The following is a 56,359-nucleotide window of genomic DNA, read 5'->3' as shown; positions in this document are numbered from 1 at the left end:
TTCAGTAGCGCACGGCGATGCGTCGTTCGACCGCGTCGACCCGGATCTCCCCGCCGTACGGAATGATCAACTGCGGGTCGGTGTGGCCCAGGTCGACGTCGAAGACCACCACCGCGTCCGGGCGGTACGCGGTCAGCGCCCGGACGATGGCACCCCGCTGGGCGGCACCCCACGCCAGCCGTTGCGCCACCGGCAGCGGTCGTGCGAAGTCCCACGCCTTGGGGCGGCCGACGACGACCGCCGGGAAGGCGGCGAGCAGTCCCCGCTCACCCATGTTCCGGACGATCCGGAACACCTCCTGCGCGTCGGGCAGTTCGTTGGAGGTCTCGACGACGAGCACCGAGCCGGCCAGGTCGGCGGCCGACGGGACCCGGTCGGCGGCCATCAACCAGTGCAGGATCTCCAGGCAGCCGCCCCAGGTGCGGCCCTCGACCACCGTCGACGGGCCCCGCCAGCGCCAGCCCTCGCCGGGCAGCATCGGCGGTTCGACCGCGAGCGTGGCGGGGTCCCGCCAGTCGCCCGGTTCGTCACCCCACTGCGGCGCGGGGGTCAGCTCGTACCAGCCGGAGGTGAACAGGGCGGCGTGCAGCGAGTCGAGGGTCAGCGGGTGCGGCGCACCGGGTCGGCCGAGGTGCACCAGCACCGAGCCACCGTGGTAGGCCACCATGCCCAGCCGGTAGAGGTGGTTGAGGACGTTGGTGTTGTCCGAGTAGCCGAAGTAGGGCTTCGGGTTGGCCCGCAGCACCGCGTCGTCCAGGTGCGGGGTGACCGTGATCAGGTCGTCGCCGCCGACGGTGGCGAGCACGGCGGTGACCGTCGGGTCGGCGAAGGCGGCGGTCAGGTCGCGCGCCCGGTCCCGGGGGTCGGCCCGGGTCTGCCGGGTGGTCGGGTACTCCACCGGCTCCAGGCCGAACTCCTCGCGCAGCCGGCGCAGGCCCAACTCGTACACGTGGGGGAAGAGACCCGCCAGGCCGGCGGAGGGGGAGACCACCGCGACCCGGTCGCCCGGCTTCGGCTTGGCGGGGTATTCGGGAAGGGTCACGAGCGGAACCTACCGCCCACCACCACCGGTTTTGGCCCGACAAAACCCCGCAGGTCGGGCATGGCGGCCATAGGCTGGGCCGGTGGACGAGGAGCCGCAGACCCGGGACTGGCTGCCCCGCACGGCGGCGCTGCTGGTCGGCACGCTGGTGCTGGCCACCGCGTTCATCGCGGCCTACGTCGGCGCGCTGCACCAGCCGCACCCCCGGGACGTGCCGGTCGGGGTGGTGACCGGCGACCAGCGCGCCGGGGCGCTTCTGACCACCGTGCGGGAACGCACCGACACGATCAAGCCCGTCGGGTACGCCGACCCCGGCGCGGCCGACGACGCCCTCACCGCCCGCCAGGTGTACGCCGTGCTCACCTCCGCCCCCGACGGCACACTCACCCTGGCCACCGCCAGCGCCTCCGCGCCGGCCGCCACCGAACTGGTCACCGGGGTCCTCACCCCGGCCGCCCGGCAGGCCGGGCTGCCGCTCACCGTCACCGACCAGGTGCCCGTCTCCCCCGACGACCCGCGTGGCCTGGTGCCCTTCTACCTGGCCGTCGGGCTGGTGCTCGGCGGCTACCTGGCCTCGACCGCGCTCGGCGTCTCGCTCGGCACCGCCCCGCGCGGGCTGCGCCGGGCCGGGCTGCGGATCGGCTCGCTGGCCGTGCACGCGGTGCTGCTCGGGACCATCGGCGCGGTGCTGGTCGGCCCGGTCCTCGACGTCTGGGACCACGACCTGCTCGCGGTGGCGGCGGTCGGCATGCTCACCGTCTTCACCGCCGCGATGGTCGCCGCCGCCGTGCAGGGCTGGCTGGGGCTGCTCGGCACCGGGCTGGTGATCCTGCTGCTGGTGGTGCTCGGCAACCCCGGCTCGGGCGGCATCTACGCCCCCGAGTTCCTGCCCGCCGCGCTGCGCGGCATGCACCGCTGGAACGTCCCCGGCCTCGCCACCGACCTACTCAAATCGGCCGTCTACTTCGACTGGCGGTCGGCCCGCTGGCCGCTGGCCGGGCTGCTGGCCTGGACCGTCCTCGGGCTGTCCGGCCTGCTCACCGCCGCCCGGTTCCGGGCACGCCGGGCCGGTCGGGCAGGCGTCGGGGGCGACGCGCGGTGACCGTGGGGAAGGTGACACACCGAACCCCTTCCTCCCGGACCGGGCCGCGCAGATACCATCCAGGGAGTCGGACAGCGCTGTCCTTCGTACTCACGTAAGGAGCGCACGGTGACCGACCAGCATGATCACGACGGGCCCGACGCCGCACTGCGGGCCGACATCCGTCGACTCGGCACCCTGCTCGGCCAGACCCTGGCCCGGCAGGAGGGTCGGCCGCTGCTCGACCTGGTCGAGGAGATCCGCGCCCAGGTCCGCTCCGACGCCCCGGCCGCCGCGCAGCGCCTCGGCGGGCTGGACGTGACCACCGGCACCAAGCTGGCCCGCGCCTTCTCCACCTACTTCCACCTGGCCAACATCACCGAGCAGGTGCACCGGGCCCGCGACCTGCGCCGTCGCCGGGCGATCCAGGGCGGCTGGCTGGACCAGGCGGCCAAGATGATCGCCGAGCGCGGGGTGCCGGCCGAGGAGATCGCCGCCGCCGCCCGCCGCCTCGCGGTACGCCCCGTCTTCACCGCCCACCCCACCGAGGCGGCCCGCCGGTCGATCCTGTCCAAGCTGCGCGCCATCGCCGACGAGCTGGACGCCGAGACCGCCAACGCCATCCTCTACGGCGCCAGCGACGAGGCCCCGGCCAACCGCCGCCTCGCCGAACTGCTCGACCTGATGTGGCAGACCGACGAGCTGCGCCTCGACCGGCCCGACCCGACCGACGAGGCCCGCAACGCCATCTACTACCTGCGCGACCTGTACGCCGAGGCCGCCCCGCAGGTGCTCGACGACCTGGCCGACACGTTGCGCACCCTCGGCGTGGAGACCTCGCCGACGTCGCGCCCGCTGACCTTCGGCACCTGGATCGGCGGCGACCGGGACGGCAACCCGTTCGTCACCCCCGTGGTCACCCGCGAGGTGCTGCGCATCCAGCACGAGCACGGCATCACCGCCACCGAGGCGGCGATGGAGCACCTGGTCAACGAGGTCTCCGTCTCCCGCCGGCTGCGCGCCGTGTCGCTGGACCTGTCGGCCAGCCTCGCCGCCGACCTGGACGCGCTGCCCGAGGTGGCCCCCCGGTTCCGCCGGGTCAACGCCGAGGAGCCCTACCGGCTCAAGGCCCGCTGCGTGAAGGCGAAGCTGGCCAACACCCGGGAGCGGCTGCGCGCCGGCACCCCGCACGTGCCGGGCCGGGACTACCAGGGCTCCGGCGAACTGATCGCCGACCTGGAACTGCTGCGCGCCTCGCTGGCCCGCAACTCCGGGCAGCTCACCGCCGTCGGTCGGCTCGCCTCGACCATCCGTACCGTCTCCGCGTTCGGCCTGCACCTGGCCACCATGGACGTCCGGGAGCACGCCGAGAAGCACCACGAGGTGCTCGCCCAGCTCTACACGGCGGTCGGCGAGGTGTCGGACTACCCGTCGCTGACCCGGCTGGAGCGCACCAAGCTGCTCGCCGACGAGCTGACCGGCCGCCGGCCGCTGTCCGCCCTGGACACCCCGTTGACCGAGGCGGCGCGCAAGACGTTCGACGTGTTCGGGACGATCCGCGAGGCGCAGGACCGGTTCGGCGGCGAGGTCATCGAGTCGTACATCATCTCGATGACCCTCGGCGTGGACGACGTGCTCGCGGCGGTGGTGCTGGCCCGGGAGGCCGGCCTGGTCGACGTGCACACCGGGCGGGCCCGGATCGGTTTCGTCCCGCTGCTGGAGACCCCGGCGGAGCTGAACGCCGGCGGCGAGATGCTCAACGAACTCCTCTCTCTGCCGGCCTACCGGGCGCTGGTCGCGGCCCGGGGCGACGTGCAGGAGGTGATGCTCGGCTACTCCGACTCCAACAAGGAGGCCGGCATCACCACCAGCCAGTGGTCGATCCACCGGGCCCAGCGGGCGCTGCGGGACGTGGCCGCCCAGCACGGCGTGCACCTGCGGTTGTTCCACGGCCGGGGCGGCACCGTCGGACGCGGCGGCGGCCCCACCCACGAGGCGATCCTGGCCCAGCCGTACGGCACCCTGGACGGCGCGATCAAGGTGACCGAGCAGGGTGAGGTCATCTCCGACAAGTACACCCTGCCGGCGCTGGCCCGGGAGAACCTGGAGCTGACCGTGGCCGCGGTGCTCCAGGCGACGCTGCTGCACACCGCCCCCCGGCAGCCCGCCGAGCAGTTGGAACGCTGGGACGCGGCGATGGACGTGGTCTCCGAGTCGGCCTTCCGGTCGTACCGGGGCCTGGTGGAGGACCCGGACCTGCCGGCGTACTTCTGGGCGTCGACGCCGACGGAGCTGCTCGGCGCGTTGAACATCGGCTCCCGGCCGGCGAAGCGGCCGAACACCGGGGCCGGCCTCGGCGGCCTGCGGGCCATCCCGTGGGTGTTCGGCTGGACGCAGACCCGGCAGATCGTGCCCGGCTGGTTCGGGGTCGGCTCCGGCCTCGCCGCCGCCCGCGCCGCCGGCCTGGAGGACGTGCTGGCCGAGATGCACCGCAACTGGCACTTCTTCCGCACGTTCCTGTCGAACGTGGAGATGATGCTGACCAAGACCGACCTCAGCATCGCCCGCCGGTACGTCGAGACGCTGGTCCCCGAGGAGCTGCACCCGATCTTCGACAAGATCCAGCAGGAGTACGAGCTGACCAAGCAGGAGGTGCTGGCGGTCACCTCGTCGCCGGCCCTGCTGGAGAACTCGCCGGTCCTCCAACGCACCCTGGCGGTGCGCGACACCTACCTGGAGCCGCTGCACCACCTCCAGGTGGCGCTGCTGCGGCAGTACCGGGACTCCGGCGCCGCCGGCCGGGCGGTCATCACCGCACCTGGCGGCCGACGCGCCCCCAGCGACGGTACGGCCCTGGAGCGGGCCCTGCTGACCACGGTCAACGGCATCGCCGCCGGGATGCGCAACACCGGCTGACGACGTCGTCCCTGCCACCGCCCCGGAGGCGGTGGCAGGGACCGGCCGGGCCCGCACCGGCGCGTGCCGCCGGCCGGCGGCACCGGCTCAGAAGTCGCCGCCCCCGAAGTCCCCACCGCCGAAGTCGCCGCCCCCGAACCCACCGCCGCCGAAGTCGCCCCCGCCGAAGTCACCGGCGGTGCCGAAGTCGCCGCCCGGGTCCCCGGCCGTGCCGAAGTCGCCGCCGAAGTCCGCGCCGTCGCCGAAGCCCTCCTGGTAGCCGGCGTCGTACCCCGGGTCGGCGAAGGCCGGCGAGAAGAGCGCGTCGGCGATCAGCATCCCGCCGACCACCCCGACGCCCGCCCCCAGCGCGGTCTTCCACCACGGCGTCGAGTACCAGCCGGCCGGCACCGGCCGGCCCTGGTAACGCCCGCCCGGGTAGTAGTACGGGGTGTCCCGGCCGGGCTGCGGACCGGCCCTGAACGTCTGCCCCTGCACGTCCACCTGACGCTCCCGGGTGATCTCCCCGGCCCCCTGCGCGGCGGCCAGCGGGGGCAGCTCCGGGCCCGGGTCCAGGCCGAGCGCCACCCGGGCCGCCCGCGCGTAGGCGAGCCCCTCCAACGCGGTCTCCCGGGCCAGCCGGAACTGGTGCACCGTACGGGCCTGTTCCAGCTGGCTGCCCGCCGCGTTGTACCGCTCACCCGCGTCGACCAGCGCCTGGCGTACCGCCGGGTCGTCGCCGTGCAGGTTCATCACCTGGCCGCCGAGGCGTTCGTACCACCGCTGGGCGTCGGCGCGGACGTCGGCGAGGCTGCGCGCCTCCCGGGCCGCTTTCTCCCGCCGCCACCAGACGAAACCACCGGCCAGCATGGCGACCAGGACGAGCACGAGCAGAAATTCCATTCTCCGAACGTACCCGGGGGCGTCGAGTCGTACCCGTTTGGCAAGCTCTGGTGATGGACTTCTCGACGCTGGCCGTGGTGGTGGTCTGCCTCGCCGCCGGCGGGGCGGTCGGCTGGTACGCCGCCCGCGCCCGGTCGGCCACCGAGATCGCCCGGCTGGAGGCCACCCTCGCCGCCAACCGGGAGGGCGAGGGCCGGCTGGAGCAGTCGATGCGGGCGCTGAGCTACGAGGCGACCGCCCAGTCCCAGGAGGCGGTGGCCCGCGCGGTGGCCCCGCTGCACGACACCCTGCGCCGCTACGAGCAACGGGTCGGCGAGCTGGAACGCGACCGCGTCGACGCCTACGCCGAGCTACGCGAACAGGTCCGCTCGATGGGGGCCGTCTCCGGTGAGCTGCGCACCGAGACCAAGCAGCTCGTCGCCGCGCTGCGCGCCCCGCAGGTACGCGGACGCTGGGGCGAGCACCAGCTCCGCCGGATCGTCGAGGCGGCCGGCATGCTGGAGCACTGCGACTTCAGCGAGCAGGTCACCGCCGCCACCGACCACCAGGGGGTCCGCCCCGACCTGGTGGTCCGGCTGCACGGCGGGCGGACGGTGGTGGTGGACGCCAAGGCGCCCTTCGACGCCTACCTGACGGCGATGGAGGCCCGCGACGAGCGCAACCGGGACACCCACCTCGACCGGCACGCGAAGCACCTGCGCGGGCACGTCGACGCGCTGGCCGCGAAGACCTACTGGGCCGCGTTCGACGACAGCCCGGAGTTCGTGGTGCTGTTCGTGCCGGCCGACCCGTTCCTGGACGTGGCGTTGCAGCGCGACCCGACGCTGCTGGAGCACGCGTTCGCCCGCAACGTGGTGCTCGCCACGCCGGCCACCCTGGTCGCGCTGCTGCGTACCGTGGCGTACTCGTGGCGGCAGGAGGCGTTGGCCCGCAACGCGGTGGCGGTGCACACGCTCGCCCGGGAGCTGTACGGCCGGCTGTCCACCCTGGGCGATCACGTCGGCAAGCTCGGCAGCTCGCTCGGTGGCGCGGTGACGGCGTACAACCGGGCGGTGGGCTCGCTGGAGGCCCGGGTCCTGGTCAGCGCGCGCAAACTGGCCGAGCTGGGCGTCTCCGACCAGGAGCTGACCGTCCCGGCCCAGGTCGAGCTGGCCCCCCGCCAACCCCAGGCCCCCGAACTCCTCCCCACCGACGACCGCCCCTGACCCACCCCGGCCCGGCCCCGCCGCCGCGCCGCAGGCGCCGGCGGCTGAGTGCGCGATGTCGGCTCAATAGCCGTATCGGAACGGCCGGACACCGCCAAATCGGCGAAAGTGCGTCGACCCGCGGGCCCGGGAAGGGCGCGGACCGACGGGCGGGCAGGCGGGCACGGACCGACGGGCGGGCACGGGCCGACGGGCGGGCACGGGCCGACGGGCGGGCACGGGCCGACGGGCGGGCACGGGCCGACGGGCGGGCACGGGCCGACGGGCGGGCACGGGCCGACGGGCGGGCACGGGCCGACGGGCGGGCACGGGCCGACGGGCGATCAGCCGGGCGTGCGGGTGGGTGGTCAGGAGCGGCGGGCGGATTCCACCAGGAACGGGACACCCTGCTGGCAGGTGCTCATCAGGTCGGGTTGGGCCCGGCCGGTGACGGTCACCCGGGCTCCGGCCACGAGGACGTCCTTCGGGCCGCCGACCAGTTGGTGACCGTCGAGCAGCACACACCCCGGCTCGACACCCGCCTCGACGGTGCCGGTCAGCTCCGTCGCGCCCGGACCGGGCGGCAGCCGTGGGCCGCCGGGCGGCGGCTTCAACCCGCCGGGCGGCACCGAACCGGCCGGCGGTGCGGACGGGGCCACCGATGCCGGCGACGTGGACGGCGGCACGGTGCCCGTCGGGGTGACCGTGTCCGTCGGGGTGACCGTGGGGGCCGGGGAACTGGTCGGCGTGGCCGGCGGACCGGTGACGTCGGCACCGTCGCCACAGCCGGCGAGCGCCACACCGGCGGCCAGCAGCACGACGACCGCCATCCGAGGAGTTCTCATACCACTGGGACGCGCCGCACCCGTGATCCGTTCCGTCCGCCGGGAACCCACCGACGAGGGACACCGGTGCCGGCAGGCCACCGACGACCACGCCGACACCGACCCGCGGCGGGCGCGTCACCCCGGTGCCGGGTCGGCGCGGGGCTTCCGTGCCGGGTCAACCCCGCCGGAGCCGGTCCCCAGCCGGCGGGCGGAGCCGGTCCCCAGCCGGCGGGCGGAGCCGGTCCCCAGCCGGCGGGCGGAGCCGGTCCCCAGCCGGCGGGCGGAGCCGGTCCCCAGCCGGCGGGCGGAGCCGGTCCCCAGCCGGCGGGCCCGCCCGGGGTCAGCCGCGGGAGGCGGCCTTCATGTCGCGCTTGAGTTCCTGCGGCAGTGAGAAGGTCAGCCGCTCGTTGGCGGTGACCACCTCGTCGACGTCGGTGAAGCCCCGCGCGGCCAGATGGGCAAGCACCTCGTGGACCAGTTCGTCGGGCACGCTCGCGCCGGAGGTGAGCCCCACCGTCCGGGCGTCGACCAGCCAGGCGTCGTCGATCTCGTGGGCGAAGTCGACCAGGTGCCCGGCGCGGGCCCCGGCGTCCAGGGCCACCTCGACCAGGCGCACCGAGTTGGACGAGTTGCGCGAGCCGACCACGATCACCACGTCGCAGTCGGGGGCGATCTCCTTGACCACGTGCTGCCGGTTGGAGGTGGCGTAGCAGATGTCGTCGCTGGGCGGCGACTGGAGCAGCGGCAGCCGGGTCTTGAGCCGGGCCACCGTCTCCAGCGTCTCGTCCACCGACAGCGTGGTCTGGGAGAGCCAGACGACCTTGTTCGGGTCGCGCACGGTGATCCGGTCCACGTCGTCGGGGCCGTCGACGAGCTGGATGTGGGCGGGGGCCTCCCCGGCGGTGCCGATGACCTCCTCGTGCCCCTCGTGACCGATCAGCAGGATGTCGTAGTCCTCGGCGGCGAACCGCTTGGCCTCCTGGTGCACCTTGGTCACCAGCGGGCAGGTCGCGTCGATCGCCCGCAGCGACCGGGCTTTGGCCTGCTCGTAGACCTCGGGGGCGACGCCGTGCGCGGAGAAGATGACGGTGGCGCCCTCGGGCACCTCCTCGTTCTCCTCCACGAAGATCGCGCCCCGCGCCTCCAGGGTCTGCACCACGTGCTTGTTGTGCACGATCTGCTTGCGGACGTAGATCGGCGCGCCGTAGAGCTTCAGCGCCTCCTCGACGGTCTGTACCGCCCGGTCCACCCCGGCGCAGTAGCCGCGGGGCTTGGCCAGGAGCACGCGCTTGCCGGTCTTTGGGGTCGCCTCAGGCTCGGTCACCCGCCCATCGTACGTGTCGACATCTCCCCCGGCAGGAGCTGCGACCCGTACCACAGCGGGGGTACGGGTCGCGGCGGGCGGCCCGGCAGCGCCGGGTCGTCGGGGGCGGACCGTAGGGTGGGCGGGTGACCGACGCCCCCCGCAGCACCCCCGAGGAACCCTGGCCGGTCCGGGTGGTCAGCCAGAAGGTCGGCGCGTGGATCGCCAAGCTCGGCTGGGTCTGGGTCGACGGGCAGGTGGCACAGATCAGCCGTCGCCCGGGGGCGGGCACGGTCTTCCTGACCCTGCGCGACCCGTCGGCCGACCTCAGCCTCACCGTCACCACCAACCGGGACGTCCTCGACTCGGGCGCACCGGAGCTGCGCGAGGGCGCCCGGGTGGTGCTGCACGCCAAGCCGGAGTTCTACGCGGCGCGGGGCACGCTGAGCCTGCGCGCCGACGAGATCCGCCAGGTGGGGCTCGGTGAGCTGCTGGCCCGGCTGGAGAAACTCAAGAAGCTGCTCGCCGCCGAAGGGTTGTTCGACCGGGCCCGCAAGCGCCGGCCGCCGTTCCTGCCGCAGCGGATCGGCCTGGTCACCGGCCGGGCGTCCGCCGCCGAGCGGGACGTGTTGACCAATGCCCGGCGGCGCTGGCCGGCGGTGGAGTTCCGCACGGTCAACGTAGCGGTGCAGGGGCCGGGGGCGGTGTCGCAGATCGTCGACGCGCTGCGGGTCCTCGACGCCGACGAGAGCGTCGACGTGATCATCCTGGCCCGGGGCGGCGGCGGCATCGAGGATCTGCTGCCCTTCTCCGACGAGGCGCTGTGCCGGGCGGTCTTCGCCTGTCGTACCCCGGTGGTGAGCGCGATCGGCCACGAGACGGACGCGCCGCTTGTCGACTACGTCGCCGACGTCCGCGCCTCCACCCCGACGGACGCCGCCAAGCGGGTCGTGCCCGACCTGGCCGACGAGGTACGGCTGATCGGCCAGGCCCGTTCCCGGCTGGAGCGGGCGGTCCGCAACCTGGTCGACCGGGAGTCGCACCGGCTGACCCTGCTGCGGTCCCGGCCGGTGCTGGCCCGCCCGCAGGTGATGGTCGAGCAGCGGGCGGCCGAGGTGTCCGCGTTGCGGGACCGGGCGGGGCGCAACCTGCACCACCGGCTCGACGCGGCCACCGGCGACCTGCGGCACACCCTGGCCCGGCTGCGGGCGCTCTCCCCCGCCGCCACCCTCGACCGGGGCTACGCCATCGTGCAGCGGGCCGACGGGCACGTGGTCCGGGCGGCCGGCGAGGTGGCCGGGGGCGACCCGCTGCGGGTCCGCCTCGCCGAGGGCGAGCTGACCGTGACCGTGGACGCATGAGGAGGACGAGATGAGCGACCGGAAGCCCGAGGATCAGCTCAGCTACGAGCAGGCCCGCTCCGAGCTGGCCCAGGTGGTGGAGCGGTTGGAGGCCGGCGGCACGTCGCTGGAGGAGTCGCTGGCGCTGTGGGAGCGCGGCGAGCGGCTCGCCGCCGCCTGCCAACGCTCCCTCGACGGCGCCCGCGCCCGGATCGACGCCGCCCGGTCGACCACCGACGCCTGACCCGGGGGTCAGCTGACCAGGCGGATGCGGACCCGGCGGTTCTGCTTGCCCTTGCTCTCCACCTTGACCACCTGGATCCGCCCGACCTGCCCGATGGACGCGACGTGGGTGCCACCGTCGGCCTGCACGTCGAGACCCTCGATGTCGACGATCCGGACCTCCTGCTCGTCCGGCGGGATGAGGTTGGTCTGGGTACGGACGATGTCGGGGATGGCCAGCGCCTCGTCGCGGGGCAGCACCCGGACGGAGACCCGCCGGTCGGTGGCCAGTTCCTTGTTGACCGCCTCTTCGAGCAGGCCCTTGAAGCCCTCGGGGGGCTGCGGCAGGTTGAAGTCCATCCGGGCCTCGCCCGGCTCCATGTTGCCGCCGGTCACCAGCGCACCGAAGTCACGGAACACCACGCCGCAGAGCACGTGCAGGCCGGAGTGGGTGCGCATCAGGGTGAACCGGCGCTCGTCCTCGATCGCGCCCCGGACCTCGGTGCCGACCGGCGGCACCGGGTCGCCCTCGGCGGGGATCAGGTAGAGGTCGTCACCCTTGTGGGTGCCGACGATCCGGGTCTGCACCCCCTGCCACAGCAGCACGCCGTGGTCCGGCGGCTGGCCGCCGCCACCGGGGTAGAAGGCGGAGCGGTCCAGCACGATGCCGCGTTCGGGATCGACGTGCACGACTCGGCAGGTCCACTCGCGCAGGGACGGGTCGGCGAGGTCGAGACGCTCGGTGCGTCCGTGGTGGGAGATGCCCATGGGGGCGCAGCGTACTACCGATCGTCGCGCACCGTGAGACTAGCCACGCCCGGCCTCGACCCAGTAGCCGGCCAGTCGCCTGACCACCTCGACCAGCTCCGCCTCGTCGAGGGTGAAGGGGAGACGGACGTGGTCCAGGTAGGAGCGTGCCCCCACGGCGAAGTGCGAGCCGAGCATCAACTGCATGCCGTGGTGCTGGGCGACGTGGTTGAGCTGTTGCAGCGGCCGGGGGGTGGCGCACCAGACGCTGAGCCCGCCGTGGGGTGACTCGTGCCGCCACTGCGGCAGGTGTTCGGCGAGGGCGGCGAGCAGGGCGTCGCGGCGGCCGAGCAGTTCCCGCTGCCGTTCGAGGCGGATCTGCGGCAGGTCGTCGAGGAGTTCGACGGCGAGCAGTTGGGTGGGCAGCGGGCAGCCCAGGTCGTACATGGCCCGCAGGTGCACGATCCGTTGCAGCTCGCGGCGGGGGCCGATCAGCCAGCCGATCCGCAGGCCCGGCCAGCAGACCTTGCTGAGGCTGCCGACCGTGTAGATCTGCGCGCCGGGGGCGTACGCGCCGATCGGGGGTGGCGGGAGCGGGCCGTCGATCCGGGTGTCGGCGAGGGTGAGGTCCTCCACCAGCGGCACCCCGTACCGGCGGGCGATGGAGGCCAGCGCCGCCCGCCGGCGCTCGGTAATCGTCCACCCGGTCGGGTTGTGGTATGTCGGGATGACGTAGATGAAGGAGGGTTCGTACCGACGGACGGCCGCCTCTACCGCCTGCGGATCGACACCCTCCCGCTCGATCGGCACGACGACCAGCCGCAACCCGGCGGTACGCAGCGACGCCAGCACCGTGGGGCAGGTCAGCTCCTCGACCAGGACGGTGTCGCCCCGCCGGGTCAGCACCCCCGCCAGCAGGGACAGCGCCTGGGTCGCGCCGTTGGTGACGATCACCTCCTCGGCGGCGGTGACCCGGCCGTCGGCGGTCAGCTTGCCGGCGATCCGCTCCCGCAGCGCGGGGTAACCGGCCGGTTCGTACACCCGGCCGGGCAACGCGGCGGCGGCCAGGGCGGGCAGCCGGGACATCGCCGCCATCAGCCACGGGCCGGGCGGCGGCGACGGGACCGTCAGGTCGACGGTCCGTGACCGGTCGCGGACCACGTCGGCGATGAAGCCGCTCGCCGCCGCGCCGTAGTCGGCGGGGGGCGCGACGGCGGGTTGGGCGTGCGCCACCCGGGTCCCGCTGCCCTGGAGGCTGACCAGCCAGCCCTCGTCCTTGAGCAGGCTGTACGCCTGGGCGATGGTCGTCCGGCTGACGGCCAGCGCCACGGCGAGCCGCCGTTCCGGGGGCAGTTCACTGCCCGGGGGCAGCGATCCGAGCCGGATCAGCAGTCGCAGCTGCTCGGCCAGGCCGCGGTAGAGCCGGGTCTGGTCGTCCTTCCACGCACCGATCTGAGCGGCCAACTCTTCCGCGTTCATGCTCTCCCCCCAATGGACTGAGGATTGGCTATTTCCCTCAGCCACTGACTTGAGCAATATTCCATCGTCACGTTAGCGGGGGGCTGTGACTACGATCTGGCACCGACCTGCCCGCTCTGCGGCCAGGTCCGCTTCCGACGCGTGACGTCGCACCGAGTGTCATCTCACTCGAGCCGCCGAGGGAGACGGTTCCAAGCAGAACGGGGAGCGGGAGCCGCATGGAGTCGTCGTTGCACGCAGCCGCGGGCTCGAACGGCACGGGGCAGCGCGTACCGGCCCCCCGCGCCGCGTCCGGACCGGCCACTCCCCCGGGCAGTCCGCCGGTCGATCCGGCGTCGACCGAGGCCCTGACGCCGCTGCTGCGTACGGAGATCGTCCGCCTCGTCGAGGCCGAGGCGTCCCCGGCGGTGACCCAGTCGCTGCTGACCCCGCAGCGGCTGCGCGCCATCTGTGAGGTCGCCTCGGAGGACCTGCTCGCGCTCGCCCGCCGGGACCCGGCCGCCGGTGGATCGTGGCAGTACGTCTGGGACAGCTACGTCGCCTACCGGGCGACCCTCGCCTACCGGGTGGCGCACGCCGTCCACCGGGCCGGGGACACCCCGCTGACCCCGGACGTCCGGCTCGCCGTGGCCCGCCGGGTCTCCGAGGCCGCCAAGGTCCGCACCGGCGTGGAGATCCACCCGGCCGCCACCATCGGGCGGCGACTGATCATCGACCACGGGCTCGGCACGGTGATCGGCGAGACCACCGAGATCGGCGACGACGCGTACATCCTCCAGGGGGTCGTGCTCGGTGCCCGGGGCATCGCCGACAACCCCAGCGGCCGGCGGCACCCCCGGCTCGGCGACCGGGTCGAGGTGGGCGCGTTCGCCCGCATCCTCGGCGCGGTGACGGTCGGCGACGACGTGCTGATCGGGCCCGGGATCATCGTCACCACCGACGTGCCGAGCCACCGCCGGGTCCGGCTGCTCAACCAGTACCAGGGCACCTCCGGCGAGTGCAACGTCCGGGTCTTCGGCGTCGTCCCGGTCTGCGAGGGCGTGGTCGAGGTGCACGGCACCGGTCTCGCCGCGATCGAGGTCGACCTGGTGACCAGCACCGGCCAGCACCGGCCGGTGGTGGTCCTCGAGCGCGACGACCGGCGGGTCCGGTGCGCGGTGAACCGTCCCGGCACCGACGAGCGGCTCCGGATCATCGACACCTGCGGGAACGAGACGGTCCTCTACAACCTCCAGCAACTCTGGCGGGCGCTCGACGAGTTCGGCTTCGCGTGACCAGGAGATGAGATGACGAACCACACCGGCGCCCGCGCCGGCCGCTGGCAGCTCGGGCTGCTCTACCTGCTGGTGTGCCTGATCTGGGGTACCACCTGGTACGGCATGAAGATGAGCGTGGAGACCCTGCCGCCGATCACCGCGGCCGGGTTGCGCTTCCTGGTGGCCTTCCCGTTCCTGCTCGCCGTCTGCCTCGCCGCGCCGGGGGTGTCGCTGCTGCCGCCGCCGGGCCGCCGCTGGGTGGTGCCGTTCATCGCGGTGGTCTACATCGCCGTCCCGTACGCGCTGATCAACTATGGCGAGCAGCACATCAGCTCCGGCCTGGCGGCGTTGATCTTCTCGTCGGTCGTGGTCTTCCTGCTGCTCTTCTCGGTGCTGATCTCGCGGATCTCGGTGAGCTGGACGCAGTGGGCCGGCGTGGTGGTCGGGCTCGGCTGCCTGGTCGGCATCGTCCAGCTCACCGCCGGGATCAGCGCCCGGGGCGTGCTGGCACCGGCGGCCGTGCTGCTCGCCGCGGTCATGCACGCCCTGACGTACGCGGTGATGGCCCGCTACGGCGGCACCGTGCACGTGCTCACCCAGGAGACCCTGCCGATCGGGCTCGGGGCGGTGGGGCTGGTGGTGCTCGGGGCGTTCGTCGAGCGGCCCGACCTGGGCGCGATCTCCGGCCGCTCGCTGACCGGGGTGCTCTACCTCGGCCTGGTCGGCTCGGTGATCGGTTTCGCCGCCTACTTCTACCTGCTCCAGCACGTCGACGCGGTCCTGGTGTCGTACGTCTTCGTGCTCTTCCCGGTGGTGGCGCTGTTCGGGTCGGCGCTGCTGGAGAACTCGGCGCTGCCGGCCCTGGCGGTGGGCCTCGCGGTGGTCATGCTCGCCGCGTTCGGGCTGACCAAGAAGGCCACCGGGGGCGGTTCGGCGGCCACGCCCGCGCCGGTGGTCCCCGACGACGGGGCGACGCTCGACCGGTCCACCCTCGACACGGTCTTCGAGCACGCCCGGGTCGCCTACCCGGGCGAGGCGTGCGGTTTCGTGCACGCCAGCGGGCGGGTGCACGAGGCCCGCAACATGGCCGACGAGATGCACCGCAAGGACCCGGTCCGGTTCCCGCGTACCGCCGCGACCGGCTACGTGCTGGCCCCGACCGACCTGATGTACCTCGAGGACAACCTCGACGTGGACGACCCGGTGGTGGTGCTCTACCACTCGCACCCCAACGGGCGGGCCTACTTCAGCGACGAGGACCGGCGCAACGCCCTGGTCGACGGGGTGCCGCTCTATCCGACGCTGGAGCAGCTGGTGGTCGGCATCGACGACACCGGCGTCCGGGAGGCCCGGTTGTTCCGGTGCGTCGACGGCGAGTACACCGAGCTGCGCTTCCTGCCCGGCCCGGACCGGCGTACGGCGGAGGTGGGTTGAGATGGGCATCCGTGACTCGATCCTGGACACCGTGGGGGGCACCCCGCTGGTGCGGCTCAGCCGGCTCACCGCCGACCTGCCCGGGGAGATCCTGCTCAAGCTGGAGCTGAACAACCCGGGCGGCAGCCACAAGATGCGCATCGCGCTGAACATGATCCGGGCGGCGGAACGGGAGGGTCTGCTCAAGCCGGGCTCCGGGCAGACCATCCTGGAGCCGACCGGCGGCAACACCGGGATGGGGATCGCGATCGCCGCCGCGGTGCTCGGCTACCGGGTGGTGCTGGTCATCCCGGACAACTACAGCGAGTCGAAGCGTCGCCTGCTGGCCAGCTTCGGGGTGGAGGTCCGGCTCTCGGACAGCACCCGGGGCAACAACTCGCACGGCGAGCTGGCCACCGAGATCCAGTTCGAGCATCCCGAGTACGTGATGCTCAACCAGGCGGCCAACCCGGCCAACCCGGAGATCCACCGGCTGACCACCGTCCGCGAGATCATCGCCGACCTGGACGGCACCCGGGTGGACGCCTACGTGGCGGGCATCGGCACCGGCGGTCACCTGACCGGCATCGGCGAGGTGCTCCGGCAGCACCAGGGCGGGCTGCGCATCCTCGGGGTGCAGCCGGAGGGCTGCGACATGTTCGCCGACGTGTTCGTCCCGCACCGCATCCAGGGGCTGTCCATCGGCATGATCCCGCCGGTGCTCAACACGGAGATCATCGACGAGATGGTCACGGTGAGCGAGGCGGACGCGATCGACGGGATGCGCCGGCTGATGGAGTGCGAGGGCATCGGCGCGGGGCCGTCGACCGGCGCGAACATCGCCGCGTGCCGCCGGCTGCTGGCCGCCTCGGACGAGCCGCTGACGCTGCTGACGGTGGCCTACGACCGGGTCAACGACTACCTGGAACTGCTCTGAGCCGGGGCTGACCGCAGCGCCGGCTGCTGCGCGGACACGACGGCGGGGTGGCCACGTTGCCACCCCGCCGTCGGTGCACCCGCTCAGCTGAACAGGTTGTAGAACTCCTGCGGCGCCTCGACCACCTGGTCGGCGGCGGGCTTCTGGGCGGCGGTGGCGTTGCCGTAGTCCGAGTAGGTGATCTTGATGTCCTGCGCGGCGCTCTGGCCGGCGGCCGGGATCTGGACCACCAGCTCACTGAGCCGGCCCTGCGGGTCCAGCTTCGCGGTGAACGGCACCGACTGCGCCTGCGCGCCCAGCGCGCTGATCACCGTCTGGTCGACGGAACCCGCCTCGGCGGCCTTCGACACGTCCAGGGTGCCGGCGTAGCTGCCCTCGCCGGTCTGCCGGACCTCGGTGATGCCCTGGGTCAGCACGGCGCTGCCGGCCGGGTCGACCTTCTCGAAGTCGAACCCGAGCGACTTGTTGCCCTTGATCCGGGTCTGGTCGAGGTGCTGGTACTTGCCGAGGTTGAGCTTCTGCGCGCCGGGGATGCTGCCGGCGGACTTGCCGCCCAGGTCGAGCTTGACCCAGCTGTCCGGCTTGGCGTGGATCAGGTCCAGGTTCATCATCAGGTCCGACGACGCGTCCCCGATGCTCAGCTTCATCTGGGCGCTCTGGCTGGGCTGGTGCACCTGCCCCTCGGCGGTCGACCCCACCCCGCTCATCGTGAACCGGAAGTTGCCGTTGCGGATCTCGTTGGTGGAGTTCAGCAGAGCCTGCTTGGCCTCGGAGGTGCCGGGCGAGTCGCTGCCCGGGGCGACGCTGCCGGAGACCGACGGGGACGCGGAGGACCCCGCCTCACCGGTGCCGGAGTTGTTGCAGGCGGCCAGGCCGGGGGTGAGCAGCGCTGCGGCGAAGACCGCCGTACTGAAACGTCGAATGGTCACGTCGGGTTCTCCAGTCGGGTCGTCCGACCCCCGGCGGGCACCGGGGGCGTGCCGGCACGGGCGTGACACTTCCCGCGCGGCGCACGGTCCCCGCCCGGTCGGGCCGGCCCGGGGTCGTGTCCCTTCTGTTCCCGGACGTCGCCTTCCGCAATCCCCCCGGCCCGGTCCACCCGTGCCGCCGCCGGTCAGCGCAGTGCGCCGGCCAGCTCACGCAGCTCGTTGTCGCGGGCGTCGCCCACCACGATCACCGTACGGTTCGGTTCGAGGAGCACCAGCGCCTGCTCGTTGCCCCGCCCGGTGTACCGCTGCCAGTTCGCCCCGCCCAGGTCGGCCGGCCCCTGCGGCTGCCCCTGCGCGGTCAGCTCGGCGGGGATCAGCCGCTGCGGCGGCACGGTGCTCTGCACCAACTGGGCGCCCCGCCCCTCCGGGGTGAGATACCCCACCCGCAGGGTCGCGCCGTCGTCGACGGTACGGAAACTGGCGCTCACCGTACGCCAGCCGTCGCCCAGCCCGGACGGCTCGGCGACGGGGAAGACGTTCGCGGCGCGGGCCTGCTCGTAGGCGGGGGCGGCGTCGACCGTGGTGGGCTGCTCGCCGCCGAGGAAGCCCCGGTAGAAGGCGAGCAGCAGGGCGATCGGCACCAGCAGCACCAGCAGCGACAGGGCCATGTCCTTGGGCGAGCGCTCGGAACGGGGTCGCTCCGGACGCCCGGGACGCGCCGTCGCCGCCCGGTCCGGCGACCCGGCCCCGGCGACCAGCGCCGGCTCGGACTCCCCGGCGACGGGCACCGGCTCCGGGTCGCCGCCGACGAGGGCCGGCTCGGGCTCACCGCCCGCGACGGGGGCCGGCTCGGGCCCGCCGCCGGCCGGCGTACCCCCGCCGCCGCCGGGCGCGGACCCGGTGGGCGTGTCGGCGGTGGCCGGGGGTACCGGCGGCCGTCCGTCCGGCGGGGTCGGGTCGGCGGGTACGCGGTCGGCAGGCTGTGCGGCTTCCACCGGCCCATTCTCGCAGCCGCCCGGTGGGGCGATCCCGCCCACCATCGCCCCGCCCCGCCCCCGGACCTGGCATCGTGTGAGGATCAGCGACACAGCCGGCAGGGGGCGACCTGCGTCCCCGCCTGCCCACCCCGCACCGTCGCGAGGAGGAAGCCGCCATGACGAACACCAGGACGCGGGTCCCGCAGGACCTCGACCGTAACCTCGCCCTCGACCTGGTCCGGGTCACCGAGGCCGCGGCGATGGCCGCCGGCCGGTGGGTCGGCCGGGGCGACAAGGAGGGCGGCGACGGGGCAGCCGTCGACGCCATGCGCAAGCTGATCAACTCGATCCAGATGCGCGGCGTCGTGGTGATCGGCGAGGGCGAGAAGGACAACGCGCCGATGCTGTTCAACGGCGAGCAGGTGGGTGACGGCACCGGCCCCGAGGTGGACGTCGCGGTGGACCCGGTCGACGGCACCACGCTGATGAGCAAGGGCATGCCCAACGCGCTCGCCGTGCTGGCCGTCTCGGAGCGGGGGGCGATGTTCGACCCGAGCGCCGTCTTCTACATGGAGAAGCTGGCCGTCGGCCCGGAGTACGCCGACGTGGTGGACATCGAGGCCGGCCCGGCGGAGAACATCAGGCGGATCGCCAAGGTCAAGGGCACCGAGGTGGCCGAGGTCACGGTCTGCGTGCTGGACCGGTCCCGGCACGACGACCTGGTCGGGCAGATCCGGCGGACCGGGGCCGGCATCCGGTTCATCTCCGACGGCGACATCGCCGGGTCGATCGCCGCCGCCCGGGGTGAGTCGGGCGTCGACGTGCTGATGGGCATCGGCGGCACCCCGGAGGGGATCATCTCGGCGTGCGCGCTCAAGTGCATGGGCGGGGCGATGCAGGCCAAGCTCTGGCCGCAGGACGCGCAGGAGCGGGAGAAGGCGCTCGCCGCCGGGCACGACCTGGACCGGGTGCTCGGCACCGACGACCTGGTCACCGGGGACAACTGCTTCTTCGTGGCGACCGGGGTGACCTCCGGTGACCTGCTGCGCGGGGTGCGGTACCAGGCGGGTGGGGCGTACACCCAGTCGATCGTGATGCGCTCCAAGAGCGGCACGATCCGGGTGATCGACTCGTACCACCGGTTGGAGAAGCTGGCCCTCTACTCGGCGGTGGACTTCGACGGCAGGCCCCTGGCAGAGCAGGAGTGACAGTTTCCGGCACCGCCGCCCCTCCCGTCCTGTCCGCCGCCCGTCGGATCGCCGGCATCGGGTTGGCCACCGCCGCCGGCGTCGGCGTGGCCGTGCAGTCCCGGATCAACGGCGAGCTGGGGGTACGCCTGGCCGACGGCATCGCCGCCGCGGTGGTCTCCTTCGGCCTGGGGTTGCTGGTGCTGCTGGTGCTGGTCCCGGCCCTGCCCGGGGGGCGGCGCGGGCTGGCCGACCTGCGCGGGGCGCTGCGGTCCGGGGCGCTGCGTCCCTGGCAGATGCTGGGTGGGGTGTGCGGGGCGTTCCTGGTCGCCACCCAGGGGCTCACCATCGGCGCGCTCGGCGTGGCGGTGTTCACCGTGGCGGTGGTGGCCGGGCAGTCGGCCAGCAGCCTGGCGGTGGACCGGGCGGGCATCGGACCGGGCGGGCGGCAGCCGGTGACGGGTGCCCGGCTGGCCGGTGCGGTGCTGACCGTGCTGGCCGTGCTGTTGGCGGTCGGTGACCGGCTCGGCGACCCGGGCACCCTGGTGCTGGCCCTGCTGCCGTTGCTGGCCGGGTTGGGCCTGGCCTGGCAGCAGGCGGTCAACGGGCTGGTCCGGGCGGCGTCGGGCAGTGCGCTCGTCGCCACCGGGGTCAACTTCGCCGTCGGTACGGTGGCCCTGCTGGTCGCCTTCGGCGTGGACCTGGCGGTCCGGGGTGCTCCTGGTGGCGCGCTGCCGACCGAGCCGTGGCTGTATCTGGGCGGCCCGATCGGCATCGTCTTCATCGCGGTCGCGGCGGCGATCGTCCGGTTCACCGGGGTCCTGTTGCTGGGGCTGGCCACCATCGCCGGTCAGGTCGTCGGGGCCGTCGTGCTGGACGTGGTGCTGCCGACGTCGGCGTCGCACCCGGGCCCGGCCACCCTGGCCGGCGCGCTGCTGACCCTGGTCGCGGTGCTGGTGGCGGCGCTGGGCCCGGCCCCGCGCCGCTGACCCGAGCGTCCGAGCCGACACTCCGCGCGGGCGGACCGTCGGCGACCCGGCCCGGCCCGGCGGGGCGGTCAGTGGGCCGCGACCGCCGGGGTGGGCGTCCCGAGGGCGGCGGTGAGGGTGCGGACGGTGGCGGCCAGCGCCTCGTGAAGCGGGGTCGGGGTGATGCCGAGGACGGCGGTGGCCCGGGTCGAGTCCATCACGAACGGCCTGGCGAACTGGTGCGCGGTCTCCCGCAGCTCACGGGCGAAGGGGTCGGTCAGGCCGCCGAGCCAGAGCAGCGGGTAGGGCAGCCGGGTCAGCTTCGGCGGCGGCGCGTCGGCCAGCTCGGCCGCCCGGACGGCCAGCTCACGGACGCTGGTCGGCGCGGCGCTGGGCACGTGCCAGGCGTGTCCCCAGGCCCGCTCGTCGGCCGCGGCGGCGACCAGGGTACGCACGACGTCCCCGACGTACGTCCAGGTGTGCGGGGCATCCCAGTTCACCGGCAGGAGGACCCGCTGGCCGGCGAGCACCTTCGGCAGCACCAGCGGCAGCAGGGAGTTGCCCTCGGCACCGAGGTAGTCCGAGCCGCGTACCTCGGTGGTCCGGACCCGGCCGGCGCGGTGGGCGGCGAGCGCCTCGGTCCACATCCGGTTGCGGACGCGTCCCTTGGTGCCGGTGGCGGCGAGCGGGGTGTCCTCGGTCATCGGCGCGTCGACCGGGCCGTAGCCGTAGAGGCAGCCGACGGTGGCGAGCACCGCGCCGGTGCGCTCGGCGGTGGTGAGCAGCGCGTCGGCCAGTGGCGGCCAGTCGGTGGCCCACCGGTGGTAGGCCGGGTTGGCGCAGTTGTAGAGCGCGACCGCCCCGTCGGTGAGGGTGGTCAGCCGGTCGGTGTCGGCGGCGTCGGCGGCGATCCGCTCGATCGCCGGGTCGACGGGGCCGGTGCCCCGCCGGGTGACGAGCCGGACCTGTTCGCCCCGCTCGGCGAGGTGGTGTGCGGTGGCGGTGCCGAGCGGGCCGGCGCCGACGATCACGTGCAGCGACATGGGAGAGCCTTTCGAAGCAGTAGACCGAATCGAGAGCACTGCTCTCGTTGAGCTGCGCCCAGCATGCCCGGCCTTCACCCGCGAAGTCAAGAGCAGTGCTCTCCATTTTGATTGGCGCTCTGTTCCGTGGCAGAGTGGCCGCATGCCGGCTTCCTCGATCCGCGCCCGGGTCCGCGCCGAGATGATCGACGAGATCAAGGCGGTGGCCCGCCGCCACCTCGCCAGCGACGGGGCCGACCTGTCACTGCGGGCGGTCGCCCGGGACATGGGGATGGTCTCGTCGGCGATCTACCGCTACTTCCCCAGCCGGGACGACCTGCTCACCGCACTGATCATCGAGGCGTACCAGGCGCTCGGCGACGCGGTGGAGGCCGCCGACGCCGCCGTCGACCGGGCCGACCTGCGCGGCCGGTGGCACGCCGCCTGCCGGGCCGCCCGCACCTGGGCGCTGGCCCACCCCGCCGAGTACGCCCTGCTATACGGCAGCCCGGTGCCCGGGTACGCCGCCCCCGTCGACACCGTGCTCCCCGCACAACGCCCGCCGCTGACCCTGCTCGGCATCCTCCGCGACGGGGTGGCCGCCGGCCGGATCACCCCGCCTGACGACGACCTGCCCGAGCCGGTCCGGGCCGACCTGGCCGAGATCGCCGCCGGGCTCTTCCCCGGCCTGCCCGAGGCCCTGCTCGCCCGGGGCATGGCCGGCTGGACCCAGCTCTTCGGGCTGATCAGCTTCGACCTCTTCGGCCGCCTCGATCCGGTCGTCCCGCACCGGGACGCCTACTTCGACCACCAGACCGCCCTGATGGCCGACCTCGTCGGCCTGCCCTGACCCCGCCCGCCGGGCGTCACCGCCCCTGACCGGCCCGTACCCGGGCCCAGCCGGCCCGACCCGGTCAGCCGGCGTCGGAGGAGTGGCCGGGGAAGAGGTGGGCCGCCGGGTCGATGGCGACGGCGGCGTTGTTGACGGCGGTGGCGGCCTCGCCGAAGCCGGTGGCGATCAGCCGCACCTTGCCGGGGTACTCGGTGATGTCACCGGCGGCGAAGACCCGGGGCAGGTTGGTCGCCATCGCGCTGTCCACCACGATGTGCCGGCGGTCCAGCCGTAACCCCCACTCGGCCAACGGCCCCAGGTCGGCGGTGAAGCCGAGCGCCGCGACCACCGCGTCGACAGGCAGGGTCTCGGCCGCCCCGCCCCGGACGGTGATCTCGGCGGCGGTGACCGTGTCGTCGCCGTACAGCCGGGTCACCTCCGCGTTGACCACGACCCGCACCGGCAGCGACAGCACCCGGGCCACGGTCGCGGCGTGCGCCCGGAACCGTTCCCGGCGGTGCACCAGGGTCACCGAGCGGGCCAGCGGTTGCAGGGTGGCGGCCCAGTCGAACGCCGAGTCACCGCCACCCACGATCAGCACGTCCCGGTCGGCCAGCGCGGTCGGTTCCGGTACGAAGTAGACGATCCCGCCGCCGACGAAGCTGTCCGCGACCGGCAGCGGGCGCGGGGTGAAGCTGCCCAGCCCGCCGGTGACCAACACCGCGCCGCAGCGCAACTGCTCGCCGCCGGCCAGGCCCAGCACCGGTCGGCCGTCGGTGTGGGCGAGCTTCTCGGCCCGGGTGCCGAGCAGGTACTCCGGGTGGTAGGGCGCGGCCTGGGCGAGCAGGTTGGCGACCAGGTCCCGGCCCTTGACGGCGGGAAAGCCGGCGACGTCGAGGATCAGCTTCTCCGGGTACATGGCGGTGATCTGCCCGCCCGGCTCGGGCAGCGCGTCGACGACCGCCACCGACAACCCCCGGAAACCCGCGTAGTACGCGGCGAACAGCCCCGTCGGGCCGGCTCCGATCACGGCGACATCGACCTCGCGCATGGGCGTACCGTCGCTTTCCGCTGGCGATCAACGTGCGCCGCGCCGGTGGCGGGGCGACGCGTGCTGCTGCCGACGGTAGGCCCGGCGTGCGGTCCGGGCAAGCATGACCGCTCCCGCCACGCGGGTCGTCCGCTCAGGGGGTCAGGGTGGACTCCACCCGGTATTCCCGGTACGGGTCGTAGGGGCGACGACGCCGGAACAGGATCGCCGCGACCACCCCACCGAGCAGCCCGAACAGGTGTCCCTGCCAGGAGATCCGCTCGTCGGTGGGCAGGATGCCGAGCAGTTGCCAGCCGTAGAGCAGGCCGACCAGCAGCACCACCCCGAAGTTCCACCAGCTCCGCTCGACGACGCCCCGGGTGAACAGCAGGCCCAGGTAGCCGAAGATGACCCCGCTCGCGCCGACGACCACCGAGTTGGGCGAGCCGGTGAACCAGACGCCGAGCCCGCTGACCAAAATGATGACCAGGGTGGACCAGAGGAACCGGCGGGTACCGGCGGCCAGCACGAAGGTGCCGAGCAGGATCAGCGGGATGCTGTTGCTGTAGAGGTGGTCGAAGCCGTGGTGCAGGAACGGCGAGAAGAACACCCCGTCGAGCCCCTGGACACGCTGCGGGATGATGCCGGCGGCCACGTCGAGCCCGAAGCCGAGCCCCTGGTCGAGGGCCTCGATGAGGAAGAGGAACGGCACCACCGCGCACATGGCGACGAAGGCCCGGCCGAGGGACGCGTAGAACGCCTCGGTGCCGAACCGGTCGGGGTCGCCGCCCGTCGGGTGCAGGGTCACCCCACCATGGCTATCAGCATTCTTCGCCGACCGCCACCCGGGTCCCGCGCCACCCGGGGTACGCGGACGGCGGGGCGGGTGGTCGCCCACCCGCCCCGCCGTCCGCGTCGTCGCTCAGTACCAGCCGGAACTCTGGCTCTTGGCCCAGGCGCCGCACGGGTTGTCGTACCGGCCCTCGATGTAGCCCAGGCCCCACTTGATCTGGGTTACCGGGTTGGTCCGCCAGTCGCTGGCGACCGAGCTCATCTTGCTGCCCGGCACCGCCTGCGGGATGCCGTACGCGCCGGACGAGGAGTTGCTGGCCTTGGGGTTCCAGCCGCTCTCCTTGTTCCAGAGCTTGTCCAGGCAGGGCATCTGGTCGATCTTGAAGCCCGCCTGGAGGAGCATCGCGCAACCGGTCTTACGGTGCCCGCTGTACGAGCTGCACGAGGCGGGGACCGGGCCGGCGTAGGCCTTGATCTTCCCGTCCTCCGCCTTGGCCTTGGCCTCGGCCTCGCGCTCCTTCTTCCGCGACGCGGCGGCGGCCTCGGCGGCCTTGGCCCGCTGGGCGGCTTCCTTGGCCGCCGCGGCGGCCCGCAGCTTCGCCTGGTACTCGGCGGCCCGCTGCTTGGCGGACTCCCGCCGGTGGTCGGCCTGCCGGTCGCGCTGGTAGTCGTACTCGGCCTGGTCGACCTGGAGGCCGACCTGTGCGGTCAGGCCCTGTTGCTGGGTTTCCCGGTCTTCGCCCAGATAGAAACCGCCGGCAACGCCCACGGAGAGCAGTGCGACGGCGGCCGTACGGGCACCGAACCGGCTCCACAGCCGACTCACGAAGTGTCCCTTCGTCGGGGGCAAGGACGCGGCGCGGACCGGCCCTCGACGGACGCGGTCGTGCCACGAGCGCCCCGACCTGAGCCGGTCGCCACCGACGCACCGGCAGGGGGTCGGTTGTGCGCCCCCGGGAGGGGACGAACGGTCACCAACACCCCCACCGGGACGTGGACGCTCGTGGGACACGATTGCGCACAGTGAGGCTGATGGGAAACCCACCGGCCATTTTGTGACCTGTGCCACAAAGTGAATGCGGACGATGAGGGGCGGACCCCGCCCCCGCGAGGGTCAGCCCGGGATGTCCTCCAACAGATCCGTCACCATCGCCGCGATCGGGGACCGCTCGGACCTGTTCAACGTGACGTGCGCGAAGAGCGGGTGGCCCTTCAGCGCCTCGATCACCGCCGTCACCCCGTCGTGCCGCCCGACCCGCAGGTTGTCCCGCTGGGCGACGTCGTGGGTGAGCACCACCCGCGAGCCCTGCCCGATCCGGGACAGCACGGTGAGCAGTACGCCCCGCTCCAGCGACTGGGCCTCGTCGACGATGACGAAGGCGTCGTGCAGGCTCCGGCCCCGGATGTGGGTCAGCGGAAGGACCTCCAGGATGCCCCGCGAGGTGACCTCCTCCAGCACGTTCTCGTGCACCACCGCCCCGAGGGTGTCGAACACGGCCTGCGCCCAGGGCGACATCTTCTCCGACTCGGACCCGGGCAGGTAGCCCAGCTCCTGCCCGCCGACGGCGTAGAGCGGCCGGAAGACGACCACCTTCTTGTGCCGGCGGCGCTCCATCACCGCCTCCAGCCCGGCGCACAGTGCCAGGGCCGACTTGCCGGTGCCGGCCCGGCCACCCAGCGACACGATCCCGATCGACTCGTCGAGCAGCAGGTCCAGCGCGATGCGCTGCTCGGCCGAGCGGCCGTGCACACCGAACGCCTCGCGGTCGCCGCGCACCAGCCGGACGGTCTTGTCGGGCAACACCCGACCCAGGGCCGAGCCCCGGGTGGAGTGCAGCACCAGGCCGGTGTGGCAGGACAGGCCGGCGGCGGCGTCCAGGTCGAGGCAGTCCCCGGCGTAGAGCCGGCCGATCTCGTCCTCACCCAGCTCCAGCTCGGCCATCCCGGTCCAGGTCGGATCGCTGGCCTGGCCGTGCCGGTACTCGTCGGCCCGCAGCCCGACCGAGGCGGCCTTGACCCGCAACGGCATGTCCTTGCTGACCAGCGTCACCTCCCGCCCCTCGGCGGCCAGGTTCAGCGCCACCGACAGGATGCGCGCGTCGTTGGACTCGTTGCGGAACCCGGGGGGCAGGACGCCGTCGTCCGAGTGGTTCAGCTCCACGGTGAGCGTGCCGCCGGACTCGTTGGCCGGCACCGGACGGTCCAGTCGACCGTGCCGGACCCGCAACTCGTCGAGCATGCGCAGGGACTGGCGGGCGAACCAGCCCAGCTCCGGGTGGTGTCGTTTGCCCTCCAACTCCGAGATCACCACGAGCGGCAGGACCACCTCGTGCTCGGCGAAGCGGTGGAAGGCCGCCGGGTCGGACAGGAGCACCGACGTGTCCAGTACGAACACCTGGCCGGCTGGGCCGGGCTCCTCGGGGCCGGGCGGGGCGGCGGCCGCCGGACGGCGGCTCCGGGTGGCTCGGCGGGTCGTGGCAGTCGCGGCCGGGATCTGGTCGACACCGGCGGGCGTACGGCGAGTCGTCACAGGCCTGCTCCGACGGACGGGCATCCGCCATCCGCGTTCCGCCTCCTCCGGTGCCCGGGGACACGGGGTCGGATGCGGAACCCCGTGCGCGAGGTCGCAGATCCGGGCGGCCGGCTGACCCGGGAAAACCCCGGGTCATGCCTAGACGCTAGCGGCGCCGGGCCGCCTCGGCTAGAGGGCGGACGAGGATCTCCCGCGCAGCGGGCGCGCCCCGCGCGGTGGGCGCCGCGGACCGGCCGGGATGCCTGCCCCCTGCGCGCATCCCGGCCGGTGGCACCGCGTCACCGGGCGACCGGTCGGTGTCGGTACGCCGTACCGACGACTGTCGGCTCCCGTGGGTTCAGCCGGACCGGCGGACCAGGGTGCCGGTCGGGTGCCGACCGGCGACCGGGCCCGGCGGGCTGGCGAACGAGGAGCCGGTGTACGTGGTGCCCTGGCGGACCGCGGGGGAGGGACGCCACGCGGCGTTGGCCGGCACGGCCGGGGCGGTGAGCGCCGAGGCGAGCACGGCCTGGGCGTCGCGCCGCCGCCGGTTCCAGGCGCCCCGGTCCCCGTCGAAGTAGCCCTGCCGGTAGCCGAAGCGGTACCCGATCCGGTAGCTGAGCTGGCCGTGCAACCGGCCGGCGGCGTAGCTGGCCGCCCCGAGGACGAGGACGAGGAACAGGGCGAGCAGGGGGCTCATCGGGCGGCTCCGGTGGGCCGCGGCGGCCGGGTCACCGGTCCTCCGGCTCGGCCGGGCTCGGGTCGACGACCAGCAGCCGTTCCAGGTCCTCGGTGCTGACCTCCTCGACCAGTTCGACGCTGATCCGGCAGCCGTCCAGCACGACCTCGGCCATCGAGGAGCGGCGGATCTCGCCGCCGGCGTCGTAGACCCGGACGCTCATCTCCGGGCAGCCGAGATGGGTCCGCCAGGCGTTCCACTCGTCGCGGTCGCCGACGCTCAGTGACAGGTAGCGGCAGCCCCGGGCGAGGTAGAGCCGCCAGGGTGCGCTCAGCCCGGCGGCGACCCCCTCCGCGATCAGGCCGAAGGCCTGGGCACGGGTCGCGAGTTCGGTCACCGGATCCCCCTCGCACCGGGAGCGTGACGCATGTGAGCACTGATCGTCTCAAGCACGTGACACACCGTAGGTTGTCCCATGAGCGTGACAGTATCAGCTTTTCGTCCGGTTCCCGACCGCCTCGCCTGACGGTATTATGCCCAGGTGAGACCCCTTTGCGCCGACCACTGGGCGGACCCGGTCGGCCCGGTGAGGACGTCTCATATGCGTGACAAAGATCCGCCCCGGGCAGCCCGGACGGGCACTACGGTCGTACGGTTTCGGGGTGACCGAGACCGCCCCCGCCCGGAAGATCGCATTCGCCACCTTCGTTCGTCGGGCGCTCGACGATGCCCGGGCGATGCGCGCCTGGACCGGCACCGAGGTCTCCCGCCGCACCGGCGTCTCCCGCCAGACGATCAACAGGTGGGTCCGCGGCGACTGGGCCAGCGACCCGGAGGCGGAACGGGTGGTGGCGTTCTGCGAGGGGCTGGGCCTCAACCCGGCCGCCGCCTTCGCCGCCCTCGGCTGGGACCGCACCGCCACCCCCCGGGGTGCCCCCGGCGCTCCCCCGATGGACCCGGACGTCGAGGCACTGCTGCGCCGGCTGGTCGACCCCGCCGTGTCGGACGCGGAGAAGTTCCACATCCGGGAAACCATTCGTTACCTCGCATACCGCCCCACTCTCCCGGTCAATGTCCGAAAGGGCGGAGAGCAGGCCGGGTAGTTCCTCAGATGGCGAAAGAACGCCTGAGCAGACCCGATCGTTTCGCTCCGGGCCGGCAACGGGCACGCTAGCGTCCCTATTCGTACTGCTTGGGCTCGTCGTCGGCGGGGGGACGGGACAAGGCCGAACTCAGCCCTGCGGGACAGAAGGAGGGGTCTGTCCATGACCCTGAAGTGGTGGGCAGTCGTGGTCGCGGCAGTCTCCCTGACCGCGTGCGTGACCGCGAACCTGGTGGTCGGCGTGGGCGGGAGCGGGCAGATCCCGCTGGTGTTCAACCTCTTCGCCCTGACCGTCGCCGGCACCGCCGTCGTCCTGGCGGTCGTCGCCGAGCTGCACGACCGGCTCGACGACCGGGTCAGCGCGCTCACCGAGTTCCTGGTGGCGCGGCTCAACGAGATCGAGACCCGCACCGGGGACCGGAACACCGGTTTCGTCGAGGGTTACCTGCTCAACCAGGGCCGGGAGGCCACCGTGGTGCCGTTGGGACGGCGGGGACGGGGAGCCGCCGAACGCTGAGCGGCATTCAGAGACCACACACCCCGGCGGTGTCAAGAAGCCACTCCGAAGCCACGAATCAGCCGCCGCCCCCGGGGTACGCTGTCGCGCGTGCCGCCGTTGAATCTGGGTAACCAGCAGCCGCAGACCCCGCTGGATGCTGAGCACGCCTGGCGTACCACCGCCGAGCGGGCCGCCGACACCGTCCTCTTCTTCGACTTCGACGGCACCCTCGCGCCGGTCGACGACGACCCCACCGCGGTACGCCCCGCGCCCAAGGTGCTCGCCGCCCTGGAGGCCCTGGCCCCGGTGGTGCAGCGGGTGGCGATCGTCTCCGCCCGTCCCGTCGACTTCCTCCGTGACCACCTCGGCGGCCTCACCGGGATCGACCTGTATGGACTGTACGGACTGGAGCACAGCCACTCCGGGGGCGAGACCGTCACCGAGCCCGCCGCGCTGCCCTGGGTGCCGACCATGGCCGAGCTGGCCGACCGGGCCCGTGCCGAACTGCCCGCCGGGGCGCTGGTGGAGTTCAAGCGGCTGAGCGTGGCGCTGCACTGGCGTACCGCGCAGCAGCTCGGCCCGGCGGTCGAGCAGTGGGGGCGGGCGCAGGCCGAACGCCTCGGGCTGCGGGTGCAGGCCGGCCGGATGGTGCTGGAACTCAAGCCCCCGGTCGACCGCGACAAGGGCCTGGTCATCGGCGAGGTGGTCCGGGACGCCGGTGGCGCGTGGTATTTCGGCGACGACGTCTCCGACATCAAGGCGTTCGCGGCACTGCGCGCCCGGTCCGCCGCCGACCCGGGGTTCCTCGGCATCTGCGTGGCGGTGGCCAACCCGGAGACCGGCCGGGAGGTGGCCGAGGCCGCCGACCTCACCATCGACTCCCCCGCCGCGCTGGGCGACTTCCTCACCCGGGCCGTGGACCACCTGACCTGACCGCGCCCGCGCGGGCGTCGACCGGGCTGTCGTGGGCGGGGCGCGGCGGCGGGTCAGGTGCCGTAGCGGCGTTGCCGGGTGCCGTAGGAACGCAGGGCGCGCAGGAAGTCGACCCGCCGGAAGTCGGGCCAGTTCAGCTCGCAGAAGTAGAACTCCGAGTGCGCCGACTGCCAGAGCATGAAACCGGACATGCGCTGCTCGCCGCTGGTCCGGATGATCAGATCCGGGTCGGGCAGGCCCCGGGTGTAGAGGTGCTCGGAGATGTGCTCGACGTCCAGCGTGCCGGCCAGTTCCTCGATGGTGCCGCCCTTGGCCGCGTGCTCCACCAGCAGGGACCGTACCGCGTCGGTGATCTCGCGCCGGCCGCCGTAGCCGACGGCGATGTTGACCTGCGCGCCGCCGGTGCGTTCCCGGGTGCGTTCCTCGGCGGCCTTGAGCGCCTGGGCGTGCTGGGTGGGCAGCACGTCGAGCGCGCCGACCATCCGCAGCCGCCAGGGGTTGCCCTCCTCGGCCAACTCGGTGCTGAGATCCTCGATGATCTGGAGCAGCGGGTCCAGCTCCTCCGCCGGCCGGGACAGGTTGTCGGTGGAGAGCAGCCAGAGCGTGACGTGGCCGACACCGGCCGCGTCGCACCAGCGCAGCAGCTCCTTGATCCGCTCGGCACCCATCCGGTGCCCGTCGTTCGGGTCGACGAGCCCCATCTCCCGCGCCCACCGGCGGTTGCCGTCGCACATCACGCCGACGTGCCGGGGCACCGGTCGACCCGCGAGCCTGGCCGTCAGCCGGCGCTCGTAGACGGAGTAGAGGAGTTTCCGCAGAGTCATCACCTTGCAGGGTAGCGACCCACGGCGAACATCAGTGCCTCGGTGGCGCACTCCGTGCGTGATCAAGGGAAATACGTCGTCAGCGGGCCGTATCTCATGATCACCGGAGCGGACGCGGGAGGGCGGGGGCGGGGCGGGCGGTCACCGGGGCGGGGCGGCGGGGGTGGGGGTGGGCGTGTCGGGGGCGCGGTGCAGGGCGTAGAGGGCCAGGGTGGCCGCGGCCAGCAGGGGTGCGCCGTCGCGGACCAGGCCGTCCAGGCCGAGCAGCCACCAGCACAGCGGCAGGTTCACCGCGAGTACGCCCAGGGTGATCGTCACCAGCAGGCGGCGGGCCCACCGCCTGCCGCGCAGCAGGAACGCCGTACAGAACAGCACCAGGTAGCTGACCACGATGCCGGCGGCGAACCAGGCCAGCACCACCGGGACGACGGCGAGCCGGCCGTCCAGTACCGCACCGCCGGCCACCAGCGCCGGCACCAGCATCAACGGGCTGTACGTGAACGCGGCCACCCGGCTGGTCAGCAGCCAGGCGGTCACCTGCGGGCGTTTCGGGGCCACCTCCCGCCAGCTGATCGTGCCACCCTCGACCACCAGGCCCTTGCGGTGGCGCACCAGGTGCCCGGCGACCGCGTCGGAGCGGTAGAGCAGCACGACCACGGCGACGCAGAGTGCGGTGAGCACGGCGAAGCCGACCAGGCCGGGCAGCGGCGGGACGCCCTGCCGGGGCACCACCAGCCGGCCGACCGCGAACACGGTGGTCACGGCGAGGATCAGCCCGAACGGCTTCGCCCCGGCCCGCCCCCGGTTCACCTGCCCGATCAGCACCAGGAAGCCCAGCGACCGCAGCATCGCCCAGCCGGTACGGACGGCCAGACCGAACTCCTGCTCCGGGGCGTACCACCAGTTGAGCAGCTCGACCGCGACGGTGGCGGCGGCGGTCGACGCGAGCAGGGTGGTCAGTACCCGGACGGCGGACGGCCGCCGGACCGGTGGGGTCACGGCGGCCGTCCTCATGGCTTCCGGTCTTGCCCGCTGCGGGCGACCGGCACACCTGCTACCGGGGCTGCTCCGCGTCGAGCCGGGCACGCAGCGCGTCCAGCTCCGACCAGAGGACGGCCGGCAGCTTGTCACCGAACTTCTCGAACCACTCGGTGACCAGCGGCAGCTCGTTGCGCCACTCCTGCGGGTCGACCTTCAGGGCGATCCGGACGTCCTCCGGGGTCATGTCGAGCCCGTCGACGTCCAGCGCGTCGGCGGTCGGGACCATGCCGATCGGGGTCTCGACCGCGTCGGCGCTGCCCTCGATCCGCTCGACGACCCACTTGAGCACCCGCGAGTTCTCGCCGAAGCCGGGCCAGAGGAAGTTGCCCTCGGCGTCCTTGCGGAACCAGTTCACGTAGTAGATCTTGGGCAGCTTGGCGGCGTCGCCGTCGACGCCCTTGCCCATCTCGATCCAGTGGTTGAAGTAGTCACCGGCGTGGTAGCCGATGAACGGCAGCATCGCCATCGGGTCGCGGCGCACCACGCCGACCGCGCCGGACGCGGCGGCGGTGGTCTCCGAGGACAGCGTCGCCCCCAGGTACACCCCGTGCACCCAGTCGCGGGCCTCGGTGACCAGCGGGATGGTGTCCCGACGACGGCCACCGAACAGGATCGCGTCGATCGGTACGCCGTTCGGGTCGAAGTAGTCGTCGGCCAGGATCGGGCACTGGGTGATCGGGGTGCAGAACCGGCTGTTCGCGTGGGAGGAGAGGTTCTCGCTCTCCGGCGTCCAGTCGTTGCCCTTCCAGTCGATCAGGTGGGCCGGCGGCTCGCCCATGCCCTCCCACCAGATGTCGCCGTCGTCGGTGAGGGCGACGTTGGTGAAGATCGAGTTGCCCCGGTCCAGCGTCCGCATCGCGTTGGCGTTGGTCTTCCAGTCGGTGCCCGGGGCGACGCCGAACAGCCCGTACTCCGGGTTGACCGCGTAGAGGCGGCCGTCGGGGCCGAACCGCATCCAGGCGATGTCGTCGCCGATGGTCTCGACCTTCCAGCCGGGGATGGTCGGCTCCAGCATGGCCAGGTTGGTCTTGCCGCAGGCGGACGGGAACGCGCCCGCCACGTGGTAGACCTTCCCCTCCGGAGAGGTGATCTTGAGGATCAGCATGTGCTCGGCGAGCCAGCCCTCGTCGCGCCCCATCACGCTGGCGATCCGCAGCGAGTAGCACTTCTTGCCGAGCAGCGAGTTGCCGCCGTACCCGGAGCCGAAGGACCAGATCTCCCGGGTCTCCGGGAAGTGCGAGATGTACTTCGTCTCGTTGCACGGCCAGGCGACGTCGGACTGACCGGGGGCGAGCGGGGCGCCGATGGAGTGCAGGGCGTGCACGAACTCGGCGTCGTCGCCCATCGCGTCGAGCACACTGGCGCCCATCCGGGTCATGATCCGCATCGAGGCGACCACGTACGGGCTGTCGGTGATCTCGACGCCGAACATCGGGTTCTCGGCCTCGACCGGGCCCATGCAGAAGGGGATGACGTACATGGTCCGGCCGCGCATCGCACCCCGGTAGAGCTCGGTCATCGTCCGCTTCATCTCGGCCGGCGCCATCCAGTTGTTGGTGGGGCCGGCGTCCGCCTCGTCCACGGAACAGATGAAGGTGCGCTCCTCGACCCGGGCGACGTCCGTGGGGTCGGTGCGGGCGTAGAAGGAGTTCGGCTTCTTCTCCGGGTTCAACCTGACGAGGGTGCCGTTGTCGACGAGTTCGTCGGTGAGACGCCGCCACTCCTCGTCGGACCCGTCCACCCAGACCACCCGGTCGGGGGTGGTGAGTTCCGCGATCTCCCGGACCCAGGCGAGCAGCTTGGGGTGGGTCGTGGGGGCCTGATCGATCCCCCGCACAGTAGCCGGAGCAACCATGACTCATCTCCTTGTGGTCGACGCTGACCGATTTATGGGATGCACGAGTCTCGGCGGACGCGGGCCGCGTCGCCTTCGTGGAAACCTGGGATTGGCCTCAGCGTAAACCGGGCGGACCCGCGAGTCAGTGGGACTGGTTGTGAAGAACTGCACAAGGTACGGCCCGGCTGCGGTAACACGAGCTGATACCCGCTTTCACGCGCACTTTCACGCAAATCCTTCGACGAACTGTCGGCGGGCCCGGGACCGCCCCACGGACGGCGGGGGACCCGGGTCGACCCACGGCGCGGCGGCGGCACGCCGGTGGCACCCCGTCCACGACGCCGGTTACCGGTACGCTCGCGAGGTGGCCGCGACGATGACCGGGGACCAGCCGGGTGCCCCGCAGACCCGCCCGGGTCTGGTTCGTGCGCTGCTGGACAGGTTCGGCCACCTGCTGCGTGAGTTGAGCAAGTTCGCCACCGTGGGCGGGGTGGCCTTCCTGGTCGACTTCGCGCTGTTCAACTACCTCACGCTGGGGCGCGGCGTCGAGCCGGTGACCGCGCGGGTCGTCTCCACGGTGATCGCGGCGACCGTCGCGTTCGTGGGCAACCGGTTCTGGACCTGGCGGCACCGGGTCCGCTCCAACCCGGCCCGCGAGTACGCGCTGTTCTTCTTCTTCAACGCGGTCGGCCTGGGCATCGCGGTGGCCTGCCTGGCGGGCAGCCGGTACGGGCTGGGCAGCATCTGGCCAGGAGTGTTCCGCACCCCGCTGGCCGACAACATCGCCAGCTACGTGGTGGGCACCGCCCTCGGCACGCTGTTCCGGTTCTGGTCGTACCGACGGTTCGTCTTCGTCGAAGCGGGAACTCCCGCCGTCACGGAGGCGACCAGCGACCCGTCGTCCGGGTCGTGACCGGTCGCCCACCCCGTCCAGCCGGAGTTCCCGGCACCGTCCTCAGCCCTAAGGTGTTGCGCATGCGTCTTGTCCGTCTGCTGCCCGAGCGCTGGCAGAAGTTCATCCGCGAGGCGCTCAAATTCGGCATCGTCGGGGGCGTCAACACCGTCATCAATTACGCGGTGTTCAATGCTCTGGCACTCACCGTTTTTGTCGACGGTCAACTGAAGGCGACGGTCATCGCCACCATCGTGGCGACGATCACGTCGTATCTGATGAATCGTCACTGGACGTACCGGGATCGACCGAAAGCGGCGCTCCAGCGCGAATACGCCCTGTTTTTCCTGTTCAACGGTGCCGGTCTGATCATCGAACTCGGCGTCCTCGCCGCCGCCAAGTACGGCCTCGGGTTCACCAGCCTGCTCGCGCTCAACGTGGCCAAGACCGGCGGCGTGCTGCTCGCCACCCTGTTCCGGTTCTGGTCCTACCGGACCTTCGTCTTCCAGCCGGTCCCCAAGCACGCCGAGGAGAGCTGGCACTCCATCAAGCGCGACGAGTGGGACACGATGGCCGAGCTGGACCCGGTCGCCGAGCTGGCCGAATCGGTCAGCGAGCTGGAAGAGGCCCAGAGCCAGGCCGAGGACCACACCACCCCGGCGACCGGGACGCCGGCCCCGACCGTCGAACCGGTGTTCAAGCAGGGCCGGGGCGGCACCCTCGGCCCCGCCGCCGCCGGCGGCGGCGACCTGGGGGCGGAACTGGCCGCCGAGCTGCACGCCGGCACCACCCCCCGCACGCCGCGCCCCTGACCGGCCCCGGGTGACACCCGGGGCCGGGCCACGGATCAGCCGCTGGTGTCCCGCAACGGCTTGCCCTCCCGCATGTCGGCCAGGATGTCGCGCATCTCCCCGTCGCCCAGCGTGTGCTTGTCGTGCTGCGCCTCCACCAGCTCGTAGAGGGTGGTCTGCACCCGGTCGACCCGGGGCACGTCGACGAGCACCGACTGCCCCCGCTCGCCGGCCGACTCGATGGTGAGCGTGCCGCAACCCAGCAGCCGTTCGGTGAACCGCTGGGTCATCGAATGGTCGTTGATCCGGGCCAGCGGCAGGTCCCGCCGGTGCCGGGAGAAGACACCCTCCTGGAGCAGCACCCGCTCGTTGGTGAACAGGTAGTGCGTGCTGCGCCAGACCAGGAACGGCCACAACCCCAGCCAGAGCACCGCGATCAGGAACAGACCGGCGAGCACGGCGAGCACGAGCGCGCCACCGTCGCCGTCGGGCAGCAGGAGCCAGCCCGCCACCACCGCCGCGACACCGAGGACCAGCACCAGGACCGGCCGCAACAGCGCCTTCGGATGCGGGTGCAGGTGCAGGACGACGTGCTCGTCCTCGGTGAGCACGTCTTCGGGGAACGCCACGGGAACCTCCTCGGCGACAATCGGACGCGCTGACCGTAACCGGTCGGGGCGACCCACCGGATCAGCCGGGCGGCCCGCCGTGCACCCCGCGCACGAACCGACCGTGGGCCGCCGGTCACCGCAGGTGCAGCACGTCCCCGGCGGCCAGCCGGCGCTGTCCGGCGGCGGTGTCGACGAGCAGGTGCCCGTCGGCGTCCACTCCGGTGGCGAGCCCGGTCAGGTCGGTGCCGTCGGGCAGCAGCACCCGCACCCGGCGGCCCACCGTGCCGCAGGAGGCCAGGTACGCCGCGCGCAGGCCGCACGCGTCGGCGTCCCCGCCGGCCAGCCGCCACCGGTCGTACCAGTCGGCGAGGGCGCGCAGCAGGGCCCGCAGCAGCGGGTCCCGGTCGGTGGCGGTGGCCCCGGCCAGTTGCAGCGAGGTCGCCGGCAGCCCGGTCGGGTTCTCCGGCAGCTCGTCGGCGCGCAGCGTCACGTTCAACCCGACACCGAGCACGATCGCCGGGGGCTCCGCCGCACCGGCAGCCGGCACCGCCTCGGCCAGGATGCCGGCGCACTTGGCCTCCCCGATCAGCAGATCGTTGGGCCACTTCAGAACGGCGTCCAGTTCGGCCAGCCGGGATACCGCCTCGACCAGCGCGACCCCGGCGAGCAGCGGCAGCCAGCCGTACCCGGTGGGGGGCGCCGGCGGCCAGTCGCGGTCGGCGACGGCCTCGCCGGGCCGCAGCAGCACGCTCGTCGCGAGACCCGCCCGCGGTGGTGACTGCCAGGCCCGGCCGCGTCGGCCCCGGCCCGCGGTCTGCCGTTCGGCGACCACGACCAGGCCCTCCGGTTCGCCGGCCCGCGCGGCGTCGGCCGCGTCGGCGTTGGTCGAGCCGGTCTCCGGCCGCAGCTCCAGCCGACGCCAGGGGCCCGACGGCGCGGTCAGCGCCCGGGACAGCCGCGCCGCCGACAGCGGCGGTCGGTCCAGATCGGTGTACGGCGAACCCGGCATCCCGCCAGCCTACGGGCCCGGTCGACACGCGCCCCCGACCAGCCTCCGGAGGGGGCTACTGAGGCGTACTGCACAGCGGCGTCGGCCTGAACCATCGTTATATTCCCAGGGTGACTACCGAGACCGGGACCAACATCCACAGCACCGCGGGCAAGCTGGCGGACCTGGAGCGCCGGGTCGACGAGGCGGTGCACGCGGGCGCACGCGGCGTCGAGAAGCAGCACGCGCGGGGCAAGAAGACCGCCCGGGAGCGGATCGACATGCTCCTGGACGAGGGCTCCTTCGTCGAGCTGGACGAGTTCGCCAGGCACCGGTCCACCAACTTCGGGCTGGACCGCACCCGCCCGTACGGCGACGGGGTGGTCACCGGCTACGGCACCGTCGACGGCCGGCAGGTGTGCGTCTTCGCGCAGGACTTCACGGTCTTCGGCGGCTCCCTCGGCGAGGTCTTCGGCGAAAAGATCGTCAAGGTGATGGACCTGGCCATGAAGATCGGCTGCCCGGTGGTCGGGATCAACGACTCCGGCGGGGCACGCATCCAGGAGGGCGTCGTCTCGCTCGGCCTCTACGGCGAGATCTTCTTCCGCAACGTCCGGGCCAGCGGGGTCATCCCGCAGATCTCCCTGATCATGGGTCCGTGCGCGGGCGGCGCGGTCTACTCCCCGGCGGTCACCGACTTCACCGTGATGGTCGACCGGACCTCGCACATGTTCATCACCGGCCCGGACGTCATCAAGACGGTCACCGGCGAGGACGTGGCGATGGAGGATTTGGGCGGCGCGCGTACCCACAACACGCGCAGCGGCAACGCGCACTACCTCGCCACCGACGAGGACGACGCGGTCGACTACGTCAAGGCGCTGCTGTCCTACCTGCCGTCGAACAACCTGGACGAGCCGGTCGTCCTCGACGCGCCGGCCGACCTCGACGTCACCGACGCCGACCGGGAACTCGACACGCTGATCCCCGACTCGGCCAACCAGCCGTACGACATGCACCGGGTCGTCGAGCACGTCCTCGACGACGGCGAGTTCCTGGAGGTGCAGCCGCTCTACGCGCAGAACATCGTGGTCGGCTACGGCCGGGTGGAGGGCCGTCCCGTCGGGGTGGTCGCCAACCAGCCGATGCACTTCGCCGGCACGCTGGACATCGCCGCCTCCGAGAAGGCCGCCCGGTTCGTGCGCACCTGCGACGCGTTCAACATCCCGGTGCTGACCTTCGTGGACGTTCCCGGGTTCCTGCCCGGCACCGGCCAGGAGTGGGACGGCATCATCCGCCGGGGCGCGAAGCTCCTCTACGCGTACGCCGAGGCGACCGTCCCGAAGGTCACCGTCATCACCCGCAAGGCGTACGGCGGGGCGTACGACGTGATGGGCTCCAAACACCTCGGGGCGGACCTGAACTTCGCCTGGCCGACGGCGCAGATCGCGGTGATGGGCGCGCAGGGCGCGGTGAACATCCTGTACCGGCAGGAGCTGGCCGCCGCCGAGGACCCGGCCGCCGTCCGCGCCGAGCGGATCGCCGAGTACGAGGACACCCTCGCCAACCCGTACGTCGCCGCCGAACGCGGCTACGTCGACGCGGTGATCCCGCCGCACGAGACCCGGACCCAGATCGTCCGGGCGCTGCGGGTGCTGCGGACCAAGCGGGAGACGTTGCCGCCGAAGAAGCACGGCAACATCCCGCTGTAGCCGCCCCGCCGCGCGGGGTCGGCACGGGTCGTCAGCAGGGGACGTCGGCGGCCGGGCAGAGGCGTTCCGCGGCCCGGTCGGCCAGCGCGATCAGGTCGGCCTGGCTCATCCCCGGCCCGGTGCCGTCGACCCGGTCGGCGACCGTGTCCGGGGCGGGCACCACCACGGTGACCAGGTCACCGACCCGGACCACCAGGGTGGTCTCCACGGTCGCCGCCGCGCCGACCGGTTTCCCGCCGGTCTGCGCCAGGGGTTGCGAAGCGACGTGCCGCAGCAGCACCGACTGGTCACCGGCGAAGTCCCGCGCCGCCGGCTCCCAGCGGTGCTCCTGTTCGGTGGCCACCGGCTGCTGGTCGGCGGCGAGCGTGGACGCGTCGAGGGTCCACTCGGCGCAGGCGTTGAGCAGCCGGTCGATCTCGCCGAACAGCCACCGCCCCCGGGACAGCTCGATGCGGTAGACGTCCTGGCTGAGCACGGGCATGGCCGGCCGGCCGGCCCGGGTGGTCGGGCGGAGCAGGGTCTGCGACCGGGAGGCGCGGGACACCGACAGTTGGGCGCTGACGTCGCGTTCCCGCCCACACGATTCGAGCAGCGGGTCGATCCGGACGGCCTCCCCCAGGCCGGTGTCGCCGAGCCGCTCGCCGGTCTTCGTGGGCAGGTCGGCGGGGGTCAGCAGGGCGTCGAGGGGGATCTCCGTCCGGACCGGGGCCGACGCGGGGGCGGACCCGGGGGCCGCAACCGGGGCGGTGGGCGTCGCCGGCCCGGTGGGCAGCTGGCGTACCGCCACGGCGGCCCCGGCCAGCACGACGAGCACGGTCGCCGCCGACAGCACCGCCGTACGACGGCTGCGGCGGCGGGCGCGGGCCCGCAGCTCCGCCGGCTCGGGCCAGCGGACCTCGCGCAGGTCCCGGTGCAGCCGGTCGACGAAGGTCGGCTCCTCACTCATCGGACCTCCTCCAGGTCGCCACCGGCGAGCAGCCCGGCGAGCGCGGTACGCCCCCGGGAGAGCCGGGCCTTGACCGTGCCCACCGGGGCGGCGGTCTCCCGGGCCACCTCGGCCACGGGCATGCCGAGCAGGTAGTAGAGGGCGAGCGCGGTGCGCTGTTCCTCGGGTAGTTGCCGCAGGGCGGCGACCACCTCCAGGGTTTCGGTGCCGGGGCCCGGCACGCTCTCGGTCGTCACCCCGTGCCGCAGGTAGGCGCGGGCCCGGCTGCGCAGGCTGCGCCACCGGCTCACCGCGATCCGGGAGGCCACCACGCGTACCCAGGCTTCCGGGTCGTCGTAGCCGCTCACCGTCGACCAGCGTTGCCAGGCCCGGATGTACGCCTCCTGCACGGCGTCCTGCGCCTCGGCCAGGTTGCCGGTGAGCGCGTAGACGAACCCGAGCAGCCGTTGCCGGCTGCCCCGGTAGAACTCGTCGAAGCCGTCGACGTCCGGCACCCTGGTTACCTCCCCCGTGGCGGTCAGAGGTGACACGCGTGCCGCGCCCCGGTGGGTTGCGTGCTCAGCCGGTCATTCTGCCCGGTCGAGCAGGTCGGTCAGCTCGGCGAGCGGGAAGGTGCCGGCGGGGAGGCGTTCCCGGGCCAGTCGCCGGACCGCCGTCTGCACGGCGGCGTTGGCCGGCGTGGGCACCCCGAGCCGTCGGCCGAGCAGTACGATCTCGCCGTTGAGGTGGTCGACCTCGGTGGTGCCGGCCGCCCGGGTCAGACTCTGCCAGGTGGAGCTGCCGCTGCGCGGTTGTCCGTCGACCGGCCGGGTGCCGACCCGGTCCCCGCGTTCGGCGCGTTCCTCCTCGTCGGAGGGGTGGGCGATGCCCGCGGCGGCGAGCACGGCGATCCCCTCGGCCCGGACCCGGTCGAGCAGCCAGTCCGGCAGGCCGGTGCCGAACAGGGCCTGCACCCCGTTGCCGAGGTTGTTGAGCAGCTTGCCGTACTTCCACCGCATCACGTCCTCGCGGACGGGGGCGAGGAAACCGGCGGCGGTCAGGTCCGCCGCCACCGCCGCGTCGACCTCGTCGGCACCGCCCGGGTAACGACCCACGTGCAACATTCCCGGGTACGGGTGGCCGCTGGCGATCACCACGCCCGGGTCGAGGTGGGTCGCCGGCAGCCACACGCAGACCGGATGCACGTGGGCGAACAGCCGCAGCGCGGTGGGCTCGTTGGCCACCCCGTTCTGCGCGGTGAACAGGGGCAGCCGCTGTCCCGCCGTACCGCCGCCGGCGACCGGGGCGTCCGCCCAGGTGTCCAGGGCCGCCCAGGTGTGCTGCGACTTGACCGTCAGCACCAGCACGGTGTCGGCGGGCAGCGGCTCGCTCCCCGGCCCGTCGGTGGCCGGCCCCCGCCAGGTCACCGACCGCTCGGGGGTACGCAGGGTGAGCCCGTCGCGCCGGATCGCCGCCAGGTGCGGCCCGCGCGCCACCAGCGTCACGGCCCGGCCGGCCTCCCCCAGCAGTACGCCGATGGTGCCACCGACCGCGCCCGCTCCGATGATCAGGTATCGCATCCGACCGATTCTGCCCGCATCCGCCCAGGTCGGCGACCCGAGGTCGGGGTGCCACCGGTCACCCGGGCCCGCTCCCGGTCGGCGCGGAGTGGCCGTCCGGTCGAAGCGGGACGCCGGCCCCGGGGTCAGAGCGGGATGCCGGCCCCGGCGAGCAACGGGCCGGCGAGCAGGACCGCGCCGACGGCGAGGGCGAACAGGTTGACCAGCCCGAAGAGGAACACCCAGAGCAGCGCCGGGAAGGGCGTCAGGTGGGCCAACTGGTCCGCGTCGGACTCGGGCATCCGGCCCCGGCTGCGCAGCCGTTGCAGTTCGAAGACCGGCCGGACGCCGCCGAACAGCAGGAACCAGACCGAGGTCCAGGCGAACACGGCCTGCACCTGCGGGGTGGCGTACCAGGAGACCACCAGCACCACCCCGCCGGTGACCAGCAGGGAGAGCACACCGAAGACGTTGCGGACGAGCAGCAGCATGGCGAGCAGCAGCGCGACCGCGACCCAGAGCAGCAGGGTGATCCGGTTGCCGCCGAGCAGCCAGGCGCCGCCCAGGCCGACCAGGGACGGCGCGACGTACCCGGCGAGCAGGGTGAGGATCATGCCGGGGCCGGTGGGGCGGCCGGCGCTGAGGGTGAGGCCGGAGGTGTCCGAGTGCAGCCGGATGCCGTGCAGCCGCCGTCCGGTGAGCAGCGCCGCCAGGGCGTGGCCCCCCTCGTGGGCGATGGTCACCGCGTTGCGGGCGACCCGCCAGGTCGACCGGACCGCGACGACCGCCAGCGCGGCCAGGGCGGTGAGCACCACCAGCAGGGGCGGCGGGTCGGGTTGGGCGCTGAACAGCCGGTCCCAGAGGTCGCCCAGCCCGTCGATCGACACCATGGCCGGGGAGCCTACCCGGCCGGATCGTGTCGCTCGACCGGTCGTCGCCTCGTATCGTGTGAGACTGACCGGGCGGCGAGCGGAACGGGAGGTGAGGGCCGGTGAGCGCGACTCCCCTGGAACACCACGTCGGCCTCTGGACCGAGGCCGACTACCTCGCCATGGCCGACACCCCGAACCGGATCGAACTGCTCGACGGAAGCCTGATCGTGAGCCCTGCTCCGAGCAAGCGGCACCAGTTGGTGTCGTGGAGCCTTGTCGACAGTCTTCGGCCAGCCGCCCGGCCCCTCGGTCTGCTGGTGTTCGAGGCGGTGAACGTGCGGCTCGGGGTGGACCGGATCGTCGTTCCCGACGTGGTGGTCGCCGACACCGACGACGAGGGCACGGTGGTCGAGGCCGGTGAGGTCGCGTTGGTCTGCGAGATCGTCTCGCCCGGCAACGCCGCCGCCGACCGCCTGGTCAAGATGCAGCTCTACGCGCTCGCCGGTATCCCGTGGTACCTGCTGGTCGAGCAGGACGGTGACGCCCACTCGTTGCGGCTCCACCGGCTCGACGGCAGGCACTACGTGGAGGACCAGGTCGCGAAGGCCGGCGAGACGCTGACCCTGGCCGAACCGTTCCGGTGGCAGCTCGACCCGGCCACGCTGCGCTGAGCCGGCCCGCTGCCTGATACCACCCCCGACCTGCCCTGACCGGTTCGGATCATCGCACATCAATTCGACCGTTGTCGATGAAAGTTTCCTTAGGGCCCCTTGCGATCAAGGGCAGGAATCTCCAAAGATTGGCGTCAATCGATTGGCGTCCCTGGAGGAATCCATGACCCGTACCAGAATGTCGTTGCGCCGGCTGTTCGCCGCCGGTCTCACCGTGGCCGCCACCGCGGCCGCGGCCCTCGTCGTCACGGCCGGACCCGCGGCCGCCGCCACCACCGCCGGCGTCGACGTCTCCCACTACCAGGGCTCCATCAACTGGACCAGTGTCCGCAACGCCGGTATCGAGTTCGCCTTCATCAAGGCCACCGAGGGTACGAGCTACAAGGACCCGAACTTCAACGCCAACTACGTCAACGCCTACAACGCCGGGGTGATCCGGGGCGCGTACCACTTCGCCCGGCCGAACATCTCCTCCGGCGCCACCCAGGCCAACTACCTCGCCAGCAACGGCGGGGCCTGGTCGGCGGACAGCCGCACCCTGCCGGCCGCGCTCGACGTCGAGGCCAACCCGTACAGCGGCGGCACCTGCTACGGGCTGTCCACCACCGGGATGCGCAACTGGATCCAGGACTTCCTCAACACCTACCGCTCCCGCACCGGCCGGTACGCGGTCATCTACACCACCACGAGCTGGTGGAACCAGTGCACCGGCAGCTGGACGGGCCCGTGGGGCAACCACCCGCTCTGGCTGGCCCGCTGGTCGAGCTCGCCGGGCACCCTGCCGGCCGGCGCCCCGGTCTGGAGCTTCTGGCAGTACACCAGCACCGGCAGCGTCCCCGGGATCAGTGGCGGCGTCGACCGCAACTACTGGAACGGCGACCGCTCCCGGCTGATCGCGCTGGCGAACAACACCTGATCGCCCCCGGACACGGCTCGGCGGCAGCGGGACCGGTCATCACCGTACGGTCGATGGCTGGTCCGGCTGCCGCCGTCGCGGTCGACGACCCCGTCGGGTCAGGCGCTCTTCCGGCTGGTCAACGGCATGGTCACGGCATCCGTGGCGGTGGGCATCGCGGTCCGGCGGCTCAGCCGCCAGGCGGCGACCCCGGCGGCGGCGACCGTCACGACGGCGATCGACACGACCAGCGCGGCCACGCCGGCGCTGAGCAGCAGCAGGACGACATCGCCGAGGGCGACGAGCATCCACAGTGCCAGTCTCGGCCGGGCATCCCTGCGTCGGTAACTCATCTCGCTACCTCCTTCCGTCGTCCCGGGTCAGATACCCCGGATGACGGAAAGTCATGCGAAACGATTTCACCCCCGGCGGGAATCCCCCGGGTCAGTTCTTCCGGTCCGGCACGAACCGGCTGGTGATCAGGGCGAAGTTGGCCAGGTTGGCGTTCCAGTCCTTCGCCGCCACCTCCCACCGGATCGCGTAGCCCCGGTTGGTGGCGGTGACGAACCCCCGGTTGCGGACGTGGATGCGGGTGTTGTCCCGGCTCTCCAACCAGTCCCAGTCGGCGCAGGTGCGGTAGCCGCCGCACGCCTTGATGTCGAGGTACTGGTAGTTGTTGACGATGTTCTTCCGGTCCGGTTCCTTGTTCTTCCAGTCGGCGACCGCGTCCTTGAGCGGGCTGGACGTCCACTGGATGAGCAGTTCCCGCACACCGTTCGGCTCGGTGATGACGACCGAGTCGGAACGGACACTGCGCCGCCAACCCTTCGGCACCGGGACTGTGAACGTCGGCCCCTGATACATCTCCCAGCCCTCAGGCAGCGCGTTCGGGTCGGTGGAGGGGGTGGCCGACGGCGTCGGGCTGGGCGCGGCGCTGGTCGGGGGCGGGGGTGCCGGAGCCGACGTGGGGGCGGCGGAGGACGCGGCGGCGCTCGTCGGGTCGGTGGCCTGCGGGGTGCCGTTCTCCGGGTCGTCGGAGCGGGTGAGCAGCGGCACAGCCAGTGCCAAGCCCACCAACAGCACCGCGACCAGCGCGCCGATCAGCAGGTTACGGCGCTTGTGGTCCGGCGGCGTCCCGTCGTACACCGGGACGGAGGCGACCCCGGCGGACCCGGTGGGTGGGCTGACCGGCGCGTCCAGCACGGCGGTGGGGTTGGCCGGCGGGGGTGGGTCGGCCCGGCCGGCGCGGACCGGCGGGTCGATCTTGCTGGTCGGCGCGGCGTCCGCGTCGGCCGGTGCGACAGCCTTGCCGGTCGACCCGGCGTCCTTGCCGGTCGGGCCGATGTCCTTGCCGGTCGAGCCGGCGTCCTTGCCGGTCGCAGGGGCGTCGGACGAATCCCCCGGGCCGGTCGACGCGACGTCGGCCCCGGTCGGCGGGGTGACCTTCGTGGTGGGACCGGCGTCCACCCCGGCCGGCACCGTCGCGGTGGCGTCCGCACCCCCGGTCGACGCCCCGGTGACGACCGTCGGCTCCGCCGCGCCACCCGTCGCGGTGGCGCTGTCCGCCGCCGTCCTGGCGGCTGCCGCCTTCGCGGCTGCGGTGCCGGTGGCGGCTCCCGCGGCGGCGGCCAGCGACGACGAGGTCTTCGCGCCGGTCCCGCCCTGCGCCGGGCGGGGCGCCGGCACCACCGGGGTACGCGGCTCACGCGGGCCGTTCGGCCCCGGCCGGCGTACCCCGTCGAGCAGGGAGATGCCCCGGGCCCGCTTGCCGGCGGCGCGGCGCAGCATGCGCTCGGCGACCTCGGCGGTGATCCGTTCGGTCGGGTCCTTGCGGAGCAGGCCGGTCAGCACCGGCTTCAACGGGCCGGCGTTCTTGGCCGGCGGCAGCGGCTCGGTGGCCAGCGCGGCCAGGGTGCCGATCGCCGACGGCCGGGCGTACGGCGACTTGCCCTCCACGGCCGCGTAGAGCGTCGCCCCCAACGACCAGAGGTCCGCCTCCGGCCCGGCGGTGCCGTCCCGGGCCCGCTCCGGCGCGATGTACGCCGGCGAACCGAGCACCATGCCGGTACGGGTGACGTTCGGGTCGCCGGGGATGGTGGCCAGTCCGAAATCGGTCAGCACCACCCGGCCGTCGGTGCCGAGCAGCACGTTGCCCGGCTTGACGTCCCGGTGCATGACGCCGGCCTTGTGGGCGGCCTTCAACGCGCCCAGCACGCCCAGCCCGATCTCCACCGCGCGGGCCGGCGGCACCGGACCGTCCTCGGCGAGGGTGTCCTGCAACGACTTCGACGCCACGTACTCCATGACGATCCACGGATCGCCGTCGGTGCGTAGCACGTCGAAGATGCGGACCACGTTGACGTGGTTGAGCCGGGCGATCGCCCGCGCCTCACGCAACGACCGCTCCCGCATCTCGCGGCGCTCGTCGTCGGTCAGGCTCGGCGGCGGGACGAGTTCCTTGATGGCGACGTCCCGGTGCAGCACCTCGTCGCGGGCCTTCCAGACCCGGCCCATGCCGCCCTGACCGAGCGGCGAGAGCAGCCGGTACCGGTCAGCGACGAGTTGGGAAGGCACGTCAGACATCGGTGAGACGGTACCCGGCCCCACCAACGCGTACACCGCCGGCACGCCACTGTGCGACGTGGGTCAACTTGTCGACGCGTACCCTGGCGTCATGTCTGCCGAAGAGCCGCTGTTCCGGGTCGTCCGGGGAGTCCCGACCGCCGAGGAACTGGCCGCGCTGGTGGGCGCGATCGCGCTCCGTTCCCGGCCGGCCGGTCCGCCCCCGCCGGTGGCGAGGTCCGCGTGGGCGCGCAGCGCCCGCCCGGCCGGCGCGGCCCCCGTGCCCGGTCGCGGCGCCTGGCGCGCCTCCGGCCTGCCCCGCTGACGCTGCCCCCCGCTGCGCGGCCCGGGTACGCGCAGCCGCGACCGCCGGGTGGCTCGGGTGTACGCAGCCGAGCGCCGGCCCGCGCGGGGCTGCCGAGATCGACACCTTGCCACTAACCTCACTCTGGGAGATGGCATCGTGACGGTCGGGAGGGCCAGTGATCCCAGAGGAGGGCCGCCCAGCTTCCGGGGCGGGTGACTACGGCGGCATCGAGGCCGACATCCGGCAGATGCGGGAGTTCGCCGACCGGCTCCAGAACGAGGTCGACCGGAACTACACGCCGCACCTGCGGTACATCGCCGACGACATGACCGCCGCCGTGCCCAACCCGTGCGACGCCTTCATCGAGCTGGTGCACTTCCTCCAGGCGCACTGGGAGACCCAGCAGGCCACCTCCGACCTGGTGCACGGGCTCGCCGGCAACACCGGCCGGCTGGCCGCCGCAGCGCACCGGATCGCCACCGACTACCAGGGCTCCGACGCGTTCGCCGACGCCCGGGTGGCCGACGTCGAACGCGCCCTGCACAACCCGCGGATCGGCGCGTCCACCCAGCTCACCGACCGTTCCTCGTGGACGGCCCCCGAACCCAACAGCCCCGAGAATCCGGGCCCGGTGGTGCTGCCGTGATCGAACGGGGCAGCGGCCGGACATCCGGCCTCACCGACTGGCAACTGATGGACGTGCTCAGCATGTGGGCGTGCCTCCAGGACCAGGAGACGCCGGGGCACTGGAAGCACGTCGCCGGCTGGCGCAAGGTCTGTGAACTCGCCCAGAACCACCTGCGGCAACTCCGGCAGTACCGCGCCGGCCTCGCCGAGGCCTGGCCACCGGCCACGAATGCCGCCGCCAGGACCTACCTCGGAGAACTCGACGGGCTGATCAACAAGGTGCAGCGCACCCACGACACGGCGGCCGCCAACCACGACGCCCTGGCCGCCGTCGCGCGCGCCATCGACAGCACCAGGCCCGAACTCAAGCGGATACGTGACGACTACGCCGAGAAGCTCGCCCGCAAGCGCGGGTACGAGGCGACGTTGGCCGACCCCAGGGCAGCGGCGGGCAGCCGGGTGGTGGACCCGCCGGTGACCGACGCGGACCTGGAACGGCTCAACGTGCAGGCACGGGGGTTGATGTTCGGGCTCAGCGGCGAACTCCAACAAGCCCAAGCCATGCTCCAAAAACCACCACCGACGCGGGCCCCTCGCGACCTCAGCAGTACGGACACCTACGGCAATTCAGCACAACTGCCAATAATTCCTCCTATAGCGGCAATCCCGCTATCGCCACCGAGAAACACAAGGACATCAGGAACAAGGGATTCGAAAACCGCCAGGCCACCACTTGCCACTCAATCGTCAAATTCCGGGCCGACACTGGGGGGAATCATAGGCGCACCCCCCTCGCCAACCACATCGAGTGCAAGTACGGGAACGCACGGCGGGTCAGTAAACCCCCAGAATAGCTTCGGAGTTCCGCCCGCTTATACCGTGTCTGGAAGAACCGAAACGACCAACTCTTCAGTCAACAGGAATAACCCTTATGCCGAAAGCATCCCGAGGGCCAAGCCTCCCAACCATATTATCGGCGGTAATCCGGAATTAGGACCAAGCCAGCCAGCCAGCAGCGGTACTTCACGACGCATTAACCCAGTCGGAGGAGTCATCGGTGGGGGCGGTGCCGGACTCGCCCCCACTGGAGGCGCCGGATCCAGACCTCGCGGTGGGCGAGGAGGGCAGATTCATGGGCTCGGAGGCTTTCCCGCCATAGGCGAGGGTGTCCGCACGGGCAACTTCCCTACGTCCCCAACAAGGCGAGACATCTCGAACAGCAGCCAAGCCCGCCCTTGGGACCCCGACCATCCTTGGGCAACCGACGAGGGCGTGCCGCCAGTAGTCCATCCACCCGAGGAGGAAGGACCCATCGACCCCGGACCTACTATCGGCATTAACCGGTGAACATCGACAAAGCGGCCAGCTATCTGGGCATAGTCGCGTTAACTCAACTAATTCTGCTAGCAGCAACGACGCCAGGGGCAGCCGCATCGAAAGATCAGCAGCACATCCGCAGGGATCAGTGGCATCTAAAATTCCTTGACACTACAGAGGCTCATCGAATCACCAAGGGAAAGGATTCGGTGGTCGCCGTCCTGGACACCGGGGTTTCACGCCACCCGGACCTCCGCCAAAACCTACTACCAGGGGTCGACACGATCCCTGGCGGATCCGGAGACGGCCGCAGCGATCGCGATAGCCACGGCACTGGAATGGCAGGACTAATCGCAGCACATGGCCAGCGAAACAACTCCGGCGCGCTAGGAATAGCTCCGGAAGCAAAAATTCTGCCGATCTTTTCCACCTCACCAAAAGGAGACGGGAGTCCAGACGCCCTCGCAGAGGGCATCAGGTTTGCAATCGCAAACGGCGCGAACATAATCAACATATCAAGCGTCGGCACAAAGAGCAGAGAATTAGAGCAAGCGATCACCCTCGCTTTAGCCTCGGATATTGTCGTTGTGGCATCAGCTGGCAATCTGCCTGACGACACCAAGGTGGGGTACCCCGCCTCGGTCGGGGATGTCATTGCAGTGGGCGGGGTTGACCAAACTGGAAGGCATGCACCGATTTCTGTGAGTGGGCCGGAGATTGATGTCGTTGCTCCGGCGGTGGACATATACAGCACCAGCATCAACGGCAGGTACCGCAAGGGCACCGGTACGTCCGATGCCACCGCCATTGTGGCCGGGGCGGCGGCGTTGGTCCGGTCGAAGTACCCCTACCTTCCCGCCGCCGAGGTCGTCCACCGGCTCACCGCGACCGCTGTCGACAAGGGTCCGCCCGGCCGGGACGACGAGTACGGCTACGGCGTCATCGACCTGGTGGCAGCGCTCACCGCCGACGTACCTCCGCTGGGTTTCGAGGGTACGACGGTGACCCCGCCGAGCGGCGCGACGAGTGCCGCTGCCCAGCCTGCCGGCGGCGACGGTGGTGCCACCGTGCGGGGGTGGGTCACGTTGGGGGTGATCGTGGCGGCCGGTGGTGGATTCCTGGTGTGGCGTCGACGTCGACGTGCCGGCGACCCGCCGCCGAGAATCAGCCGGTAGCGTCGGCCGCGTGTCGAACTTCCTGCCGCTCCGTCTCGTGCTCGCCTCGCAGAGCCCCGCCCGCCGCAAGTTGCTCCAGGCTGCCGGGATCGAACCCGACGTGCTGGTCAGCGGCGTCGACGAATCCCTGGTGGTCGCGGAACGGGCCGAGGATCTGTGCCTGGAGTTGGCCCGGCGCAAGGCGCAGGCCGTCGCCGACCGGCTGCGTTCCACTCCGGATGCGCGGACGCTCGTGTTGGGTTGTGACTCGGTGCTCGCGTTCGACGGCGAGATCCTCGGCAAGCCGGCGGACGCGGCTGACGCGACCCGCCGGTGGGAGCGGATGCGTGGACGCAGCGGGGTGCTGCACACCGGCCACCATCTTGTCGACGTGGGGAACGAATCGCAGGTCGGGGCGGTGGCCTCGACGGTCGTGCACTTCGCCGACGTCACCGATGCGGAGATCGCGGCGTACGTGGCCACGGGCGAGCCGTTGGCGGTGGCCGGGGCGTTCACCATCGACGGGTTGGGTGGGGCGTTCCTGACCGGGATCGAGGGTGATGCGGGCACGGTGGTCGGATTGTCGTTGCCGCTGCTCCGTCGGCTCCTGCACGATCTGGGGCTGAGCATCACGGACCTGTGGACGAAGGTCGCGCCGGGTGCCCAGAAGGTCGAGCCGCTCGGCTAACGTCCGGTCATGACCACGAAGCCGTTGCCGCTGACGCCGGAACTACAGGCCTACATCGTCGCCCACGGTTCCCCGCCGGACGAGATCATCCGTGATCTGGCGGAGGAAACCCGGGCGGTGCTGCCGGCGCACGCCGAGATGCAGGTGGCGCCGGAGCAGGCGGCGTTCCTCACCTTCCTGACCCGGTTGCTGGGCGTCCGGCAGGCAGTCGAGGTGGGCACGTTCACCGGGCTGTCGTCGTTGGCGATCGCCCGGGGGCTGCCCGAGGACGGCCGGTTGACCTGCTTCGACATCTCGGAGGAGTTCACCGGCATCGCGCGGTCGTACTGGCAGCGGGCGGGGGTGGCCGACAAGATCGAGCTGCGGATCGGCCCGGCCGCCGAGACGCTGCGGGAGTTGCCGCACGAGCGTCACCTGGACTTCGCCTTCATCGACGCCGACAAGGTCGGCTATCCGGTCTACTGGGCGGAGCTGGTGCCCCGGATGCGGGCCGGCGGGGTGATCGCGGTCGACAACACGCTGCGCGCCGGCCGGGTGCTCGCCCCGCGCGACGAGGCCGACCGGGCGATCGCCGCCTTCAACGACGAGGTGCTTGCCGACGTACGCGTCGACGCGGTGCTGCTGCCCCTCGCCGACGGCGTCACCCTCGCCCGGGTGCGTTGACCGGCCGGTCGGGGGAGCCCGGCACGATCGACTCCCCTGGGCCGATGTTGCGGTGTTTACCTCGCACCGATACCGCTACATCGGCGACATGAAGTCGATCACCTCCCCGGAACGGGGCACCGGTCCGACGCGACGGGCGCGTGACCGGGCCCCGCCCGGGGCGGGACACGTCAGCGGACGCTGCGGGCGAACTGGCGGGCCGCCCAGAAGACGCCGGCGGCGGCGAGCACCGCGATGATGGCCAGCCCCTGCCACACCTTGTCGTTGGCGAGGTCACCGGCGAACAGCGCCCGGGTGCCGTCGACCGCCCAGGAGAACGGGTTCCACTCGGCGACCCCCTGCAGCCAGCCGGGGGCGAAGGTGAGCGGCAGCAGGATGCCGGAGAGCAGCAGCACCGGCTGGGCCACGGTGTTCATCAACGGGGCGAGCGCGTCCTCGCTCTTGACCTTGAGCGCGACGCCGTACGAGACGGCCGAGGTCATCAGCGCGATCAGGGCCAGCATCAGGTACGCCAGCAGCAGGTCCCCGATGAAGACCCGCAGGTCGAACAGGAGCGCCAGCAGGGTGATGATGACCGCCTGCACGATCAGCGAGACGACGTCGCGCAGGGAGCGGCCGAGCAGCAGGGCGAGCCGGCTGATCGGGGTGACCCGGGACCGCTCGATGACCCCGGCGCGCAGCTCGGCGATCAGGCCGAAGCCCTGGAACAGCCCACCGAAGATGGCGAGCAGCACCAGCAGGCCGGGTACGAAGATCTTGTACGCGGCGGCCTGGGTGGGTGCGTTCAGTGCCGGCTTGAGCAGCGGGGCGAAGAGCAGCAGGTACATCACCGGCTGGAAGACGCCGACGAAGACCCAGACCGGGTTGCGCAGCAGCAGTTGAAGTTGGCGTTGGAAGATCAGCCAGGTGTCGCGGGCGAATTTCATCCGTGGTCTCCGGTGTCTCAGGACTCGCGCAGCGAGCGGCCGGTCTTGGTGAGGAAGACGTCGTCGAGGCTGGGGCGGTGCAGCTCGATGGAGCTCATGACCAGCCCGGCGTGGTCGAGCCGGCGCAGCACCTGCGGGATGGCGGTGGCGCCCTCGTCGACGTAGAGGCGCAGCCCGCCCTCCTCGACGGTCTCCAGCTTGTTGAGGTATTCCTCGCTGTCGAGGAGTTGGGCGGCCTGCGGGGTGCTCGCCACGTCCAGGCCGACGAGCACCACGTCGCCGGAGATCTCCCGCTTCAGCTCGGCCGGGGTGCCCTCGGCGACCACCTCACCGTGGTCCATGATCGCGATCCGGTCGCAGAGCGCGTCGGCCTCGTCGAGATAGTGCGTGGTGATGAAGACGGTCATCCCCTCGGTACGCAGCCGCCGGATCTCGTCCCACATGTGCGCACGGCTCTGCGGGTCGAGGCCGGTGGTCGGCTCGTCGAGAAAGACGATCTTCGGCTCGTGGATGATGCCGAGGGCGATCTCCACCCGTCGCCGCTGGCCGCCCGAGTAGGTCTTGCACTTGCGGTCCGCGTACTCGGTGAGCTGGAAGGCTTCCAGGGCGCGGACCGCGCGGCGGTGCGCGTCGGCCTTGCCGATGCCGTACATCCGGGCGTGCAGGACGAGTTCCTCGCGGGCGGTGCTCTCGTCCCAGGTGCTGCCGCCCTGGGCGACGTAGCCGATCCGGCGGCGTACCTCGGCCGGGTCCTTGCGCAGGTCGGCACCGGCGATGGTGGCCTCGCCGCCGTCCGGCTCGATCAATGTGGCGAGCATCCGCAGGGTGGTGGTCTTGCCGGCGCCGTTGGGGCCGAGGAAGCCGAAGATCTCTCCCGCCGGGACCTGGAGATTCACCCCCCGGACGGCGTCGACCGTTTTCGTCTCCCGACCCTGCCGGGAGCGGAACGACTTCCGCAGCCCTCTGGTCTCGATCATCTCTGCTCCTGGTCGTCCGGGCCGGGTGGTGCCGGCCGTCGTCTGCCCCCGTGACGCCATGTGGCGCGCTTCCGCCAACGGGCCGGAAGCAGGCTAACGCGATATAGCTTTTCTAGTCAACTTTGATTATTGCTTTTCTCGCCTGGCGGCCGAGCGCCGTCGATCGTGTCGCCCTGCGGAGCGCCGTCGGTCCAGCCGGGCCAGACGTCCGCCCCCGTCAGCCCAGCAGGCAGGTACGACACCCCGGAGTCGATCCGCTCGGCGATCCGCCCGCACCACGCCATCTCCGCCTCGGCACGGGCCAACCACAGCTCGAACATCCAGGTCACGTGCACCGGTTTGCTGTTGCGCACCCAGTCGGAGTCCAACGAGGCACGCATCGACTCGACACCGGCACGCAGCAGATTCGCCCGGTTGCGCAGCGCCGCCGCCGCCTCCTCGCGGGGCATCGCCGGCAGGAACGAGAAGGCCGACGCGAACGGGTCCGGCACCTCGTGCAGCTGCCACCACTGCGCCCGCAGCAACGTCTCGAACTCCTCGTCCCCCTTGGGCGTCACCTCGTACGTGGTGCGCGCCGGACGGGCACCGACCTGCTCGGTGGCGACCGTCCGCAACAGACCCTCCTCGGTCAGCTTGCGCAACGCGTGGTAGATCGAGCCGGGCTGCACGTTCGCCCACTTGTCGGCACCCCAGCTCAACAGCTCGCGGCGTACGTCGTAGCCGTGCACGGGCTGCATCCACCGGACCAGCCCCAGGATCATCAACCGAGTCGCAGACACCACACAAGCGTAATAACCAAGTTTGACTAGTCGACCGGGCCCACAGTGCGACATCCCACACTGAGTGATCGTTAGGGGGCCTCCGGGCTGCCGATACACTCCCGAGGCAACGACCCCGGGAGGAGCACCAGGTGCGCAAGGTACTCATCGCGAACCGTGGCGAGATCGCCGTCCGTGTCATCCGGGCCTGTCGCGACGCCGGTCTGGGCAGCGTCGCCGTCTACGCCGACTCCGACCGGGACGCCCTGCACGCCACCCTCGCCGACGAGGCGTACGCCCTCGGTGGCGACACCGCCGCCGACAGCTACCTGCGCATCGACAAGCTGATCGAGGTGGCCCGGCGGGCCGGCGCGGACGCCGTACACCCGGGTTACGGCTTCCTCTCCGAGAACGCCGACTTCGCCCAGGCCGTGCTGGACGCGGGCCTGACCTGGATCGGCCCGACCCCGCAGGCGATCCGCGACCTCGGTGACAAGGTCACCGCCCGGCACATCGCCCAGCGGGCCGGCGCGCCCCTGGTCCCCGGCACCGCCGACCCGGTCGCCGACGCCGATGAGGTGACCGCCTTCGCCGTCGAGCACGGCCTGCCGGTCGCCATCAAGGCCGCCTTCGGCGGGGGCGGGCGGGGGCTCAAGGTGGCCCGCACCCTGGAGGAGATCCCGCACCTGTTCGAGTCGGCCACCCGGGAGGCGGTCGCCGCGTTCGGTCGCGGCGAGTGCTTCGTCGAGCGCTACCTCGACCAGCCCCGACACGTCGAGGCACAGGTCCTGGCCGACCGGCACGGCAACGTGGTCGTCGTCGGCACCCGGGACTGCTCCCTGCAGCGACGGCACCAGAAGCTGGTCGAGGAGGCCCCCGCGCCGTTCCTCACCGACGCGCAGCGCCGCCAGATCCACGACAGCGCCAAGGCGATCTGCCGGGAGGCCGGCTACCACGGCGCGGGCACGGTGGAATACCTGGTCGGCGCGGACGGCACCATCTCCTTCCTGGAGGTCAACACCCGGCTGCAGGTGGAACACCCGGTCACCGAGGAGACCGCCGGCGTCGACCTGGTCCGCGAACAGTTCCGGATCGCCGACGGCGAGAAGCTGCGGCTCACCGCGGACCCGACCCCGCGCGGGCACGCCATCGAGTTCCGGATCAACGGCGAGGACCCGGGCCGCAACTTCCTGCCCGCCCCCGGCACCATCACCGCGCTGCGCCTGCCCACCGGCCCCGGCGTCCGGGTCGACACCGGGGTGGGCGCGGGCGACGTGATCGGCGGCAACTTCGACTCGCTGCTGGCCAAGGTGATCGTCACCGGCGAGACCCGCGCCGAGGCGATCGAACGGGCCCGCCGGGTGCTCGACGAGATGGTCGTCGAGGGGATGGCCACCGCGCTGCCGTTCCACCGCCTCGTCGTCCGCGACCCGGCGTTCACCAGCGAGCCGTTCACCGTGCACACCCGGTGGATCGAGACCGAGTTCGACAACACCGTCCCGGCGTTCACCCCGACCGCCGGCCCCGCCGAGGCGGCGGCGGCGCGCGAGACCGTCGTGGTCGAGGTGGGCGGCAAGCGGCTGGAGGTCACCCTCCCCGCCGGCCTCACCGGGGGTACGACCACCGCCGCCCCCGCCGCCCGCAGGCCGGCCCGCCGGGGTGGCGGCACCGGCACGGGTACGGCGGTCAGCGGCGACGCCCTCACCTCCCCCATGCAGGGCACCATCGTCAAGATCGCCGTCGCGGACGGGGACACCGTCGCCGAGGGGGACCTGGTCGTCGTCCTGGAGGCGATGAAGATGGAACAGCCGTTGCACGCCCACAAGGCGGGCACCGTCGCCGGGCTCGCCGCCGAGGTCGGTGCGGTGCTCACCGCCGGCGCGGCGATCTGCACCATCTCCTGAGCCGTACGCCCGCCGCAGGGGCAGGGTGGTGTGAGCCACCGACGGCGGCGGGACGGGCCGGAAGCGGGAATGATGGCGGGGTGAGGTTCCTTCATGGCGCGGTGCCCGCGCACGACCTGACCTACAACGACGTCTTCATGGCTCCGGCCCGGTCCGAGGTCGGTTCGCGGCTCGACGTCGACCTGTCCACCGGTGACGGCACCGGCACCACCATCCCGCTGGTGGTGGCGAACATGACGGCGGTGGCCGGTCGCCGGATGGCCGAGACGGTGGCCCGGCGCGGCGCGATCGCGGTCATCCCGCAGGACATCCCGATCGAGGTGGTCGCCACGGTGGTCGAGTGGGTCAAGCAGCGGCACCTGGTGCACGACACCCCGATCACGCTCGGCCCGACCGACACCGTCGGCGACGCCATCCACCTGCTGCCCAAGAAGTCGCACGGCGCGGTGGTGGTGGTCGACGAGGCCGGCCGGCCGGTGGGGGTGGTCACCGAGGCGGACACCCACGAGGTGGACCGGTTCGCCCAACTCCAGCATGTGATGTCGACCGAGCTGCACACCGTGCCGGCCGACGCGGACCCGCGTACCGGATTCGAGCGGCTCAACGCGGGACGGCGGCGACTGGCCCCGGTGGTCGACGACGACGGCCGCCTGGTCGGGGTGCTCACCCGGCAGGGTGCGCTGCGGGCCACCCTCTACAAGCCGGCCGTCGACGACCGGGGCCGGCTGCGCATCGCGGCGGCGGTCGGCATCAACGGTGACGTCACC

At 72.4% G+C, this 56,359-nt stretch carries 56 protein-coding genes (1 of these 56 only partly in view); 27 read left to right on the top strand and 29 right to left on the bottom strand.

Going from position 1 to position 56,359, the window contains the following annotated elements; genetic code table 11:
- Position 1 precedes the first annotated feature (1 nt).
- Positions 2-1,042, bottom strand: a complete 1,041-nt coding sequence (locus ACN261_RS13365) for a S66 family peptidase (protein ID WP_421485561.1) — start codon at positions 1,040-1,042, stop codon at positions 2-4.
- An 82-nt stretch (positions 1,043-1,124) separates the two neighbouring features.
- Between ACN261_RS13365 and ACN261_RS13360 the strand changes: the two genes are divergently transcribed.
- Positions 1,125-2,144 (top strand): hypothetical protein, encoded by a 1,020-nt coding sequence (locus ACN261_RS13360; RefSeq protein WP_421485559.1) that lies wholly within the window; start codon positions 1,125-1,127, stop codon positions 2,142-2,144.
- A 108-nt stretch (positions 2,145-2,252) separates the two neighbouring features.
- On the top strand, positions 2,253-5,039 hold the full coding sequence (gene ppc, locus ACN261_RS13355) for a phosphoenolpyruvate carboxylase (RefSeq protein ID WP_421485557.1): 2,787 nt from the start codon (positions 2,253-2,255) through the stop codon (positions 5,037-5,039).
- Between the two features lie 87 nt (positions 5,040-5,126).
- Here ppc and ACN261_RS13350 read toward each other — a convergent pair whose 3' ends face one another.
- Positions 5,127-5,921: a hypothetical protein gene (locus ACN261_RS13350; protein ID WP_425850311.1), complete on the bottom strand. Its 795-nt coding sequence runs from the start codon at positions 5,919-5,921 to the stop codon at positions 5,127-5,129.
- Positions 5,922-5,974: 53 nt separating this feature from the next.
- Between ACN261_RS13350 and ACN261_RS13345 the strand changes: the two genes are divergently transcribed.
- Positions 5,975-7,126, top strand: a complete 1,152-nt coding sequence (locus ACN261_RS13345; protein ID WP_421485554.1) for a DNA recombination protein RmuC — start codon at positions 5,975-5,977, stop codon at positions 7,124-7,126.
- Positions 7,127-7,473: 347 nt separating this feature from the next.
- Here ACN261_RS13345 and ACN261_RS13340 read toward each other — a convergent pair whose 3' ends face one another.
- Both ACN261_RS13340 and ACN261_RS13335 read right to left on the bottom strand, forming a co-directional pair.
- A complete protein-coding gene (locus ACN261_RS13340) occupies positions 7,474-7,950 on the bottom strand; it encodes a hypothetical protein (RefSeq protein WP_421485552.1) in 477 nt (158 codons plus the stop codon).
- 322 nt (positions 7,951-8,272) lie between these two features.
- Positions 8,273-9,256 carry a 4-hydroxy-3-methylbut-2-enyl diphosphate reductase gene (locus tag ACN261_RS13335; RefSeq protein ID WP_421485551.1) on the bottom strand — a complete coding sequence of 328 codons (984 nt, stop codon included), beginning with the start codon at positions 9,254-9,256 and terminating at the stop codon, positions 8,273-8,275.
- Between the two features lie 125 nt (positions 9,257-9,381).
- Between ACN261_RS13335 and xseA the strand changes: the two genes are divergently transcribed.
- Together xseA and ACN261_RS13325 are read left to right on the top strand one after the other, a co-directional pair.
- Positions 9,382-10,596 carry an exodeoxyribonuclease VII large subunit gene (gene xseA / locus ACN261_RS13330; RefSeq protein WP_204927500.1) on the top strand — a complete coding sequence of 405 codons (1,215 nt, stop codon included), beginning with the start codon at positions 9,382-9,384 and terminating at the stop codon, positions 10,594-10,596.
- 10 nt (positions 10,597-10,606) lie between these two features.
- Positions 10,607-10,819: an exodeoxyribonuclease VII small subunit gene (locus tag ACN261_RS13325; protein ID WP_420117580.1), complete on the top strand. Its 213-nt coding sequence runs from the start codon at positions 10,607-10,609 to the stop codon at positions 10,817-10,819.
- Positions 10,820-10,827: 8 nt separating this feature from the next.
- Here ACN261_RS13325 and ACN261_RS13320 read toward each other — a convergent pair whose 3' ends face one another.
- Both ACN261_RS13320 and ACN261_RS13315 read right to left on the bottom strand, forming a co-directional pair.
- Positions 10,828-11,565: an alanyl-tRNA editing protein gene (locus ACN261_RS13320; protein ID WP_302740744.1), complete on the bottom strand. Its 738-nt coding sequence runs from the start codon at positions 11,563-11,565 to the stop codon at positions 10,828-10,830.
- A gap of 39 nt (positions 11,566-11,604) precedes the next feature.
- Positions 11,605-13,023 (bottom strand): PLP-dependent aminotransferase family protein, encoded by a 1,419-nt coding sequence (locus tag ACN261_RS13315; RefSeq protein ID WP_421485549.1) that lies wholly within the window; start codon positions 13,021-13,023, stop codon positions 11,605-11,607.
- Positions 13,024-13,253: 230 nt separating this feature from the next.
- On the opposite strand from ACN261_RS13315, the gene ACN261_RS13310 reads away from it, so the two are divergent.
- From ACN261_RS13310 to ACN261_RS13300, 3 genes are read left to right on the top strand one after another with little or no spacing between them, the layout of a single operon-like run.
- Complete coding sequence (locus ACN261_RS13310) at positions 13,254-14,297, top strand: serine O-acetyltransferase (RefSeq protein WP_421485547.1); 1,044 nt, start codon at positions 13,254-13,256, stop codon at positions 14,295-14,297.
- A gap of 12 nt (positions 14,298-14,309) precedes the next feature.
- On the top strand, positions 14,310-15,713 hold the full coding sequence (locus tag ACN261_RS13305; protein ID WP_425850306.1) for an EamA family transporter: 1,404 nt from the start codon (positions 14,310-14,312) through the stop codon (positions 15,711-15,713).
- Position 15,714: 1 nt separating this feature from the next.
- Positions 15,715-16,629 carry a PLP-dependent cysteine synthase family protein gene (locus ACN261_RS13300; RefSeq protein ID WP_425850303.1) on the top strand — a complete coding sequence of 305 codons (915 nt, stop codon included), beginning with the start codon at positions 15,715-15,717 and terminating at the stop codon, positions 16,627-16,629.
- Positions 16,630-16,712: 83 nt separating this feature from the next.
- Here the strand turns inward: ACN261_RS13300 and ACN261_RS13295 are convergent, their stop codons facing one another.
- Both ACN261_RS13295 and ACN261_RS13290 read right to left on the bottom strand, forming a co-directional pair.
- Positions 16,713-17,558 (bottom strand): hypothetical protein, encoded by an 846-nt coding sequence (locus ACN261_RS13295; protein WP_425850302.1) that lies wholly within the window; start codon positions 17,556-17,558, stop codon positions 16,713-16,715.
- Between the two features lie 185 nt (positions 17,559-17,743).
- On the bottom strand, positions 17,744-18,553 hold the full coding sequence (locus tag ACN261_RS13290) for a DUF4245 domain-containing protein (RefSeq protein WP_425850300.1): 810 nt from the start codon (positions 18,551-18,553) through the stop codon (positions 17,744-17,746).
- Positions 18,554-18,711: 158 nt separating this feature from the next.
- Between ACN261_RS13290 and glpX the strand changes: the two genes are divergently transcribed.
- Complete coding sequence (glpX, locus tag ACN261_RS13285; protein WP_302740737.1) at positions 18,712-19,743, top strand: class II fructose-bisphosphatase; 1,032 nt, start codon at positions 18,712-18,714, stop codon at positions 19,741-19,743.
- On the top strand, positions 19,740-20,711 hold the full coding sequence (locus ACN261_RS13280) for a DMT family transporter (protein WP_421485538.1): 972 nt from the start codon (positions 19,740-19,742) through the stop codon (positions 20,709-20,711). The genes glpX and ACN261_RS13280 overlap by 4 nt, the downstream gene beginning before the upstream one ends.
- Positions 20,712-20,779: 68 nt before the next feature.
- Here ACN261_RS13280 and ACN261_RS13275 read toward each other — a convergent pair whose 3' ends face one another.
- The gene (locus tag ACN261_RS13275; protein WP_425850297.1) at positions 20,780-21,733 is read right to left on the bottom strand and encodes an NAD-dependent epimerase/dehydratase family protein; all 954 of its coding nucleotides are present in this window, start codon (positions 21,731-21,733) and stop codon (positions 20,780-20,782) included.
- Between the two features lie 142 nt (positions 21,734-21,875).
- Between ACN261_RS13275 and ACN261_RS13270 the strand changes: the two genes are divergently transcribed.
- Positions 21,876-22,562 carry a TetR/AcrR family transcriptional regulator gene (locus tag ACN261_RS13270; RefSeq protein ID WP_421485535.1) on the top strand — a complete coding sequence of 229 codons (687 nt, stop codon included), beginning with the start codon at positions 21,876-21,878 and terminating at the stop codon, positions 22,560-22,562.
- Between the two features lie 64 nt (positions 22,563-22,626).
- Here the strand turns inward: ACN261_RS13270 and ACN261_RS13265 are convergent, their stop codons facing one another.
- The 6 genes from ACN261_RS13265 to ACN261_RS13240 all read right to left on the bottom strand — a co-directional run bounded on the left by ACN261_RS13265 (position 22,627) and on the right by ACN261_RS13240 (position 27,954).
- Positions 22,627-23,595, bottom strand: a complete 969-nt coding sequence (locus ACN261_RS13265) for an NAD(P)/FAD-dependent oxidoreductase (RefSeq protein ID WP_425850293.1) — start codon at positions 23,593-23,595, stop codon at positions 22,627-22,629.
- Between the two features lie 133 nt (positions 23,596-23,728).
- Entirely contained in the window at positions 23,729-24,382 is a 654-nt protein-coding gene (locus ACN261_RS13260; RefSeq protein ID WP_088643980.1) for a rhomboid family intramembrane serine protease, read from the bottom strand.
- Positions 24,383-24,496: 114 nt separating this feature from the next.
- Positions 24,497-25,192 carry a transglycosylase SLT domain-containing protein gene (locus ACN261_RS13255; RefSeq protein ID WP_421485533.1) on the bottom strand — a complete coding sequence of 232 codons (696 nt, stop codon included), beginning with the start codon at positions 25,190-25,192 and terminating at the stop codon, positions 24,497-24,499.
- A 288-nt stretch (positions 25,193-25,480) separates the two neighbouring features.
- Positions 25,481-26,896 (bottom strand): PhoH family protein, encoded by a 1,416-nt coding sequence (locus ACN261_RS13250; RefSeq protein WP_088643978.1) that lies wholly within the window; start codon positions 26,894-26,896, stop codon positions 25,481-25,483.
- 340 nt (positions 26,897-27,236) lie between these two features.
- Positions 27,237-27,578, bottom strand: a complete 342-nt coding sequence (locus ACN261_RS13245; protein WP_421485531.1) for a hypothetical protein — start codon at positions 27,576-27,578, stop codon at positions 27,237-27,239.
- 31 nt (positions 27,579-27,609) lie between these two features.
- Positions 27,610-27,954: a hypothetical protein gene (locus ACN261_RS13240; RefSeq protein WP_088643976.1), complete on the bottom strand. Its 345-nt coding sequence runs from the start codon at positions 27,952-27,954 to the stop codon at positions 27,610-27,612.
- 265 nt (positions 27,955-28,219) lie between these two features.
- Between ACN261_RS13240 and ACN261_RS13235 the strand changes: the two genes are divergently transcribed.
- From ACN261_RS13235 to otsB, 3 genes are all read left to right on the top strand, one after another.
- A complete protein-coding gene (locus tag ACN261_RS13235; protein ID WP_421485530.1) occupies positions 28,220-28,660 on the top strand; it encodes an XRE family transcriptional regulator in 441 nt (146 codons plus the stop codon).
- Positions 28,661-28,822: 162 nt separating this feature from the next.
- Entirely contained in the window at positions 28,823-29,176 is a 354-nt protein-coding gene (locus ACN261_RS13230; RefSeq protein ID WP_204927484.1) for a hypothetical protein, read from the top strand.
- A 90-nt stretch (positions 29,177-29,266) separates the two neighbouring features.
- A complete protein-coding gene (gene otsB, locus ACN261_RS13225) occupies positions 29,267-30,091 on the top strand; it encodes a trehalose-phosphatase (RefSeq protein WP_204927483.1) in 825 nt (274 codons plus the stop codon).
- A gap of 53 nt (positions 30,092-30,144) precedes the next feature.
- Here the strand turns inward: otsB and ACN261_RS13220 are convergent, their stop codons facing one another.
- The 3 genes from ACN261_RS13220 to ACN261_RS13210 all read right to left on the bottom strand — a co-directional run bounded on the left by ACN261_RS13220 (position 30,145) and on the right by ACN261_RS13210 (position 33,811).
- Complete coding sequence (locus tag ACN261_RS13220) at positions 30,145-30,915, bottom strand: isoprenyl transferase (RefSeq protein WP_421485528.1); 771 nt, start codon at positions 30,913-30,915, stop codon at positions 30,145-30,147.
- Positions 30,916-31,056: 141 nt separating this feature from the next.
- Positions 31,057-31,929, bottom strand: coding sequence for a hypothetical protein (locus ACN261_RS13215; RefSeq protein WP_425850288.1), 873 nt, complete (start codon positions 31,927-31,929; stop codon positions 31,057-31,059).
- A gap of 40 nt (positions 31,930-31,969) precedes the next feature.
- On the bottom strand, positions 31,970-33,811 hold the full coding sequence (locus tag ACN261_RS13210; RefSeq protein ID WP_421485525.1) for a phosphoenolpyruvate carboxykinase (GTP): 1,842 nt from the start codon (positions 33,809-33,811) through the stop codon (positions 31,970-31,972).
- Positions 33,812-33,950: 139 nt separating this feature from the next.
- Between ACN261_RS13210 and ACN261_RS13205 the strand changes: the two genes are divergently transcribed.
- A complete protein-coding gene (locus tag ACN261_RS13205; RefSeq protein WP_421486999.1) occupies positions 33,951-34,706 on the top strand; it encodes a GtrA family protein in 756 nt (251 codons plus the stop codon).
- Positions 34,707-34,768: 62 nt separating this feature from the next.
- Positions 34,769-35,497: a GtrA family protein gene (locus tag ACN261_RS13200; RefSeq protein ID WP_421485524.1), complete on the top strand. Its 729-nt coding sequence runs from the start codon at positions 34,769-34,771 to the stop codon at positions 35,495-35,497.
- A gap of 35 nt (positions 35,498-35,532) precedes the next feature.
- On the opposite strand, the gene ACN261_RS13195 is transcribed toward ACN261_RS13200, so the two are convergent.
- Both ACN261_RS13195 and ACN261_RS13190 read right to left on the bottom strand, forming a co-directional pair.
- Complete coding sequence (locus ACN261_RS13195) at positions 35,533-36,105, bottom strand: PH domain-containing protein (RefSeq protein WP_421485523.1); 573 nt, start codon at positions 36,103-36,105, stop codon at positions 35,533-35,535.
- Between the two features lie 115 nt (positions 36,106-36,220).
- A complete protein-coding gene (locus ACN261_RS13190; RefSeq protein ID WP_425850284.1) occupies positions 36,221-37,096 on the bottom strand; it encodes a biotin--[acetyl-CoA-carboxylase] ligase in 876 nt (291 codons plus the stop codon).
- Between the two features lie 110 nt (positions 37,097-37,206).
- On the opposite strand from ACN261_RS13190, the gene ACN261_RS13185 reads away from it, so the two are divergent.
- Complete coding sequence (locus ACN261_RS13185) at positions 37,207-38,787, top strand: acyl-CoA carboxylase subunit beta (protein WP_425850281.1); 1,581 nt, start codon at positions 37,207-37,209, stop codon at positions 38,785-38,787.
- A 31-nt stretch (positions 38,788-38,818) separates the two neighbouring features.
- On the opposite strand, the gene ACN261_RS13180 is transcribed toward ACN261_RS13185, so the two are convergent.
- The 4 genes from ACN261_RS13180 to ACN261_RS13165 form a co-directional block, all read right to left on the bottom strand.
- Positions 38,819-39,733: a hypothetical protein gene (locus ACN261_RS13180; RefSeq protein ID WP_425850279.1), complete on the bottom strand. Its 915-nt coding sequence runs from the start codon at positions 39,731-39,733 to the stop codon at positions 38,819-38,821.
- Complete coding sequence (locus ACN261_RS13175; protein WP_204927473.1) at positions 39,730-40,227, bottom strand: SigE family RNA polymerase sigma factor; 498 nt, start codon at positions 40,225-40,227, stop codon at positions 39,730-39,732. Before ACN261_RS13175 ends, ACN261_RS13180 begins: the two co-directional genes overlap by 4 nt.
- 72 nt (positions 40,228-40,299) lie before the next feature.
- Complete coding sequence (locus ACN261_RS13170; RefSeq protein ID WP_425850276.1) at positions 40,300-41,292, bottom strand: ketopantoate reductase family protein; 993 nt, start codon at positions 41,290-41,292, stop codon at positions 40,300-40,302.
- A gap of 125 nt (positions 41,293-41,417) precedes the next feature.
- The gene (locus ACN261_RS13165; protein WP_421485516.1) at positions 41,418-42,161 is read right to left on the bottom strand and encodes a M50 family metallopeptidase; all 744 of its coding nucleotides are present in this window, start codon (positions 42,159-42,161) and stop codon (positions 41,418-41,420) included.
- 101 nt (positions 42,162-42,262) lie between these two features.
- Between ACN261_RS13165 and ACN261_RS13160 the strand changes: the two genes are divergently transcribed.
- Positions 42,263-42,814 carry a Uma2 family endonuclease gene (locus ACN261_RS13160; RefSeq protein WP_425850274.1) on the top strand — a complete coding sequence of 184 codons (552 nt, stop codon included), beginning with the start codon at positions 42,263-42,265 and terminating at the stop codon, positions 42,812-42,814.
- Positions 42,815-42,977: 163 nt separating this feature from the next.
- Entirely contained in the window at positions 42,978-43,730 is a 753-nt protein-coding gene (locus ACN261_RS13155) for a GH25 family lysozyme (protein ID WP_421485513.1), read from the top strand.
- A gap of 98 nt (positions 43,731-43,828) precedes the next feature.
- Here ACN261_RS13155 and ACN261_RS13150 read toward each other — a convergent pair whose 3' ends face one another.
- Positions 43,829-44,062 carry a hypothetical protein gene (locus ACN261_RS13150; RefSeq protein ID WP_088643959.1) on the bottom strand — a complete coding sequence of 78 codons (234 nt, stop codon included), beginning with the start codon at positions 44,060-44,062 and terminating at the stop codon, positions 43,829-43,831.
- Between the two features lie 91 nt (positions 44,063-44,153).
- On the bottom strand, positions 44,154-46,292 hold the full coding sequence (locus ACN261_RS13145) for a protein kinase domain-containing protein (protein WP_425850271.1): 2,139 nt from the start codon (positions 46,290-46,292) through the stop codon (positions 44,154-44,156).
- Positions 46,293-46,383: 91 nt separating this feature from the next.
- Between ACN261_RS13145 and ACN261_RS13140 the strand changes: the two genes are divergently transcribed.
- From ACN261_RS13140 to ACN261_RS13115, 6 genes are all read left to right on the top strand, one after another.
- Positions 46,384-46,596, top strand: coding sequence for an acyl-CoA carboxylase subunit epsilon (locus ACN261_RS13140; protein WP_421485510.1), 213 nt, complete (start codon positions 46,384-46,386; stop codon positions 46,594-46,596).
- Between the two features lie 157 nt (positions 46,597-46,753).
- Positions 46,754-47,224, top strand: a complete 471-nt coding sequence (locus ACN261_RS13135) for a hypothetical protein (RefSeq protein WP_425850269.1) — start codon at positions 46,754-46,756, stop codon at positions 47,222-47,224.
- Entirely contained in the window at positions 47,221-48,552 is a 1,332-nt protein-coding gene (locus tag ACN261_RS13130) for a hypothetical protein (RefSeq protein ID WP_421485507.1), read from the top strand. The genes ACN261_RS13135 and ACN261_RS13130 overlap by 4 nt, the downstream gene beginning before the upstream one ends.
- A gap of 2 nt (positions 48,553-48,554) precedes the next feature.
- Positions 48,555-49,697 (top strand): type VII secretion-associated serine protease mycosin, encoded by a 1,143-nt coding sequence (gene mycP / locus ACN261_RS13125; RefSeq protein WP_425853592.1) that lies wholly within the window; start codon positions 48,555-48,557, stop codon positions 49,695-49,697.
- Positions 49,698-49,707: 10 nt separating this feature from the next.
- Complete coding sequence (locus ACN261_RS13120; protein ID WP_425850267.1) at positions 49,708-50,364, top strand: Maf family protein; 657 nt, start codon at positions 49,708-49,710, stop codon at positions 50,362-50,364.
- A gap of 9 nt (positions 50,365-50,373) precedes the next feature.
- Positions 50,374-51,027: an O-methyltransferase gene (locus tag ACN261_RS13115; RefSeq protein ID WP_421485504.1), complete on the top strand. Its 654-nt coding sequence runs from the start codon at positions 50,374-50,376 to the stop codon at positions 51,025-51,027.
- A gap of 170 nt (positions 51,028-51,197) precedes the next feature.
- On the opposite strand, the gene ACN261_RS13110 is transcribed toward ACN261_RS13115, so the two are convergent.
- The 3 genes from ACN261_RS13110 to ACN261_RS13100 all read right to left on the bottom strand — a co-directional run bounded on the left by ACN261_RS13110 (position 51,198) and on the right by ACN261_RS13100 (position 53,709).
- Positions 51,198-51,953, bottom strand: coding sequence for an ABC transporter permease (locus tag ACN261_RS13110; protein WP_145917889.1), 756 nt, complete (start codon positions 51,951-51,953; stop codon positions 51,198-51,200).
- 17 nt (positions 51,954-51,970) lie between these two features.
- Complete coding sequence (locus ACN261_RS13105) at positions 51,971-52,930, bottom strand: ATP-binding cassette domain-containing protein (protein WP_421485502.1); 960 nt, start codon at positions 52,928-52,930, stop codon at positions 51,971-51,973.
- A 116-nt stretch (positions 52,931-53,046) separates the two neighbouring features.
- Positions 53,047-53,709 carry a PadR family transcriptional regulator gene (locus tag ACN261_RS13100; RefSeq protein WP_425850265.1) on the bottom strand — a complete coding sequence of 221 codons (663 nt, stop codon included), beginning with the start codon at positions 53,707-53,709 and terminating at the stop codon, positions 53,047-53,049.
- A 131-nt stretch (positions 53,710-53,840) separates the two neighbouring features.
- Between ACN261_RS13100 and ACN261_RS13095 the strand changes: the two genes are divergently transcribed.
- Together ACN261_RS13095 and ACN261_RS13090 are read left to right on the top strand one after the other, a co-directional pair.
- A complete protein-coding gene (locus tag ACN261_RS13095) occupies positions 53,841-55,592 on the top strand; it encodes an acetyl/propionyl/methylcrotonyl-CoA carboxylase subunit alpha (protein WP_425850262.1) in 1,752 nt (583 codons plus the stop codon).
- An 80-nt stretch (positions 55,593-55,672) separates the two neighbouring features.
- A protein-coding gene (locus tag ACN261_RS13090) for a GuaB1 family IMP dehydrogenase-related protein (protein WP_364310030.1) crosses the window boundary here: on the top strand, positions 55,673-56,359 show its beginning. Its footprint extends 753 nt past the window's final position; the window shows 687 of its 1,440 coding nt (coding positions 1-687); it begins with the start codon at positions 55,673-55,675; the stop codon falls past the right edge of the window.

This window comes from Micromonospora sp. WMMD723 (assembly GCF_049863385.1).
In the GTDB taxonomy this organism is placed as follows: Bacteria; Actinomycetota; Actinomycetes; order Mycobacteriales; family Micromonosporaceae; genus Micromonospora; species Micromonospora wenchangensis.
Note: the sequence above shows the minus strand (reverse complement) of the source record. Positions and strands in the feature narration are given on the sequence as shown.

Bases quoted from the DNA above. Each gene is read 5' to 3' on its own strand.
- ACN261_RS13350 (WP_425850311.1), bottom strand. From the start codon at position 5,921: ATGGAATTTCTGCTCGTGCTCGTCCTGGTCGCCATGCTGGCCGGTGGT.
- ACN261_RS13345 (WP_421485554.1), top strand. From the start codon at position 5,975: ATGGACTTCTCGACGCTGGCCGTGGTGGTGGTCTGCCTCGCCGCCGGC.
- ACN261_RS13340 (WP_421485552.1), bottom strand. From the start codon at position 7,950: ATGAGAACTCCTCGGATGGCGGTCGTCGTGCTGCTGGCCGCCGGTGTG.
- ACN261_RS13325 (WP_420117580.1), top strand. From the start codon at position 10,607: ATGAGCGACCGGAAGCCCGAGGATCAGCTCAGCTACGAGCAGGCCCGC.
- ACN261_RS13320 (WP_302740744.1), bottom strand. From the start codon at position 11,565: ATGGGCATCTCCCACCACGGACGCACCGAGCGTCTCGACCTCGCCGAC.
- ACN261_RS13315 (WP_421485549.1), bottom strand. From the start codon at position 13,023: ATGAACGCGGAAGAGTTGGCCGCTCAGATCGGTGCGTGGAAGGACGAC.
- ACN261_RS13305 (WP_425850306.1), top strand. From the start codon at position 14,310: ATGACGAACCACACCGGCGCCCGCGCCGGCCGCTGGCAGCTCGGGCTG.
- ACN261_RS13300 (WP_425850303.1), top strand. From the start codon at position 15,715: ATGGGCATCCGTGACTCGATCCTGGACACCGTGGGGGGCACCCCGCTG.
- glpX (WP_302740737.1), top strand. From the start codon at position 18,712: ATGACGAACACCAGGACGCGGGTCCCGCAGGACCTCGACCGTAACCTC.
- ACN261_RS13275 (WP_425850297.1), bottom strand. From the start codon at position 21,733: ATGTCGCTGCACGTGATCGTCGGCGCCGGCCCGCTCGGCACCGCCACC.
- ACN261_RS13270 (WP_421485535.1), top strand. From the start codon at position 21,876: ATGCCGGCTTCCTCGATCCGCGCCCGGGTCCGCGCCGAGATGATCGAC.
- ACN261_RS13265 (WP_425850293.1), bottom strand. From the start codon at position 23,595: ATGCGCGAGGTCGATGTCGCCGTGATCGGAGCCGGCCCGACGGGGCTG.
- ACN261_RS13245 (WP_421485531.1), bottom strand. From the start codon at position 27,578: ATGAGCCCCCTGCTCGCCCTGTTCCTCGTCCTCGTCCTCGGGGCGGCC.
- ACN261_RS13230 (WP_204927484.1), top strand. From the start codon at position 28,823: ATGACCCTGAAGTGGTGGGCAGTCGTGGTCGCGGCAGTCTCCCTGACC.
- ACN261_RS13220 (WP_421485528.1), bottom strand. From the start codon at position 30,915: ATGACTCTGCGGAAACTCCTCTACTCCGTCTACGAGCGCCGGCTGACG.
- ACN261_RS13215 (WP_425850288.1), bottom strand. From the start codon at position 31,929: ATGAGGACGGCCGCCGTGACCCCACCGGTCCGGCGGCCGTCCGCCGTC.
- ACN261_RS13210 (WP_421485525.1), bottom strand. From the start codon at position 33,811: ATGGTTGCTCCGGCTACTGTGCGGGGGATCGATCAGGCCCCCACGACC.
- ACN261_RS13200 (WP_421485524.1), top strand. From the start codon at position 34,769: ATGCGTCTTGTCCGTCTGCTGCCCGAGCGCTGGCAGAAGTTCATCCGC.
- ACN261_RS13190 (WP_425850284.1), bottom strand. From the start codon at position 37,096: ATGCCGGGTTCGCCGTACACCGATCTGGACCGACCGCCGCTGTCGGCG.
- ACN261_RS13180 (WP_425850279.1), bottom strand. From the start codon at position 39,733: ATGAGTGAGGAGCCGACCTTCGTCGACCGGCTGCACCGGGACCTGCGC.
- ACN261_RS13170 (WP_425850276.1), bottom strand. From the start codon at position 41,292: ATGCGATACCTGATCATCGGAGCGGGCGCGGTCGGTGGCACCATCGGC.
- ACN261_RS13165 (WP_421485516.1), bottom strand. From the start codon at position 42,161: ATGGTGTCGATCGACGGGCTGGGCGACCTCTGGGACCGGCTGTTCAGC.
- ACN261_RS13155 (WP_421485513.1), top strand. From the start codon at position 42,978: ATGACCCGTACCAGAATGTCGTTGCGCCGGCTGTTCGCCGCCGGTCTC.
- ACN261_RS13150 (WP_088643959.1), bottom strand. From the start codon at position 44,062: ATGAGTTACCGACGCAGGGATGCCCGGCCGAGACTGGCACTGTGGATG.
- ACN261_RS13145 (WP_425850271.1), bottom strand. From the start codon at position 46,292: ATGTCTGACGTGCCTTCCCAACTCGTCGCTGACCGGTACCGGCTGCTC.
- ACN261_RS13140 (WP_421485510.1), top strand. From the start codon at position 46,384: ATGTCTGCCGAAGAGCCGCTGTTCCGGGTCGTCCGGGGAGTCCCGACC.
- ACN261_RS13115 (WP_421485504.1), top strand. From the start codon at position 50,374: ATGACCACGAAGCCGTTGCCGCTGACGCCGGAACTACAGGCCTACATC.
- ACN261_RS13110 (WP_145917889.1), bottom strand. From the start codon at position 51,953: ATGAAATTCGCCCGCGACACCTGGCTGATCTTCCAACGCCAACTTCAA.
- ACN261_RS13105 (WP_421485502.1), bottom strand. From the start codon at position 52,930: ATGATCGAGACCAGAGGGCTGCGGAAGTCGTTCCGCTCCCGGCAGGGT.